The following is a 55,419-nucleotide window of genomic DNA, read 5'->3' as shown; positions in this document are numbered from 1 at the left end:
GACGAAGTTCGGAATTTTGGGCCAGCGCGTGATCGCCACCGTCTCGGTCGGCGGATGCATGAACCATTGCTGCGGCTGGGTCGGTGTCGCCGGGCGGTCCGCCGTTGCAGGGACCACATGAACGATGCGATAGCCGCGCTCCTTCAGCGTGTTGAGAATTCGCGGCAGCGCCGCGACGGTACGCGGCTGAATATCGTGCAGCAGCAGGATGCCCTTGTGCTTGGCCTCGATGCGCTGGATCGCGAGATCGTAGACTCGCTGCGGCGAGACGTGGCGCCAGTCGTCGGCCGGGAAGTCGGCGCTCCAGACCTGGATGCCCTGTGACGCCAGATAGGCTTCGGGAATCTCGGCGCGCATCAGGCCGGGAATCCGGAAGAACGGCGCCAGCTTGCTCTTATCGCCGTTGAGCGCGGCGAGCGTCGAGGCGATGCCGTCGTCGACCTCCTGCCGCACCCTCTCGAGCGGCATCTTGTTCATCGTCAGCGGATGGTTCTGGCTGTGCGTGCCGACGGTGTGTCCGGCCGCGATCAGCTTGCGGACGCCCTCCGGATTGGCCTTGGCCTGGGCGCCGATGGTGAAGAAGGTCGCCTTGACGCACTGGCTGGCGAGGATCGCCAGCACCTGGTTGCTGTATTTCGGCAGCGGTCCGTCGTCGAAGGTCAGTACCACCTCGTGATCGGCGAGCGGCAACGTCTCCGGATACTGCATGGTGCCGATCCGCGGATGCTCCCTGGGATCGACCACCAGGGTCCGCGAGGTGCCGAGTGCGTTGGGGTTAGGGCAGTCGGCGGCGAGGGTCGCATGCGGCATCATCAAGCCGCAGCCCAGCAGCGCCGCGCCGATCACGGTCCGCGACCGCTTCCGGATCATCACCAGGACGTTTGCAATCATCGAATCTCGGCCGCACTCCAAACGCACTGACGAATCCTTAGGTACGGCCCCATGAATGTCGCCTTAACGGTCTGTAATCCAGCTCTGGTCCCGGGTTCAATGTGTCCGGTCCGACACGGTTTTCATCGTCGGCGGGACGATGTGGACGACGTGATAATTATGCTCATGCAGATACCTTAAAAAGGCCGGCAGCATCTCGGCGGTCCGCATTTGCGGGTCATGCAGCAGGATAATTCCTTTGCGATGGCCTTCGAGCCGCCCGGTGAGCAACTTAAGTTCCTCCTCGGGGGTCATCTTGTTCCAATCGCTGGCCCAGAAATCGGCGCCGAACACCGCGATACCGCGCTTTTCCAGGTGGTCCAGCAGGCTGGGCGTCGACTCAAAGTAGGGGAACCGGAAGAACGGCGTGCTCGGGATCGTGCTCGCGGTCCCGCGCAAGGCCTTCTGGACCGCCTCGATCCCGTGATTGATGTTGGCCTCGGCCTGATCCGTAGGCAGCCTGTTGAGATGCGGATGGTCCCAGGTGTGATAGCCGATGCTGTGGCCGAGCCGCGCGACCTTGCGGACCATATCGGGATGATCGGCCGCGTTGCGGCCGACCATGAAGAAGGTGGCCTGCACGCATTCGGCTGCCAGCGCCGTCAGCACCTTGTCGGTCAAGCCTGGCGACGGCCCGTCGTCGAAGGTCAGCACCACCTCGCCGTCCCGGAGCGGCAGGGTCTGCGGAAAGCTCTTCAGCCCGACGCGCGGATAGGTCGCAGGATCGACCTCGAGCACACGTGCGGTGCCGAGCGCGTCCTTGCGCGAGCACTCGGCGGCGTGCGCCGAGCCGATCAGCGCAAGCGGCGCGATCGAGATCAGCGCGCAAGGTGCGAGCGCGATCAGCGCCGCGACAACGTTCAGGATCGGTCGCGGTCCGCTCGACATCTTTCTCATTGCACTGGGCCCCACCGATTAGGTAATCCGTTCCGCATCAATCAGACCAGATTTTCCCCTCCTGTCAAACCGGCGAAACACGGCATGGCCGAGAATATCGACGTTGCCGAACCGGCCGGGACTGACCGGCTCGCCCAGATGCCGATGCGGGACGAGGAGGGCCAGCTTCGCCCCGAATTCGTCGCGGAGATCACCCGGGCCATCCACGCCGCCGACCGGCCGCTGTTGTGCGAGGTGGTCGCGGAACTGCACGAGGCGGATCTCGGCGACCTGATCGCGGCGCTGGAACCGGACGACCGCGTCACCCTGGTCGAGATCACGGCCACGGATTTCGACTTCGCGGCGCTGAACGAGGTCGACGAAAGCGTCCGCGAGGAGATCCTCGAGGAACTCGAACCGGAGACGGTCGCGGAGGGCGTCCGCGAGCTCGAATCCGACGATGCCGTCGAGCTGCTGCAAGGCCTCGACGAGGCGGACCAGGAAGAGATCTTGGAGAAACTGCCGGCCGCCGAGCGCGCCGAGATCGAGCGCAGCCTGCTGTACCCGGAGAACTCCGCTGGCCGGCGGATGCAGACCGAGTTCATCGCGGTGCCGCCGGATTGGAATGTCGGCCAGGCGATCGACTACATGCGCGACACGCCAGATCTGCCGGAGCGTTTCTACGAGATCTATGTGGTCGATGCCGACAGGCACTGGCTGGGCGCCGTTCCGCTGGACGTGCTGTTGCGCGCGCGCCGTCCAGTGCCGATCAAGGACCTGATCGACGAAGACCGCCGCCGGGTCTCCGCGCTGGAGGACCAGGAAGAGGTCGCGCGGATGTTCGGCAAGTACAATCTGGTCGCGGCTCCCGTGGTCGACACCACCGACCGGCTGGTCGGCGTAATCACCATCGACGACGTCGTCGACGTGATCGAGGAGGAGGCCGACGAGGACCTCAAGGCACTCGGCGGCGTCACCAGCGACGAAGAACTGTCCGACACGGTCTGGACCATCGCCCGCGGCCGCTTCAACTGGCTCCTGGTCAATCTCGCCACCGCGTTCCTGGCCTCGTCGGTGCTCGGCCTGTTCGAGGGCCAGCTCGAAAAGATGGTGGCGCTCGCGGTGCTGGCGCCGATCGTGGCGAGCCAGGGCGGCAATGCCGCGACCCAGACCATGACGGTCGCGGTACGCGCGCTCGCCACCCGCGAGCTCGGTGCGTTCAACGCGATGCGCGTGGTGCTGCGCGAGACCATGGTCGGGCTCGTCAACGGCCTCGCCTTTGCCGTCATCACCGGCATCGCCGCGGTGGCCTGGTTCAAGATCCCCGGCCTCGGCATCGTGATCGGGCTTGCCATCATCTGCAACCTGGTCGCCGGCGCGCTCGGCGGCATCCTGATTCCGATGGTGCTGGAACGGGTGCGGGCCGATCCCGCGGTCGCCTCCGGCACCTTCGTCACGACCGTCACCGATGTGGTCGGCTTCTTCTCGTTTCTCGGCATCGCCACGCTGTGGTTCGGCCTGAATTAGGCCGACGCCCGCGGGCACGTTTATCGTTAATCGCGCCTTAACGGGGTTGGCGGATGATGCTCCTATCTCCAAGGAGGCCATCACGGGGGGCCATCATGCTGCGGTTGCGGCTCAAGGCGGACGGACGGATCGTCGAATTGCGCGACGGGCAGGAAATCCCGCTGGTGCCCGCGCACCCGGCCGAGACGGCGATGCCGCCACCGGCCGCGCAACCCGCCGTACGCGACCTGCGCCGCCGGGCCCGGCTCACCCAGCTCGAATTCGCCGCCAAGCTCGGCGTGCCCGTGGAGACCATCCGCAACTGGGAGCAGGGCAAGCGCGCCCCGCGCGGACCTGCCCGCGCGCTGCTCGCCGTGATTGCCCATTCGCCGGAGACGGTGTTCGCCGCGCTGTCGAGTGAGCCGACGGCGGCTTGAGCTGCTGCAAGGCGCGACATCGGCAGTTGCTCCACCCTCGGTGTCATCACCCTGCATGCGGTTGATCCAGTATTCCAGAGACAGCAGTGCTTGAACTGAGAAGCCGCGGCGTACTGGGTCGCCCGGTCGAGCCGGGCCATGACAGGTGTAGGTTGGGACGCAAATTCGCATTCTCGCGACATGAATTGCCCGAGCTTTGCTGTTCGTTTCGCCCTCTCTTGAGCAGAGGGCGCAGGGAAAGCCGGGTGCCGATCGCACCCATGGGCCCCGAGCAAAAGGTAGAAAGCTCGGGGGTAGGACCACAGGTGTAACCGGAGCAATCCGGCTTTCCCTGCGCGATGGCTTACGGCTTACTTCGTGCTCTCCCCGGCGAGACTTGGCTTGTTTGTCACCGTCTCGCGAAGATGCTTCGCATCTCGCGGGAGACACCTGCCACTAGGGCGTCGGGACCACACGACTTCACCGTCCGCTTCATGCGCACTCGTCAGTTGCGCAATCGGCGTCCACCGCATCTCACGCCGCGTTCGTGACGACCGCGAAGCGCCCCTCGATCGGGTGAGACGGGGCGACCATACACTGAGTTTAACTTCTGATAAAGCGAAATATTTTTGCGAAGGGGTCTTGTGCCGTCGGGCAACTCAGTGATTGGCAAATTCCGGTGCAAGCCGGCCGCAATGGGACGACGAGGCCTTCGCCGCTATCCGTGGAGCGCGGGGCGTGGTCTTGCGGGGAGCAGCGCCAGCGCTCGCGGCACGGCGTCATGGGACTTGCCAGGAAGGCAGTTTAGCCGTTTTAATCGAAGGATTGCAGTACGTTCTTGTTTTGAAGCGTGGATTTCCCATGAAGGCCATCGAGCAGATTATTGCCGGCTACGTGTCGCTGAAGAATCGTCAAGCGCTGGAACAGCTCAGAGACCACCGCCAACGCCTGTTGGACGGCGTTCGAACGCACAGCGTCCCTGGTTTCACGCCGTCGGTCGTGAATGGCACTCTCCGCGAGGAGATCGAACTCATCGAGGCAGCATTGGCTCGTTTCGACGAGGACGCATAGCTTGCGACCGGGGCGTTAGGCCGGCTGGTCATCGTTTCGGCGAGTGACAGACATTAATTTGGGAGGTGCTCATGATTGATCAGAGAACTGCTCCTTATGCTGCCTTTCTGCTGCGCGTTACGATTGCCGGACTATTCATCGCCCATCTCTACGGCAAATGCGTGCTCAAACCGATCAGCCTGTGGTGGAATGGCCTTTCCAAGCTCGGCTATCCCGAATGGGTTCTCGCCTATGCCTTGAGCGCCGAATTCGGATCGGCTCTTCTTCTGCTGCTGGGTATCTATACGCGTTGGGTCAGTATCTACACGATCCCCATGATGCTTGGCGCAACCCACTTCTGGATGCTTCGAAAGGGCTATTGGTTCACGGATGCGGGCTGGGAGATGCCGTTGGTGTGGGCGATCATGCTGGCTGTTCAAGCGCTGCTGGGCGACGGAGCGTTTGCGGTAAGGGTCCCCAAGCTGCCTTGGGAGCGTCGGCTTCAACCAACGACAGCCTGATGGTTTCGTCACCGGACTGGCGCGCGCGTGTGACCGACGCGCGGGCCCGCGATACGGTCACATTTTCAGGGGGAGGACATTGCCCATGCTGCGTATTGCCACACTGATGTTGCTCGCTTCCGCCGCCACTGCTCACGCTCAAATCGTCCGCAAGGAATTGAAGCGTGCTGACGTGGCTGGGACCAACATGGAAGCCATTGAGGTCTATCTTGAGGTCCCGCCGGGTGAAAGTCTCCCGCGCCACACGCATCAAGGCGAGGAAATCGTGTACGTCATCCAGGGAGCGACCTTGCTCTTGCCGGATGGATCACAAACCGAACTTCCCACCGGCGCCGGCGTGATCAACCAGCGTGGCGTGCCGCACGCGGGCTTCAAGATCGGCGGCGACAAGACGCTGAAGCTGATCAACGTCTTCGTGGTCGACAAGGGCAAGCCCTTGACCGAAATCGTTCAGTAGACAGACCGGGAAGCGCTCGAGCATCAATCAACCGCAGCACGGCTGCTTGGCTTTCGGAGCGCAGCAGGATTGCTGCTCCTGCAGCCATCGGTCGCGGGGCTTGCAGCTCGATGGACGCGCCGAGAGATAGACGCGGATCGCGGCGTCGCCCGCATCCATGCGTTCCGCACGATAGATTTGCATCGGCCGGACGCCATCGCTGACTTCAAAGGTCAGCTTGGCTTGCGGATCGAAGCCGACGGCCTCGTCGACCTTGCGGATGATCGCAAGGAACTTTCCGGCCGGCATGTGTCCCCGATTTTCCTCCTCGATGTCCCAGAGCTGAATGAAGGTCTCGCTCCAGCTGTCGGGATTCGCGCCGCAATCGAGCCCTCTGAATGAGCCGGTTTTGACCTCGGTCACGTGGTAGCTGGGGCGGACATCCCGGCCGTCGTAACTGAAGATCAGCGGCTTCTCCTTGTGTGCCTCGAGGCTGGCAAGGAGCGCTGCGGACGAAAGCTCTTCCACCGGCGGCAGGGCGCCGACGATCGAACGGGTATTGGCAAGCGTGTTCACGGCTGCTATCCTCATTTCAATGATTATTGAATTGTAGGATTATCGAAAGATGGAGGAGCGTCAAGCCCGAACCGCCTTCGCCGCGCTGTCGCAGGAAACGCGGCTGCGGATCGTGCGGTTGCTGGTACAGGCCGGTCCCGATGGCATGGCGGCAGGGGCGATTGCAGAGGCGGTCGAAGTATCGCCATCCAACGTGTCCTTTCATCTGAAGGACCTTGAGCATGCGGGCATGATCGTTCCGCGGCGCGAGGCACGTTCGATCATCTACTCGGCGGATTTCGCCGGCTTGAGCGATCTGATTGCCTTCCTGATGAAGGATTGCTGCGCGGGCCACCCGGAAATCTGCGCGCCTGCGCTTGCCGATGCCCGGTGCGGGCCGTCCACCGCCAAGAAGAAGGCGCGTGTCTGATGCGCGGCTTCGACCTGCCGCGACGCCTTGTGGCCGAGGGCTTCGGTACCTTGCTGCTGGTCGCGACGGTCGTCGGCTCCGGCATCATGGCCGAGACCTTGACCAAGGACGTGGCGTTGGCGCTGCTCGGCAATACCCTTCCGACCGGCGCCATCCTGGTGGTCCTGATCACGATCTTGGGACCCATATCCGGCGCGCACTTCAATCCGGCGGTCACGCTGGTCTTCACGCTCAAGGGCGAACTCCGCCCGCCGCATGCCGCGCAGTATATCGCGGCGCAGGTGCTCGGGGGTATCCTCGGCGCAATGGTCGCGCACGCCATGTTCGGCCTGCCGCTCTTGGAGTTCTCTGCGAAGGCAAGGACGGGATTTCCGCAATGGCTCGCCGAATTCGTCGCCGCGTTCGGACTGGTCGCAACGATCATCGGTGGCCTCCGGTTTCGTGAGGCGGCAATTCCATGGCTGGTCGGGCTTTACATCACGGCCGCGTACTGGTTCACCGCATCCACGTCTTTCGCCAATCCGGCCGTTGCCATCGCCCGATCGTTCACCGATACGTTCTCCGGAATCCGCGCGCAGGATCTGCCGGGATTCATCGTTGCCGAAGTTTTGGGAGCCGTGGTCGCGCTGGCATTCATGAGCTGGCTGCTGCGGGGCGCCGAAACCACCAAGGAAGCAGTCCGATGACGATCACGATCTATCACAATCCCGATTGCGGGACGTCGCGCAACACCCTGGCCATGATCCGCCAAAGCGGGGAGGAGCCCGAGATCGTCGAATATCTCAAGACCCCTCCATCGCGCGACACGCTGATCGCGCTGATCGCCGCCATGGGCATGGCGCCGCGCGCGCTGCTCCGCGAGAAGGGCACGCCCTATGCCGCGCTTGATCTCGCCAATCCGAAATGGAGCGACGACGAGCTGATCGACTTCATGATGGCGCATCCGATCCTGATCAATCGGCCGATCGTGGTCTCGCCGAAGGGCGTGAAGTTGTGCCGGCCGTCCGAGGCCGTGCTTGACCTTCTCGCCGCTGACATCGGCCAATTCGTCAAGGAAGACGGAGAGGTGATTTCGGTCAGGACGCCTGGTGCGCGCGCCGGATGAGCCGCCGCGCAGATAACGTCCTGATCGTCACCCTCGGAACCACGCAAACTCTTGCCTGGGCCTCGAGTTACTATCTGCCCGCCATTCTCGCGGATCCGATTGCGCGCGACCTCGGCATCTCGACGAACTGGCTGTTCGCCGCGTTCTCGATGGCGCTCGTGATTTCCGGACTGCTCGGTCCGCGCGTCGGCCGCCAGATCGATCGCATGGGTGGGCGCGAAGTGCTCTGCGCTTCCAACGTCATTCTGGCGTCCGGGCTGATTCTGCTCGGGCTTTCGCAGGGTGGCGTTCTGATGGCCGTGAGCTGGCTATTGCTCGGCGTTGGCATGGGCCTGGGTCTGTATGACGCAGCCTTCGCAGCGCTCGGGCGCATTTACGGCGACGCCGCCCGGCGCTCAATCACCGGAATTACCTTGATCGCGGGGTTTGCCAGCACCATCGGCTGGCCGCTCAGCGCGTGGGGACTCGCAACCATCGGCTGGCGCTGGACCTGCTTCGGCTGGGCGGCCGCACACATTCTGATCTGCTTGCCGCTCAATGGCGTCCTGTTTCCCAGGCTGAAGAGCGAGCATCGGATCACAGCCGACGCGCCGAAGCCACATATTCCCATCGACCGCGCGATGGTGCTGCTCGCCTTTGCCTTCGCGGCCGCCTGGAGCGTCACGTCGGCGATGGCGGTTCATCTGCCCCGAATTCTGGAGTCACTCGGCGCGACGCAAACGCAGGCGATCGCGGCGGGCGCACTGATCGGCCCGGCACAGGTGGCGGCACGGATTGTCGAAGCGAGCTTGCTGAAGCGCTTCCATCCGCTCTGGTCAGCGCGATTGGCCTGCATCACGCACCCCTTGGGAGCCTGCGTCATCGGTCTGTTTGGCGGGGGCTTCGCGGGAGTGTTCGCGCTGTTGCATGGTGCCGGAAACGGGATCCTGACGATCGCGCGCGGCACGCTGCCGCTGGCGATCTTCGGTCCAAAGGATTACGGCTACCGGTTGGGGCTGCTCGGCGCGCCGTCGCGACTGTCTCAAGCCATCGCGCCCCTGGTATTCGGATTCCTGATCTCACCGCTCGGCGGCTATACGCTCGCGGTCACATCGGCTCTCAGTCTGGCCGCGCTTTTGGCGTTGTTCGCACTCAAGACCGAACCGGAGAGCCCCGTGCGGTAGCACCGGTCCTCTTCATGCGCCGAACCGTATCGATGAACGCCTTGATGATCGGGGAGTGGCCGCGCCCGCTATGGTGGGCGATGCTGTAGTGGGTCCTGATGGTGCAATCGCTGATCTCGAGCGTGCGCAGATTGGGGTGCGGCACGAATTCGAAGTCGGCGACCACGCTGATGCCGAGCCCGCGTTCGACCGCTTTCCACACGCCCTCGCGGCTCTCGATCTCGAACACCGGCTCGATCCTGATGCCTTCCGCCTGCATCGTCGCTTCGAACGCGCGCCGCGTGGTCGAGCCGCGCTCGCGCAGCACGAAGGGCTGGGCGGCCAGTTCCCGCAGCCTGACCGACTTCCGCTTGAACCAGGGATGATCCCTGTTGACGAACACGATCACGCGGTGCGTGCGGTAGGGGATCATGGTGACGCGCGGATCTTCCGGAACCTCTGCCAGGATTGCTACGTCGGCTTCGAAATCGATGATGTGGCGGAAGGTGCGCTCGGAATTGCCGAGCAAGGTCGAGATCTGCACCGCCGGATGATCGCGCTTGAAGGCGGCAATGATCTCGGTGGCGTGAAACGGGCCGACTGTCGCGACCCGTAGATGGCCTTTGGTGGCCTTGCCATGCGCGGCCAATAGTTCGTGCGCCTCCTCGCAGAACGTCATGATGCCGCGCGTGATCTCGAACAGCGCGGCGCCGGCTTCGGTCAACTCGGTGTGCCGCGGCTTCCGGATCAGGAGCTCGACGCCGTAGTTCTCCTCCAACTCCTTGACCTGGATGGTCAGCGTCGGCTGCCCGACATTGAGCACGCGCGAGGCCGCGGTGAAGCCGCCATGGGCGGCGACCGCATGGAAGGCGCGAAGCTGGCTGAACACTATTGACATAATCAATAGAACGCATCCGTAGAATGAATTTGTCAATAGCAGCCGGCGCCGTACCTTAGCGCCAAATGGAGGACGCGTTGATGGCCTGGACTTTTTCCAACCCGGTAAGGATCGAATTCGGAGCCGACAGCTTCGATAAGCTGCCGGCGCTGATCGGCAAGCGCGCCTATGCGCTCGTGACCTATGGCGAGCCGTTCTTCGCCGAGCTCGAGCGGCGGCTGAGCGATGCGGCGGGGCCTTCCGTTCTGACCATCCGCGACGTCGCACCCAATCCGGATTACCGGCTGCTCACCGAGCAGACCGCGCGTTTTGGCGGGCTCGCCAGGCAGCCCGAGGTGATCGTCGCGCTCGGTGGCGGCTCGGTGATCGATTCCGCAAAGGTGTTCGCCGCTGCCGGCGGCGACTTCGCGACCGTCATGACCTATCTGGAAACGCAGCAGGGAGCCGATCGCCTTTCGGCTACCCCGATCATCGCGGTGCCGACCACCGCAGGCACCGGCAGTGAGGTGACGTGCTGGGGCACGGTGTGGGACGAGGCCAAAGGCAAGAAATATTCGCTGGCGCGCCCATCGCTCTATCCGACCCATGCGGTGATCGATCCGCGCCTGATGCTCGGCAAGCCGCAGCTTCTGACCATCAGCACCGGGCTCGACGCGCTGTCGCATGCGCTGGAGAGCATCTGGAACGTCAACAACAACCCGGTGTCGGCCAACCACGCGGTATCAGCCGCGCGCGGTGTTCTCGACGTGCTGCCGAAGCTCGCGAGCGATCTCGGCAATCTCGAGCTGCGCAGCCGCATGGCGCAGGCGGCGCTGTTCGCGGGTCTGGCGTTCTCCAACACCAAGACCGCGATCGCGCATTCACTGTCCTATCCGATCACGCTGCGGCACGGCGTGCAGCACGGCATTGCCTGCTCGTTCTCGCTGCCGATGGTGCTGCGGAGCGTACGGGGAGCAGGCGGGCTCTGCGAGGACAGCCTCAAGCAGATCTTCGGTGGCGATCTGGCGCGGGCGGCCGACGATCTCGAAGACTTCATGGCGCGGCTCGGCATCTCCTGCAATCCGGCCGCCTACAGGATCGAGCGCGCGGAATGGCACGCGCTGATCGCGGACTCACTGCAGGGCGAGCGTGGCCGCAACTTTCTGGGATCGAAGGAGCGGCTGATCGAGGCAGCGCAGACGCTGCGGATGCCGAGCGCGGTCAGCGCGTGACGACGGCGCAGTGACAAGGAGAGACATCATGCAAGACAATCGCAAAACCATCACCGTCAACGGGCGCCGCTACGATGCGCCGACGCGGCCGACGGTCGTGATCTGCCTGGACGGTTCGGAGCCAGGCTACATCGAACAGGCGATCGAGGCCGGCGTGGCGCCGACCTTCGCGCGCTTCATGAAGGAGGGCGCGCATGTGCATGCTGCCAGCGTGATCCCGAGCTTCACCAATCCGAACAACCTCTCGATCATCACCGGACGGCCGCCCGCGGTGCACGGCATTGCCGGCAACTACTTCTATGATACGGCGAGCAACGCCGAAGTCATGATGAACGATCCGAAATTCCTGCGCGCGCCGACCATCCTGGCCGGTGTCCACGACGCCGGCTACAAGGTCGCGGCCGTCACCGCCAAGGACAAGCTGCGCACATTGCTGGCCTATGGGCTCGATTATGCGAGCGGCCGCGCCATCGCCTTCTCGTCGGAGAAAGCCAACCAGGCCACCAAGGCCAATAACGGCATCGACAATGTGCTCGACTTCGTCGGCCTGCCGCTGCCCGAAGTCTATTCGGCCGACCTGTCGCGCTTCGTGTTTGCGGCCGGCGTCAAGCTGGTCGAGCGGCACCGTCCGGACCTGATGTACCTGTCGACCACCGACTACGTCCAGCACAAGGTCGGGCTCGGCACCAAGGTCGCCAACGACTTCTATGCGATGATCGATGGCTATCTTGCCCAGCTCGACGCGCTCGGCTGCACCATCGTGGCGACCGCCGACCACGGCATGAACGACAAGTTCTTGCCCGACGGCAAGCCCGACGTGATCTACCTCCAGGACGTCATGGACGATTGGACGGGTACGGGCGCCGCGCGCGTGATCCTGCCGATCACCGATCCGTATGTCGCCCATCATGGCGCGCTTGGTTCGTTCGCGACGATCTATACGCCCGAGGGCGCCAACGTCGATACGCTCCTGATGCGGCTGCGGGACACCGGCGGTATCGAGGTCGCGCTGACGCGCAAGGACGCCTGCGCCAGGTTCGAGCTGCCGCCGGACCGGATCGGCGACATCGTCGTGATCTCCACCAGGCACAAGGTGCTCGGCACCAGCGAAGCCCGTCACGATCTGTCGGGCCTGACCGAGCCGCTGCGCTCGCATGGCGGGCTGACCGAGGAGCGGGTGCCGCTGATCGCCAACCGCAAGATCGCGCTGCCGGCGGGTCACACCTTGCGCAACTTCGACGCCTTCGACGTCGCGCTCAACCGGATCCAGTGATTCCTTGGACTTGAGGACATTGCCATGAACGTCCAGACCCCCGCCGTTCGCCACGAGCAGATGCGCATCGCAGGCAGCCTCGTCGACACCGACGAGCACGTCGAGGTTTTCAATCCCTACACCAACAAGGTGGTGGGCACGGTGCCGGCGGCGCGCCCGGAGCATGTGCGCAGCGCGTTCGCCAGGGCGGCGGCGTTCAAGCCGAAGCTGACGCGCTACGAGCGCCAGCGCATCCTGCTCCGCACCGCCGAGATCTTGGCGGGCCGCAAGGAGGAATTCGCGCGGCTGATCACCGCGGAATCCGGCCTGTGCTGGAAGGATTCGCTCTACGAGGCCGGCCGCGCCTACGACGTCTACTCCTTTGCCGGCCAGCTCACGATCAAGGATGATGGCGAGACCTTCTCCTGCGACATCAGCCCGCAAGGCAAGGCGCGCAAGATCTTCACGACGCGGACGCCGCTGCTCGGCGCGATCTCGGCGATCACGCCGTTCAACCATCCACTCAACATGGTGAGCCACAAGATCGCGCCGGCGATCGCGACCAACAACCGCGTGGTGCTGAAGCCGACCGAGCTGACGCCGCTGACCGCGCTTGCGCTCGCCGACGTGCTGTACGAGGCCGGGCTGCCGCCGGAGATGCTGTCGGTGGTGACGGGCAATCCGCATTCGATGGGCGATGCGATGATATCAGACCCCGACGCCGATCTCGTGACCTTCACCGGCTCGGTCAGGGTCGGCAAGCACATCGCTGCCAAGGCGGGCTATAAGCGCGTGGTGCTCGAGCTCGGCGGCAACGATCCGCTGATCGTGATGGAAGACGCCGACCTCGACAAGGCGGCGGAGCTTGCGGTCACCGGCGCGACCAAGAATTCAGGCCAGCGCTGTACCGCCGTCAAGCGCATCCTCTGCGTGGAGGCGGTCGCCGACGATTTCGTAGCCCTCGTTCTGAAGAAGGCACGCACCCTGAAGTGCGGCGACCCGACGGATCCGACGGTCGATGTCGGCACCGTGATCCATGAGGGTGCGGCCAGGGAATTCGAGCGCCGCGTCAACGCGGCCGTCGTCGACGGCGCCGAGCTGCTGCACGGCAATGACCGCAAGGGCGCGCTGTATCCGCCGACGGTGGTCGACCGGATTCCCTACACCAGCGAGCTGGTGATGCAGGAGACCTTCGGTCCGGTGATCCCGATCATCCGCGTCCCCAACGACATCGACAGCGTGATCCGGATTTCGAATTCGACCGCGTTCGGTCTGTCGTCCGGCGTCTGCACCAACCGGCTCGACTACATCACGCGGTTCGTCAACGAGCTCGACGTCGGCACCGTCAATGTCTGGGAAGTGCCGGGCTACCGGATCGAGATGTCGCCGTTCGGCGGAATCAAGGACTCCGGCCTTGGCTACAAGGAAGGCGTGCAGGAGGCGATCAAGAGCTTCACCAACGTCAAGACCTACTCGCTGCCCTGGCCTGCATAGCCTGCAGCCGAGGAGAAGCGAAGCCCGCGCGATGACAACAAGAAGACTGTGCGGCCGGAACGCGAAAATTCAAAGTTGGCAACAGGGGAGGTTTCAATGTCGGTCACATTCAGTCCGGCGAGCGTGGGCTCGGTCGGGATACAAAACCCGGAGCTTGCGACATCGTTCCGGCGCGCGCAGTGGCGGATGCTGTTCGCGGCGATGTTCTGCTATCTGTTCTTCTACACCGGACGGCAAACCTTCGGCTTCGCCATTCCCGGCATCCAGGCCGAGTTCGGCGTCACCAAGGAGGCGCTGGGCTGGGCCAGCGCGGCGCTGTTGTGGTGCTACGCGGTCGGGCAGGTCATTAACGGCAATCTCGGCGACAAGTTCGGCGGTCGCCGCGTGATGAGCGCGGGCGCGATCCTCTCCTTCATGATGAACTGGGCCACCAGCCTCTCGACCGGCATCGTCAGCCTCACCGTGTTCTGGGGCATTAACGGCTACTTCCAGTCGATGGGATGGGCACCGGGCAGCCGCCTGCTGTCGAACTGGTGGGGCCGGCACGAGCGCGGCACGGTCTACGGGCTCTACACGTTCGCGGCCGGTCTTGCCTCGGTGCTGTCGTTCGTCACCTCGCTGGTGGTGGTCGGCTACTTCCAGCTCGACTGGCGCTGGATCTTCCGCATCCCGGTGGTGCTGCTGCTGCTCGGCGGCATCGCGTTCTATTTGATCGCGCGCGAGAAGCCCGAAGACATGGGCTTTGCCTCGCCGCATGACGAGGCCGATGACGTCACGGCAACCGAGGCCGCGGTCGAGGCCGATGAGGGCTCGCTCGCGCGCTACAAGGCGGTGCTGTCGAACTGGCGCCTGCTGGTCGCCGGCGTCTCGATCGGCTTCCAGAACGCGGCGCGCTACGGACTCCTGGTGTGGGTGCCCGTGCATTTCCTCGGCAGCAACTGGGCCAAGGCCGGTGCGACCTCGGCGATCGATCCGCGCTGGATCAGCATCGCGCTGCCGGTCGGCATGGCGGTGGGGGCCTTCAGCAACGGCTGGGTCTCGGACAAGGTGTTCGGCTCGCGCCGCTACCTCGCCATTGTGCTTTATATGGTGCTCGCCGCGGTCACCGCGCTGTGCATGTATGCGATCCCGACTTCCGAGGTCTATCTCGGGATGACGGTGCTATTCCTGTGCGGCTTCTTCACCTATGGCCCGCAATCCTCGTTCTGGGCGCTGTGCCCGGATCTGGTCGGCCACAAGCGGGCAGGGACCGCAACCGGGGTGATGAACTCCTTCGCCTATCTGTTCGCAGGTCTCGGCGAGCCCATCATTGGCCACTTCATGGACAAGCATAACCAGACGTCGCTGGTGTTCCTGGTCGTCGCGGTCTGCGCCACCTCCAGTGCGGTAGTGGCGGCCTTCATCCGCCGCTGACGAAAAGTCCGCATCGGCGGCTCACAACAGGTCCGCGCTCCACGGGAAGCGCGGACCTACTCTTTTTGGAATGAGCAGAACGCCGTTGCGCGCGGTCGCTGCACCCGGAACGGCGGGCCAATTCCCTGAAATCACTCGCGCGGGCAGGTGAGCTGACGCCCAATTCTTCACCACGGGCTGACCAATAACAAGGCTTGTTCGAAATAATATCTAGCAATATCAATATTATATAGAAAGTTGCATGCAGAATGCAAAATGTGCTTGTCCCGTCCGCCTCCTTGAAGCAGATTTCGCACGGGCAGGAGAGGGCCAATGACCTTCGATGACGAGGGTCGCGCCACGGGCAAAAACAATCTGCCGGCAGAGGAGCGAGCAATGAGCGATCAGGTGTCCACCATCGCAATGGCAGATACGGCGAAGCCGACCGGCATGCGCTGGAAGATCTTCCTGCTGATGCTGTTCCTGATCTCGATCAACTATATCGATCGCGCCTCGCTGTCGGTCGCGATGCCTGTCATCGCCAAGGAGTTCGATATCGATCCGGCGATGCAGGGCCTGATCCTGAGCTCGTTCTTCTGGACCTACGCGCTGATGCAGGTGCCGGGCGGCATGCTCGCCGACCGCTTCAAGCCGCGCATCGTGATCGCGCTCGCAACGCTGTTCTGGGGCTTCTTCCAGGCGCTGGCGGCGCTGTCCACCAGCTGGATGCTGCTGCTCCTGACCCGGCTCGGGCTCGGCGCGTCGGAAGCGCCGATCTATCCGGCCGGCGGCAAGCTCAACGCGATCTGGATGACGCAGACCGAGCGCAGCCGGGGCGCCACGCTGCTGGACGGCGGTGCGCCGCTTGGTGCCGCGCTCGGATCGATCGTGATCGCGTGGCTGATGGCGGCGTTCAGTTCCTGGCGCGTCGCCTTTGTGGTCGCGGGCGTCGGCACCATGCTGTGCGGGCTGTGGGCCTGGTACTACATCCGCAACGCGCCGCGCGAGCATCCGTCGGTCAACGAAGCCGAGATGCGCTATCTCGAGCAGGCGCATGCGATCGAGGACGCGGCGACGCCGCCTTCCTCGGGCGCAAGCTGGATGGCGTATTTCCGCTTTCGCTCGGTCTGGTGCATGTGCCTGGGCTGGATGTTCTTCAACACCACCTTCTACGGGCTGTTGACCTGGATGCCGACCTACCTGTTCAAGGTGCACGGCTTCGACATCAAGGCACTCGGTGGCGCATCCTTCATCATCTTCTTCGCGGGCTTCGTCGGCGAACTGGTCGGCGGCTGGATCGGCGATGGCTGGCGGGAGCGCGGCGGGGCGCCGAACACCGTGTTCCGCACTTTGTTCGGCATCGCGGCGATCATGGCGACCGTCTCGATCTTCCTCGTCGCCTACGTCACCAATGCGGTCGCGGTGGTGGTGCTGCTGTCGACGACGCTGTTCTTCCTACGCTGGTGCGGTATGTACTGGGCCATACCTTCGGCGCTGGCGGGCCGCGGCAAGTCCGGCTTCCTCGGCGGCTGCATGAATCTCGGCGGCAACATCGCCGGCGTCACGACGCCGTTGATCGTCGGCTTCATCGTGCAGGCCACCGGCTCCTACTTCCTGGCCCTGATGTATTTCGCCGCCGCGGGCATTGCGCTGTTGATCTGCTCGACCCTGATCGACTACAGCCGCAAGCTCCCGGTCTAGAGCGTTGTCGAGCGAAGTGGATACCGGTTCGCGTGAACAAAACGCGTCAAAACATGAAGCTAGAGCTCCCTTCCGATTCAATCGGAACGGAAGAGGCTCTAGAACGGATGCGGCCGAGTCTGCCAAAGGTTCGGCCGGTTGATGAGGCTCACGAATGACACGTCCCGTCCGGCTCGGCATGCTGACGCCGTCGTCGAATACCGCACTCGAGCCGATCACCTGCGCGATGCTATCAGGCGTCGACGACGTCTCGGCGCATTTCTCTCGCTTCAAGGTGACCGAGATCGCGCTGTCGGAACAGGCGCTGCGCCAGTTCGACGCCAGCGAGATTCTTCGCGCGGCGGAATTGCTCGCGCATGCCAAGGTTGACGTCATCGCCTGGAACGGCACCTCGGCAAGCTGGCTCGGCTTCGATCGCGACGAGAGCCTTTGCGAGCAGATCACGGCGGCAACCGGGATCAAGGCCTGCACCACGGTGCTGGCCTATCGTGACCTGCTGCGGCGGATCGGCGCCAAGCGCATCGGACTGGTGACGCCGTATCGCAAGGATGTCCAGGACAAGATCATCGCCAACTGGAATTCGGAGGGGCTGCATTGCTTCGCCGAGCGGCATCTCGCGCTGCAGGACAATTTCTCCTTTGCCGAGGTCAGCGAGGCCGAGGTCGCCGGGATGATTGAGCAGGTGGTGCGCGAAGGCTGCGATGCCGCCGTCGTGCTCTGCACCAACATGCGCGGCGCGGGCGCCGCGGAGCGGCTGGAGCGTGGGTTTGGCGTGCCGGTGCTGGATTCGATTGCGGTGACGCTGTGGGCGTGTCTCGCCGCGGCGGGCTGCGATCCGTCGCGGGTGCAAGGCTGGGGCAGCTTGTTCACCGACCCCGATCTGCGCGCAGCGACCGCGATCTCCAATCAAAACGATAAAGGCGTGCGGTGACTGAAGCCAGGGCGACCAGACGTAGCAAGGAACCCAAGCGCGCGATGACGGCGCTGCAACGGCGACGCCTGCGCGTGCCGCGGGTCGGACTGCACGAGCAGGCGGCGGCGCGGCTGCGCACCATGATCGTGCGCGGCGAACTGGCGCCGGGGCAGTCGCTGGGGGAGGCGGACCTGTCCGATGCGCTCGGCATTTCGCGGACCCCGCTGCGCGAGGCGCTGAAACAATTGGCGAGTGAAGGCCTGGTAGAGCTGCGGCTCAACCACAGCGCCGTGGTCGCGCCGTTCCGCCGCGCCGAGCTGACCGAATTGTTCGAGGCCGTCAGCGGCATCGAGCGCTGCGCCGCGGAGCTTGCCGCGCTCCGCATGGAGGGAGCCGACTTCGAACGGCTCGAGGCGCTGCAGGACAAGATCGAGTGGCATCACGGCCGCGGCGAGCTGCGCGACTATTTCCAGACTAACCAGTTGATCCACTCGGCGATCGTGGGCTTTGCGCGCAATGCGGTGCTGAAGGCGACGCATGAGGCGCTGTTGGCGCGGGCCGAGCGCGCGCGCTTCTTCGCGCTGTCGGTGCTCGGGCGGTGGGACGAATCGGTGCGCGAGCACCAGGAGATTCTGACCGCGCTAAGGGCGCGGGATGCGGCCCGTGCCGGGCAGGTGCTGGCCAATCACGTGCGCCGCACCGGCGAGATCGTCGCCGAAACGCTGGATACCCCGGCGGATAACGCCGCGGCGCCGGACGCTCCCGCAAAGCCGCGCGGCCGCAAGATGAGGAAAGCTGCGCCATGAAGATCCTGCTGCTCAATCCCAATACGACGGTGGCGGTGACGGATCTGCTCCATGCAGCCGGCAGCAAAGTGGCATCGGCCGGTACTGAGCTGGTGCCCGCGACCGCCTCGCGCGGCGTGCCCTATATCGCGACCCGCGCCGAGGCGCAGATCGGCGGCGCGATCGCGCTGGAGATGCTGGCCGAGGCTGGCCCCGGCATCGATGCGGCTGTCATCGCCGCGTTCGGCGATCCCGGCCTGTTCGGCGCGCGCGAGCTGTTTGCGTTTCCGGTCGTGGGATTGGCCGAGGCCGCGATGCTCACCGCCTGCATGCTCGGGCGGCGGTTCTCGATCGTGACCTTCGCCGGCGCGCTGGCGCCCTGGTACGAGGAATGCGTCGCCATGCACGGACTGAGTTCACGCTGTGCCGGCATCCGCACGCTCGACGGAGCGTTTCAGTCGATCTCGGAGGTGCAGGCCGAGAAGGAAGAGCTGCTGGTCGCACTCGCCAACCGGGCGGTGGAACAGGATGGCGCCGATATCGTCATTCTGTCAGGCGCGCCGCTCGCCGGACTCGCGGCAAAAGTCCGCGATCGCATTCCGGTGCCCGTGGTCGATCCCGTCGCGGCCGCGGTGCGCCAGGCGGAGACGCTCGCCGTGCTCAAGCCGCGCAAGGCGGTGGCCGGCACCTTCCGCCGTCCCGATCCGAAGCCGACGTGCGGGCTGGCCGAGCCGCTTGCCGCAATCATCGAACATCGCTCACCGAAGGAGGGGACCCGCTGATGTCCTTCGATACCATCATCCGCGGCGGCACCGTCGTGACCGCTGCCGACACCTTCGCCTGCGACGTCGGAATTCGCGACGGCAAGATTACGGCGCTTGGACACGATCTCGGTACGGCACCGAACATCATCGATGCGACCGGCCGGCTGGTGCTGCCCGGCGGCATCGACAGCCACGTCCATTTCGCCCAGCCGTCGGGTGACGGCATCGTGATGGCCGACGGCTTTGCCAGCGGCACCCGCTCGGCGGCGTTCGGCGGCAACACCACGGTGTTGCCGTTCTGCCTGCAGGAGAAGGGCCAGACGCTGCGCGAGGCGTTGAAGCACTATCATTCGTTGGCGGAAGGCGAATGCCATGTCGACGTCGCCTTTCATCTGATCGTCACCGACCCGACCGAGCACGTGCTCGGCCAGGAGCTGCCGGCGCTGGTCGAGGACGGCTACACCTCGCTCAAGGTCTTCATGACCTATGAGGGGCTGGCGCTGTCGGATCGCGAACTGCTCGAGACCATGTCGGTGGCGCGCGAGACCGGCGCGATGCTGATGGTGCATGCGGAGAATTTCGATGCGATCCGCTTCCTGACCGATCGGCTCGAGCGCGCCGGCAACACCGCGCCGCGCTTCCACGCGACCTCGCGGCCGATCCCGGTCGAGCGCGAGGCGACGCACCGCGCGATCTCGCTGTCCGAGCTTGTCGACGTTCCTGTTATGATCGTGCATGTCTCGAACCGGGAGGCGATGGACGAGATTCGGCGCGCGCAGCAGCGCGGGCTCCGGGTGATGGGAGAAACCTGTCCGCAATATCTCATGCTGACCGAAAAGGATCTCGATCAGCTCAACATGGAAGGCGCGAAATACGTCTGCTCGCCGCCGCCGCGCGATGCCGCCAGCCAGCTGGCCTGCTGGGAAGGCCTGCAGCAAAAAGTGTTCTCGGTGTTCTCGTCGGACCATTGTCCGTTCCGCTACGACGACCCGCAGGGCAAGCTTGCACCGAAGGGGCGCACCAGCTTCCGCTGGGTGCCGAACGGAATTCCGGGCGTGGCGACGCGGCTGCCGATCCTGTTTTCCGAAGGCGTCGTGAAGGGCCGTATCGACCTCAACAGCTTCGTCGCGTTCAGCGCCACCAACCATGCCAAGATCTACGGCCTCTACCCACGCAAGGGGACGATCGCGGTCGGCTCGGATGCCGACATCGCGCTGTGGGACCCGAAGCGCAAGGTGACGATCCGCCACGAGCTGATCCATGACGGCGCGGACTACACGCCCTATGAAGGACTGGAAGTCACGGGCTGGCCGGTACTGACCATGGTGCGCGGCAAGGTGGTCGTCGACGACGGCACGCTGGTCGGTGGCAAGGACCACGGCACGTATTTGCCGCGCTCCAAACCGCAGCCAGGAGCGACCATTCCCTAGAGTGCGAAGCAAGAAGGCAGGAGATCAACATGCCCTATGCGACAACTGATGACGGTGTACGTCTTTATTTCGAGGAGACCGGATCCGGCCATCCGGTGATCCTGGTCCACGAATTCGCCGGCGACCTGCGCAGCTACGAGCCGCAGATGCGGCATTTCGGCAAGCGCTTTCGGACCGTCGCCTACAACGCGCGGGGCTTTCCGCCGTCGGATGTGCCGGAGCAGGTCTCGTCCTATTCGCAGGCGCGCGCCGCCGACGACATCCTGGCCGTGCTGGATCATATCGGCGCGCCGAAGGCCCATATCGTCGGCCTCTCGATGGGCGGCTTCGCGACTTTGCATTTCGGTCTGCGCCACTCGACACGGGCGCTGTCGCTGTGCATCGGCGGCTGCGGCTATGGCGCCGAGCTCGACAAGCGCGAGACGTTTCGCGCCGAGGCCGACGTGATCGCGGGCATGATCCGCAAGGAGGGCATGCCGGCCTTCGCCGAGCGCTACGCCTACGGGCCGACGCGCGTGCAGTACGAGAACAAGGATCCGCGCGGCCACGCCGAGTTCAAGGCCATGCTGGCCGAGCATTCGGCCGCGGGATCGGCCAACACCCAGCAGGGCGTGCAGAAGGAGCGTCCGTCGCTCTACACGCTGGTCGACGAGATGAAGCGCATCACGGTGCCGACGCTAATCATCACCGGCGACGAGGATTGGCCATGCCTGTTGCCGGGCATCCTGATGAAGCAGAGCATCCCATCGGCCGCGCTTGCGGTGATGCCGAACTGCGGCCACGCCATCAACATCGAGGAGCCCGACGAATACAACCGGATCGTCGGCGATTTCCTGGCGCAGGTCGAAAGCGGCCGCTGGCCGCAGCGCGATCCCAGAGCCGTCAGCGCCTCGATTACGGGGATGAAGGACTAAAGCAGCAAATCCAAAAAAGACGCCGGTGCCGTGTCCGAGTCGGGTCAAGCCGGGACAGGCCCCTCGATCCGACGAACTTCACGTACTGCGTCGCGGGTGGCAATCCGGGCGTGCAATACGACGCATGCACGAGAGCCCGACCACTGCGTGGACGGTCGCCCAATTGGCGAAGGAGGCGGCGCTCTCTCGTTCAGCGTTCTTCGAGCGCTTCAACCGCGCGGTGGGCGTCGCACCGATGGAGTATCTGCTCGGCTGGCGGCTGGCGATGGCGGAGAGCATGCTCCGGCAGAACCGAAGTGGTATCGCCGAAATTGCGGAGCGTGTTGGTTACGGCTCCGCGAGCGCTTTCAGCGTCGCGTTCACCCGCCATGTCGGACCGCCGCCGACGCAGTATGCGCGCGAGCGGGCGCAGTCGTGATGTGGTCGTGATGCGCGCAGCACACGCTGCAGCGCGACAGCTCCGATCTTGCATTGAGTGATGATCGAGCCGCGTCCGCAGATCGCCGCATCGCGTGAAGCTGACGAAGAGGGGCGTCATGCGCGCGGAAATTGATCACTCGATGTCTGCTGCAACCGATGCACATGCGTGCGCGCCATTCGTCATCGCATTCACTGGTGATTGCACACAACTGACACAGACCTGTCACCGGTGGTGGCTAACTTGTCGCAGGTCGACGTCATAAATCTGTAAAATCAAGGGGCACTACGGTGAAAGCCAAATTTCTTTCGACGGTCGGAGTCTGTCTGGTTGCTGCCGCTGCGGTGATGTGCGGCGCCGCGGCTCAAGACGACAACAAAGGCAACAACGGTCACGATCATCATCCGCACGACATCCACACGCAAACTCCGATCAAGCATCTCGTCGTCATCTTCAACGAGAACCGCTCGTTCGATCATTATTTCGCGACCTATCCGAATGCGGCCAACCCGACCGGCTCCATTCCGTTCACCGCGAAGCCGCATACGCCGAAGGTGAACAACCTCGCCAACGCCAATCTGCTGACCAACAACCCGAACACCAATCCGGCCAACGGCACCGGCGCGACCAATCCGTTCCGTCTCGACCGAACGCAGGCCAACACCAGATCGCAGAACCATGCCTACACGCCCGAGCAGCAGGCGGTCGACAACGGCAAGGACGACCTGTTTCCGGAATTCACCGGCCGCGGCACTGCCGGCGGCGTCGGCGCTTTCGGCACCAACGGGCAGGTGATGGGCTATTTCGACGGCAACACCGTCACGGCGTTCTGGAACTACGCCCAGAACTTCGCGATGAGCGACAATAGCTGGACCGACACTTTTGGTCCGTCGACGCCCGGCGCGCTCGAGGTGGTTTCCGGCCAGACCAACGGTGCGCAGAACATCATCGGCACGTCATCGTCGATCGCCGATGGCCAGGGCGGCCTGACGCTGATTGGTGATACCGACCCTGCTTACGACTCCTGCTCGAGCACGACCAGCCAAGTCTTGATGACCAGCAACAACATCGGCGACCTGCTCAACGCCGAGCAGATCAGCTGGGGCAGCTTCATGGGCGGCTTCGACCTGACGCTCAAGAACAGCAACGGCACCAGCAACTGCGCCCGCAGTACCTTCTCGAGCAACGTCAACGGCACCATCGTGGACTACATCCCGCACCACGCCTGGTTCCAGTACTACAAGTCGACCGCCAACCCGACCCATGCGCGGCCGAGCTCGGTGAACGCCGTGGGCCACACCTACGTTCCCGGCAGCAAGACGCTCGATCCGGCCAATCATGCCTACGATCTCGAGGACTTCTACGCTTCGGTGAAAGCCGGCAACTTCCCGGCGGTCTCCTACATCAAGATGCCGGCCTATCAGGACGGTCATCCCGGCAACTCCGATCCGCTCGACGAGCAGGCCGGCAATGTCGAGCTGATCAACTTTTTGCAGAAGCAGAAGGAGTGGCGCGAGACCGCGGTCATCGTCACCTACGACGACTCCGACGGCTGGTACGACCACCAGTACCTTGCACCGACCAGCGCGTCGTATGATCCGACCGCCGATCAGGTCAACGGTCCCGGCCAGTGCGGCCGCGGTATCGGCAAGCAGACGCAGCCGAAGGGCCTCAACGGCCAGCCGGTGAACGGCCGTTGCGGTCCCGGCACGCGCGTCCCGTTCCTGGTGATCTCGCCCTACGCCAAGACGAACTTCGTCAGCCACACTCGCATCTCGCAGGCCTCCGTGGTGCGCTTCATCGAAGACAACTGGCTGCACGGCCAGCGTCTCGGCGGCGGCGCGTTCGACGACAGCGTCGAATCGATCGCGGACATGTTCGATTTCGATCACGGTCACGATCACGACGGTGACGATCGGCAGAACAAGCTGTTCCTCGATCCGACCGCCGGCACGGTTATCGTCAGCTCGTCTGATGATCATCATCACTAACGCTCTGGGATCACTGGACGTCATATGAACGGCCGCAATTTGTGGCTTCTCGGCGCCGGCCTGCTCTGCATGGCCGGCGCCGTTGCGGCAGTCGAGACGCAAGGACTTCCGGGGACAAATCCAAACCCGGTGCAGCTCCGGCGTCCGCCGGTCGCCCCGCTGTCCGGCATGGCACAACTCGGCCGGAAAATCTTCTTCGACGCGTCGCTGTCGTCGTCGGGCGCATTGTCCTGCGCCTCCTGCCACAGTCCGGACCACGCCTACGGCCCGCCCGATGATGGGCCGGTCATGCTCGGCGGACCCGCGCAATCCCGGCAAGGCACGCGCGCCGTGCCAAGCCTGACCTATCTCGAGCGGCAACCGAATTTCAGTATCGGGCCCGAGAAGGACCAGGACGACAATGTCGTCGACTTCGCGCAACTGGCGGCGCTCGGCCGGCAGGCCACGCGCGCCAAGAAGGTCGCGACTGGAACTGCTGCGTCCGCGGTCAACATCGTGCCGCAGGGCGGTTTGTTCTGGGACGGCCGCGCCGATACGCTGCAGGACCAGGCGATCTTTCCGCTGCTCGATCCCAATGAGATGGACGGCGGCAGCATCGAGGTGGTGGCGCAGAAGCTGCGCCGGGCGAGCTATGCGCCGCGCTTTGCCGAACTGTTCGGCGCTCAGGTCTTTGACAATACGCGGCTGCTGGTGGCGGAGGCGATGTTCGCGGTCGCGCGCTATCAGGTGGAGGAGCCGAGCTTCCATCCCTACAGCAGCAAGTTCGACTACTGGCTGGAGGGCAAGGCGCGGCTCAGCGAGAGCGAGTTGCGCGGCTTGCAACTGTTCAACGATCCGGACAGGGCCAATTGTGCCGGCTGCCATACGTCGGCGCCGACCCGCGACGGCCTGCCGCCGCTGTTCACCGACCATCAGTATGAGGCGCTCGGCGCGCCACGCAACGCCGCGCTCGCCGGCAACCGCGATCCCAACTATTTCGATCTCGGGGTCTGCGGCCCGTATCGCACCGACGTTGCCGAGCAGACCCAATATTGCGGGATGTTTCTGACGCCGACCTTGCGCAACACGGCAACCCGCCGCGTGTTCTTCCACAACGGCGTCTTCACCAGCCTCGAGCAGGTGCTCGATTTCTATAATTTCCGCGATACCAATCCGGGGAAGGTGTTCCCGCGTACCGCCGACGGAACGGTGCGGAAATACGACGACCTGCCGGAGAAGTATCACGGCAATGTCGACGTCAGCGATCCGCCCTTCGAGCGCCATCCGGGCGACACTCCTGCGATGACGGCGCAGGATGAAGCCGACATCATCGCCTTCCTGAAGACGTTGACCGACGGTTACCAGCCGGAGCGGTGAGCCGCCGCATCGGTCCATCGCGGAACCGATACCTGAGTTGGCAGGTCCTCGTCATGCGCGCATAATGGGCGCATGAATGTCGTCGAAGGCAACGGCGCCAAAATCCCCGCGGTCGGGCTCGGGACATGGGAGCTGCGCGGGCGGACCTGCGCCCGCATCGTCGAGCAGGCGCTGCGGCTCGGTTACCGGCACATCGACACCGCCCAGATCTATGACAACGAACGCGAGGTCGGCGAGGGGCTGCGCGCCTCCGGCATCAAGCGCGACGACGTGTTCGTGACCACCAAGGTCTGGACCACGCATTTCATGGCAAAGGATCTCGAACGTTCCGCCAAGGAGAGCCTGGCGCGGTTGCGTTTGACCGAGGTTGATCTGTTGCTGCTGCACTGGCCCAATCCGCACGTGCCGCTTGCCGAGACGCTCGGCGCCCTGGCGCGGGTCAGGCAGGCGGGACTGGCGCGGCATATCGGAGTCTCGAACTTCAACGTGGCGCTGATCGCGGAGGCGGTGACGGCGTGCCCCGAGCCGCTCGCCTGCGACCAGGTCGAGTACCATCCCTATTTGGACCAGGCCGATCTGATCGAGGCCTGCGCCCGCCACGGCATGGCGTTCGTCGCCTACAGCCCGATCGCGAAAGGGCGGGTCAAGAATGACCGCGCGCTGGCACGGATCGGCGACCGCTATCGCAAGACCGCTGCCCAGATCTGCCTGCGCTGGCTGGTGCAACAGAATGTCTCCGCGATCCCGCGCACCTCGAAGCTCGAGCGGCTCCAGGAAAACATCGACGTCTTCGATTTCGAGCTGTCGGACGAGGACATGCGCGAGATCTCGGCGATGGGCAGCGCCGACGGGCGATGAGGCCCCGTGGCGCATTGGGGTCCTTGCCTGGGCATCAAGTCTCGGAAAAATGGCTGGGCACTGATCCGGATCATGCTATTGGCCGCTGGCCGATCGCGGGTTGGGATCGAATGGGGATTGAGGCAGGCGGGTTCCAGCCGGTATTGTAGCCGGCGGCGAGAACTCGCGAACGTGATCGAGTGGGATGAAGTTCCGGCCAAACGCGGATCTGATGGCGTCGGTGTTGGTGCACCTGATGCTGCTCGCGCTGATTTTCCTGTATTCGGAGGTCCATCAGTTCGATCCCGTCGCCGCTGACACAGTGCCGGTCGAGATCGTGACGCCGCAGGAGGTCGCTAAGAGCGAGATCAAGCCCGATCCGTCGCCGACCCCCGAACTGCAGCTGCCGTCGCTCGACAAGCCGGTGGAGTCAGCCAAGCCCGAACCATCAGCGCAGGCGGCCGCGCCACAGCCGCAGCAGAGCACGCCGGAGCCGCCGCAAACGCAGGCGACGCCGTCTGCGCCCAAGCCCAGCCCGGCTCCGCAACATGCCGCGGCTGAGCCGCCTACGGCGCCGGCACCTCAGACGCCACCGATGCCCCAGCCAATGCCGCCGCAACAGGCGCCGCCGTCACCACCTGCCGCTACGCAGCCCGAGCCTGACCTGTCCGTCAAATACAATGTCATGCTTGGCCTGCCGCCCGACATCTCCGTGAAGCCGCCCGCCGACGCGCCGTTCGGCGCCGGTCCCGGCAAGGACAATTTCGATGCCGCGGCCACCGAGCAGGCCGATGTCGGCTCCAGCGTGGCCGCCGAATTCCGACGCCATCTGAAGACCTGCATGAAACTCCCGCCGACGCTGAGCGCGGGCGATGACGTCAAGGTCAAGCTCAGGGTGTTCATGAAGCCTGACGGCAAGCTCGCCTCGTCGCCCCTGCTGATTGAAGCCACCGCATCGGCAAAGGGGCCGCTGTTGCTGCAGAGCGCGACCAAAGCGCTCGAGGCCTGCCAACCCTATGCGATGCTGCCGCGGGATCGCTACGGCGAATGGAAGGTGCTCGACCTCGATTTCACGCCGCGCGATTTTGCGTCGTGAGCGGAGGCAAGCGTCAGCTTCCCATCGCCTGCCAGGCATTCGAGGCGAATTGCCGGCGCCAGATCACGATCACGACCGCGGCGGTGGTGGCGAACAGCACCCAGGGGCTGACGAACCAGCCGAGATAGCCGAGCGCGAAGAAGAACGCGCGCTGGCCGCGGTTGAAGTGCCGGCCCGCGGTCTCGAACAGCCGGGTGGTGCGGATCACATGGGCCTCCGCCTCCGGCGTATCGCGCTGGCCGGCTGGCGGCATCGCGCCGAACAGGATCGCAACATAGTTGAACAGGCGATAGGCCCAGGCGAATTTGAAGAAGGTGTAGATGAAGATCAGGATCAGCCCGATGCACTTGACCTCCCACAGCGCGGGCGAGGGCGTGAGGTTGACCGGCAGCGCACCGAGCACGGCGAGCGCGTCGTTGGTGGCGCGCAGCAGCGCCAGCGCGCCGCCGATCGCGATCAGGCTGGTGGAGGCAAAGAACGCGGTGCCGTTTTGCAGCGACGTCATGATCTGCATGTCGACCATCCGCGCGTCGCGATTGAGCAGGTTCCTGACCCAGATTTCGCGATAGACATGCATCCGTGCCGACAGGCTGTCGCGCCCATAGGCGGTGTGCTCCAGCGTGATGGCGTAGACCAGCCATTCCAGCGCAAAGAAGCTCACGGCCAGGATGTCGACCCAATAGCCGGTCATGGTGCCTTCCTTCGTGAACGCGGCTGCTGGTCCGCGCTGCATCCCGCGTCATGTACGTACAGGTTGAACGCGTGCAATGCACTATGGCAAACTACCCTGGCAACAGGATTCCCGGACATGCTCAAGCTCGTCATCGGCAACAAGAACTATTCGTCATGGTCGATGCGGCCCTGGCTGGCGCTGCGCGCCAACAACATCCCGTTCGAGGAAATCTTCGTTCCGCTCTATACGGACCAGGCCGACAAGGACCGCATCCTCAGCTTCAGCAAGGCCGGCAAGGTGCCGACGCTGATCGACAGCGACGTCACGGTGTGGGATTCGCTCGCGATCATCGAATATCTGGCCGAGAAATTTCCCGAGGCGAAGCTCTGGCCTTCGGATCGCGCCGCGCGCGCGCACGCCCGCGCGATCTCGGCGGAGATGCACTCCGGATTCGTACCGCTGCGCAGCGAATGCGGCATGAATCTGCACCGGCCGATCCGCGCTGTCGCGTTGTCGGACGACGCGCGGTCCAATGTGGCGCGGATCGAGGAGATCTGGGCCGAGTGCCACGCGCGCCATGGCAGGCAGGGCCCGTTCCTGTTCGGGGCATTCTCCGCGGCGGACGCGATGTATGCCCCGGTGGTGCATCGCTTCCGCACCTACGCGATCCCGGTGAAGCCCGAGGCGCAGCATTATGTCGATGCCATGATGCAACTTCCGGCGTTTGCCGAATGGACTCGCGACGGCCTCGCCGAGACGCTGCGGATCGACCGATTCGAGGACGCCTGACGGCTTGCGCTTCCGAATTGTGACAGCGGTTGCAAAGATCGCGGCTTGACGCCGCGCGGCCGAAGGCGTCGAATCCGGAAGGCTGGTTTTGCAAGTCGTGAAAGGACTTAGACGATGGGCATTCTCGATTCTCTGGAAAATTCGCCGGAGCTGAAAGGCATGCTTGGCCAGCTCGGGGCGGCCGTGATCCCGGTCGTGCTCGGCGAGGTGATGGGCAATGGCGGGCAGGGCGGATTGTCCGCGATCGTCGCCAAGCTCGAGCAGGCGGGGCTCGGCGAGCAGGTCAAATCCTGGATCGGCACCGGCCAGAACCTACCGATCTCGGCTGAACAGCTCCAGGAGGTGCTGGGCAGCGACACGGTCAAGCAGCTCGCCGCCAAATTCAACATTCCGGTCGACCAGCTGTCCAAGGTGCTCGCCCAGCAACTTCCGGCGGCGGTCGATAGCGCAAGCCCCAACGGCAAGCTGCCGCATACCGCCTGAGCCTGGTGGAACCGGGTTCCGGCCGAGCTCGGCGTTCAATTTCTGATTGGCACGTAATTTGCTGCCTATCGCGCTGAAAAACCTGCAAAAATCGCAGCTACGCCATGCCCCAATCTTGCTGGATTTGGGGCGGGGCGATGTGCTATCTTGTCACGGGGTTCTCAAAATGCCGGCCAGAGCTATCGGGACTGTCAGTTCGGCCGGCAATCTCTAAGAAAATGGAGAGGGCGTTGAAGCATAAGTACTCGATTGGCGAGACCGTCTATTTCACGGCCAGCAACGTGGCGCGCCCGGCTGCGAGTGGCACCTATGAGGTGATCCGCCTGCTGCCGACCGATGGTGACGATTGCCAGTATCGCATCAAGAGCTCGACCGAAGCTTTCGAACGGGTGGCCAAGGAGAGTCAGCTCGCGCTGTCCTGAAGGAGCTTGTGCGCAAGCCGGTGGCTGGAGCGGGTTTCGCGCCGTCGCCGTCAAAAGGCCCTGTTCGCAGACCCATTGTGCTGAAGGTTGGACGTCGGGGTGGCGGCGTTCGCCGTCGCCGATTGTGCTTACGCTGCGTTGAGGGACATCGCGCATGAATTGGGCTTCCTCGCTGGATCAGATCTGGCGCTCACCGACCTTCCCGATGTGGCTGACGCTGGCCGCTGCGGGGTTTTTTGGGATCGTCGTTCTGGTCACGCTGCTGCGTGCGGAAAAATCCGTTGCCAACGGCGCGCTGACCGTGATCACGCTGCTGTCGATCGCGGTTGCGGTCGCCGCGACGATTCGTGGCTTCGGCCCGGGCGGACAGGCGGCGCCGGCCGATGCACGGACGGCGCAGTTGACCGGCCAGACGGTGCCGGCGCTGGCCTGCGTCGACGACCTCGCTGGAGACGCCGTTCTCAACGCCTGCGAAAAGGTGCTGTTCGGCTCATCGGATACCGCCGCGGCGGCGGTCAGCTATGCCGCAGCGCAGATCTCGCGCTTGACCGCGTTCGGCGATCTCGCAACCGCGGAGCGCAATTCAACCACCGAGTTGCAGGCGCTGCGCCGCGCCATCGAGCATGACCGGTACGGCCTGGTGGCCTATGCGCTGATGGCGCGCGACCACTGCACACCGACCGCGTGCCCGGCGTTCCGCTCGCTCGGCGACAATCATCAGATCATCGCCAACATGAACGAGCGGACTTACGAGAACCTGATCACGCGCTACGCGGGGTCCTGGAACGCGCCGGCCGGAGCGCAGGCGTCGGCCGCCACCGGTCTGGTCGCGGCGCTGCCGCCGTCGATGCCGACCGGCAAGCCGACCAATGCGGAGTTCCCGAGCGCGTCGTCGACGCCGCCGGTCAGCATCATGACACCCGAACCGGCCAAGCCGGCCGCAGCGGCGCCGCCGCCGGCCGCGCGCGCTGCCGCAGCTCCCGCAGCCCCGAAGCGGGCGCCCGCGGCGAAGCGTCCGGTCCAGATCGCGCCGGCCGCGCCAGCGCCGCCGCCGCCACCAGCCGCAGCGAGTGCGCCGGCGGCCGCGAACCAGGAGTAAGCGTGAAGACGGCGGCTTGAGCCGTCGTCATCGCTCCGTTCGGTGCAGTAAATCCCGATATCCACTGCCGCCTATATCGCTCCCTTTCCAAAGCGCTCGCCGGCCGCTACATCCGGCGCATGCCGCTGCATCTCATCAAGCTCGCCGTCGGTTGCGACTCCGTCAAGGAACTCAAGGGCTGGGTCGCCGAAAGGATGGCGACCGCGAAGAAAAAGGGCCTGCCGCTCCGTCACGTCCATGTCACGCGGATGACGCCGAAGCGCGAGGAGGAGATCCTTGCCGGCGGCTCGCTCTATTGGGTGATCCGTGGCGAGATCGCCGCACGCGAGAAGATCATCGCGATCGAGCCGTTCCGCGACAAGGACGGCATCGGACGCTGCCGGCTGGTGATGCAGCCCAAGGTGATCGCCGTCTCGCCGCGGCCGATGCGGCCGTTCCAGGGCTGGCGCTACCTGACCGCGGACTCGGCCCCGGCGGATCTCACCAAGTCGAGCGCGGCCAGCGTGGCATCGATGCCCGAGCCGATGCGCCGCGAGTTGCGCGACCTCGGCTTGCTCTGAGCAATCGGATCGCTGTGAGCGACCGGATCGCTGTGAGCGATCGAACGGCGGCAGCCGAGGATTACTGCTACTCGGTCACGAGATGGAGCCGACCCCATTCGGACGCCGGAATCTCGACATAGCGGCCGCCGCCCGCATTGCTGACGGCGACGTCGAGCAGTTCGTGATCGATCCCCATCTCGCCGAGATATCTTCGGAACTGGTCGGTGAAGATCGAGGTCAGGCTCTCGCGATGCTCGGGTGAGACGTTGGGCGCGAGCCGGTTGTTGATCGCCATGCCGCTCAGGACCACACGGCTGCCGGCGGGCAGGCTGCGATGCACGCCGCCCGAAAGCATCAGCACACAGGCGAAATCGCAGGCAGTGCCGGACAGCTTCTCCCTCGCATCGAGCGGCCCGCCGGGCCGCTTGAGCGCGAAGCACTCCTCCTCGGATTTCCCGCTGCAGGCCACGACGTCGGTCGCCGCGACCGCGGCATCGATCCCGCGATCGCGCAGGATCCGGCCGAGGCTGGAGGCGACATTGAGATTGGAATTCCCCTTGATGTTGATCACCACCGGCAGCTTGCGTCCGTTCTGCCGGTCGAGGATCGCCAGCAGGCGCTTGTAGGTGTCCCATTGCACAGCGCCCTCGGCCGCGATCCAGTCCGAGCAGCCCGGGCCGCAGGCATCCGGTGCACCATGCGCGACATAGAAGATCATCGCGCCGGGCGCCGAATTGACCCCGCCGACGGGCGGCCGGATTTGCGCCTGCGCGAGGCCTGCGGCCAACAGCGCGATGCCAAGAAGAATGCCCTGCCTGAAATAACTGCTCATTCCGATCGCCTCTGAAAGGCGCGATCATCCAGGCGTCGCGGGGACGGCGCAAGCACGCCCCGGGCGCCGCGGATGAGGCTGAGCCCTCTTACACGTTCGCATCTCGTTTGGGCGTGAACCGCATCACACTTTTGCGGATCCTGCTTTAGACTGCGATGTTATCGATCAGGCGCGTGCTGCCGAGCCTCGCCGCCACCAGCATCCGCGCCGGGCCATCCTTCAGCGAGCCGATCGGCGCCAGGGTGGCGGCGTGGCGAACTTCGAGATAGTCGAGCACGAAGCCGGCTTTCGTGATCAGCGCGGCGCCGGCGGCCATCGCGGTTGCGGTGTCCTCGCCGGCGTGCAGCCGGCCCGCCGCTTCTTTCATCACCCGATGGAGTTCGGGGGCGGCGCGCCGTTGCTCTTGCGAAAGGTAGACGTTGCGCGAGGACATCGCGAGGCCGTCGCGCTCGCGCACTGTTTTGCATCCGATCACCTTGACGCCGAGGTCGAGGTCGGCGGCCATCTGGCTCACAACCCGGAACTGCTGAAAGTCCTTCTCGCCGAAGATCGCAACATCGGGCCGGACCTGCGTGAACAGCTTGCCGACCACCGTGGCGACGCCGCCGAAGAAATGCGGCCGAAAGCGATCCTCGAGCCCGGCGGTGGCGGGCCCCTCCGGCACGATCCTGGTGGCAAACCCGTCCGGGTACATCGCTTTCACTTCGGGATGCCAGATCAGGTCGACGCCCTCGGCGGCGAGCTTGGCGAGGTCGGCCTTCCAGGTGCGCGGATACGAGCCGAAATCTTCCGTCGGCGCGAACTGGGTCGGGTTGACGAAGATTGAGACGACGACCCGCTTTGCGCGGCGCTTGGCAAGCCGTACCAGCGATACATGGCCGTCATGGAGGGCACCCATGGTTGGAACCAGAGCGACAGTCGCCTTCTTGGCGCGCAGGGTGTCGACGGCGCGGCGAAGGGCTGGGACGGTACGGACGACGGTGGGATTTCGCGGCATCTGGTCTCGGCTCGTGGGGCAATCTGGGTGGGACGAATTGGGGTGGAAGGTTTGGCATTCGGCAGGTAGCGCAGCTTACCAAGACCGAACCGCTGTCGGCAAACGGCCGCGACAAGCATTACGCGATCCCGCACGCGCGCTGGTCACAGGCGCCGTGCCATCGATCGACGCAGCTGATCGATTCATCATTGAGGACGGCTGCAATTGATTTCCTGTCGCAGTGATGCATTTCACTTGACCGCAGCGGCGCTCGATTTGAAGATCATTGCCGGGGTTTGAATCATGTTGGTGCAGGCTAGTCAGGGTCAATCCGGCTCCGCGCATGTCGTTGTGCTGGGCAACGAGAAGGGCGGTTCGGGCAAGTCGACCACCGCCCTGCATATCGCCGTCGCGCTCATGAAGGCCGGACAGCGCGTTGCGAGCATCGACCTCGACTGCCGCCAGCAAAGCTTCACCCGCTACATCAGCAATCGTCAGGCCTGGGCGCGGCGCTCCGGGCTCGATCTCGAACTCCCCGCGCACCACTGCATCAGGTACGGCGAGACGATGCAGATCGAGGAGAACGAGAACACCGAATTCCAGCAGTTCATGGCCGCGGTGAGCGCAGTGGAACGTGCTTATGATTTCATCGTCATCGATACTCCTGGCTCGGACAGCTACCTGATGCGGCTCGCGCATTCGATGGCCGACACGCTGGTGACCCCGATCAACGACAGCTTCCTCGATTTCGACGTGCTGGGCACCGTCGATCCCGCGACCTACGCGGTGACCGGCGAGAGCCATTACGCGGAGATGGTGCGCGACGTCAGACGCAAGCGCCGCCAACTCGACGGCGCCTCGACCGACTGGATCGTGGTGCGCAACCGGCTGTCGATGCTCGGCTCGCGCAACAAGCAGCTGGTCGCCGACGGCCTGAAGCAGCTGTCGCTGCGGCTCGGATTCCGTTCGGTCGACGGCTTTGCCGAGCGGGTGGTCTATCGCGAATTCTTCCCGCGTGGGCTGACCGCGCTCGACGACATCGACGAGGCGACGCTCGGCACCCGCCCGAGCCTGGGGCACGTCACCGCCCGCGAGGAGGTGATGAGCCTGTTGCGCCAGCTCAAGCTGCCGCTTGACGAGCGCGGACGCCGCCGGGCCGCCAACCGGGCCGAATGGTTCAGCCAGGTCGACAAGCCGCTCGAGGTCCACGACATCATCGGTAACTAGGATTGGCGTGCGGTGCCGGCCTATCGGTTCGGTTCCAGCACCGTCATCCCGAACGGTCCGCCGTTGGCGGCGGCCTGCGCCTCGGCATCGTTGACGTGATCGATCGCGCTTTCGTCGACCTGCTGGCCAGGCTCCGCCGCGGTTGTCCCGAGTTCGATGCCTGGTGGGGGAACCCATGACGTCGGCGGTAGTGTCGCCGGCAAGAAGGTGCGCAGCCACCCCAAGCGTGTCCGGCCGAATTTTCGAGTACGCCAGCTTCCAGGTGAATGACGATCCGGGTCCGAAGCTGATTATCTACACCGAAATCGGCTGAAATCCGTGGTTTTCCGGTGATTTTGGTCACAGCACGGCCAAAAAGACGGAACAAAGCTGCCCAAATCCAGTTACTCCTCAACGTCGATCCAAGGTTCGAACGCAACCTTGGGAACTCACATCGAAGGGTAGAGGAGAGCACGAGTCGTCGCGGTGAGGCCTGTGCACTTGCACAAACTATAGGTGCGGCGCACAACGTTATGCCACCGAAGCCACAATATTTGGACTTCCTGTCACGGCGCTGTGACATATATTCTCAAAAGGAGGCCGAAGAGCCTCCTGCCAAAATCGCCCTGTCAAAGGCGGGCACCTCGAGGACGTCATGAAGCGTGGAATTCTCGTTCTGCTTTCGCTCTCCGTGGTGATCACGGGTGCCTATTTCACTGCGAGCAAGTGGGCGATCCGTCACGAAACTCTCATGTTCAAGGACCCGACGCGCGATGAGCGGCCGGTTGCGGTCGATGTTGCCGTGCGCTTCGACAAGGAGATGCAGGCCGACGCTGGCATGATCAAGCTTCCGGTTGCGATCCTCAATCATGGCAATACCGTTAAATTCACCGAATATTCCTTCCTCGCGAACGTGTTCGCGGCGCGCGGCTATCTGACGATCAGCATTCAGAACGATCTGCCGTCGGACGGACCGATGGTGACCAAGGTCGGCGAGCTCTATGTCGGGCGCCTGCCGCAGTATCAGCGCGGCATCACCAACATCAAGTTCGCGATCGAGGAGATGAAGAAGCGTGAGCCGAACGCGGACTACAGCAAGCTGACGATGGTCGGCCATTCCAATGGCGGCGACATAGCGATGTATTTCGCCAAGCAGTATCCGGATGAAATCAAGAAGGTCGTCACGCTGGACAATCTGCGGGTGCCGTTCACGACCGACGGCAAGTTCAAGATTCTCTCATTCCGGTCTCACGATTCGCACTTCAAGCCCGATCCCGGCGTGGTGCCGGACGAGGAGGAGTGCGAGAAGGCCGGCATCACCGTTGTGAACACCAACTTCCAGCACAACGACATGCGCGACACCGGACCCGAGAAGGCCAAGGACTCGATCCAGGCCATGCTCGATAAATTCCTGGCCGACACCGACAGCGCTGTCGCACCGGTCGACACCACGAATGCGCCGCCGAAGATTCTGGAGCCCGGTCCGGTCTCGCTCTATGTGCCGGTCGAGAAGCCTCAGACCCTGACCGACAAGCTCAAGAAGTCGCTTTCGCTGACCAAGACAGAGACCAAGAAGGATCCGTCGGTCACGAATTGACAGGGCTGCCCGGGATCCGATCCGGGCAGAGAGGCCCGTCACGTTGACCAATCCGATGCGGCGGCCCACATAGTGTTTGCTATACGAGGCAAGCGCTGATGGCCGGCAAGACGATCAAACCGACATCCGGAAGCGATGTACGTCCCGCCAATGCGCCTGACGTGCCGGCGTCGAGTTCGAACGACATCGCCGCGTTCGTGGCGAAGGCGCGGGCGATGTCGCCGCATCGCGCCGGCGCGCGCGGCAGGCTGGTGTTCGCGCTCGACGCCACGATGAGCCGGCAGCCGACATGGGACATGGCGTGCACGCTCCAGGCGGACATGTTCCGCGAGGCCGGCTCTCTCGGCAGCCTCGATATCCGCCTCGTCTACTATCGCGGTTTCAACGAGTGCCGTGCCACCGGATGGATTTCCGACAGTGCGCAGCTGGCGCGGCTGATGAGCAAGATCGATTGCCAGGGCGGCAATACCCAGATCGGCAAGGTACTGTCGGAGACGCGCCGCGAGGCGGTCGCCTCAGGCGTGCGCGCGCTGGTGTTCGTGGGCGATGCGATGGAGGAGAGCGCCGACGACCTCTGTGCCAAGGCCGGCGAACTCGGTCTGCTCAAGGTGCCGGTCTTCATGTTCCAGGAAGGCGAGGATGCGGCTGCCGAGCAGACGTTTCGCGAGATCGCCCGGTTGACCGGCGGCGCATGGTGCAGGTTCGATCCCGGCGCGGCTGCACAGCTCCGCGAGTTGCTGCGCGCCGCCGCAGCCTATGCTGCCGGCGGCCGCGAGGCGCTGCTGCAGCTGGCGAAGACCACGAGTGGTGCAGCGCGGCTGATCGGCCAGATGCGATAGCGCCGCGTCGCGTCAGGCTCCGCCCGACGTTGCGGCTTTCGCAATTGCGCCGAGCAGCGCCGACATGTTCGCCGTGACCTGCCTGGTCGCTTCCGCAACGCCGTGCCGTGCGGCGAGCCAGGCCGGATCGTTGTAGGAGAGCCAGCAGTCGCCGGCTTGGTCCTGCCAGACCAGCGCCTTGAGCGGCAAATCGATCCCGATCGTCTGCGCTGCCTGCATCAAGGGCGTGCCACCCTTCGCATTGCCAAAGACGAAAACCTCGGTCGGGCGGAGCGCAAGACCGGCGGCTGCGGCGCCAGCGGCATGATCGACCTGCGCAAACACGGTCAGCCCGCGCGCCTGAAGTTCGGCCTTGAGCCGGTCGGCGGTTTGCTTCGGCCCGGCATCACTGCGAAGGCTGATCAGTCCGTCAATCGCCATCAAGCTTCCTCCGGCGCACTTGGCGCAAGCTCCTCAATCGCGGGAAGCAGCGCCACGCGGGGGCGCTTCACGCTCCGGTGAGACGAAGCTTCGCATGCTTTTTGTCGCCGGGCCGCTTATATTCCGCGCATGCCAACCCTGATCGCCGGCGTCGTCGCTATTGTCGTCCTTTATTCCGCGCTGCAGATGTTTCGTGCGGCCAATCCCGCTGTGCTCGCGCGCGCGATCAAGATCGGTGGCGGTGTGCTCGCGCTTGCCGTTGCGGCCTTCACCGGGGTACGAGGCGAGCTGGCGGTAGCAATACCGCTCGGCATCTTTGGCGCCGGACTGCTCGGCTGGTCGCCGTTCGGGAGCACCGGCTTTCCCAATTTCGGCGGCATGTTCGGCGGTTCGCGCAGCCCCGGACAAAGCTCGCGGGTGCGCTCGCACTATCTCGATATGAGCCTCGATCACGGCAGCGGCGTGCTCACGGGCCAGATCGTGGCGGGACCGCAGGCCGGCCGCATGCTCGATGAGTTCGACCTGTCGCAGCTGCTGGCGATGGTCCCGAGCTTCGACGCCGAAAGCGTCGCGCTACTTGAAAGCTATCTGGACCGCCGTTTTCCCGCCTGGCGTCAGGACGCACAGGGCGACCGGGCAGGGGGGCAGGGCCGTGCGGCGGCGAGCGGCAAAATGACCGATGAGGAGGCCTATCAGATCCTTGGCCTGCAGCCGGGAGCGTCGCGTGACGACATCGGCCGTGCTCACCGCACCCTGATGAAGAAACTCCATCCCGACCAGGGGGGCTCGACGTACCTCGCCGCCCGTGTGAACGAGGCCAAGGATACTTTGCTTCGCACGCATCTCTAAACTCCGGCTACGCTACCAACGCCACAGCCGAGAGCTGCCTTCCGCTTCTGATTGATGCCCCGTGTGGCCCGCCGCTGTCCGGCGTGGCCGATCGTTCTTTCGGGAAAACTTAACCGTAAAGTCTTGACGAGAAGTTTTCATGGTTGCGCCGCGTGCCGACAGCCGGTCGTTCTCGCGGGCGGCATGCCAAGCAAAAGGCCAAGCAAAAGGGCCGGCGCTTGCGGCGCCGGCCCTTTGAAATCAGCAGATAGCGTCGATCAGTTGCGAACGGTGATGCAGGAGATCTCGGCGCGCTTGAGCGTCTTGCAAGCCGCTTCGGCCTGATCGCGCTCAAGACCGGCAAAGCGGGCGCGATAAAGCTTGCGATTGTCCTTGGCGACGACTTCGGTGAACGGGTCCGCCTTGCTGAGCAGGCCGCGGGCCGAGCTGCGCGCGAGGTCGATGCGCTTGTTGGCCTCGCCCTCGGACTCCAGCGCGCCAACCTGGATGATCCAGCCGGTGTGCGCGACGCCCGGCTTGACGGCGCTGGTCTGCGGGGCGGCCTGCAGGCTGCGGGTGGGTTCGATCGACGCCACCGCCTGCGGCGCCGCAGGGGTGGGCGCATGGACGGCCGAGGCCGGCAGCACGCCGAGGATGCCGTTGCCGGTGCCGAAATTAGCCGGCTGCGGCGGCATCTCGGGCCTCGAGGTCTCGGCGGCCCGCGCCATCATCGCATTAGAGGTCTCGGGGATCTCGCCGCGCGACGGAATTGTGTTGGTGATCGGGGGCGCGGACTGTGCCGGACCGGCGGCGGCGAGCTTGACCGGGCCGGCCTTGACCTGCACGGTCTTCACCTTGACCGGTTTCATCGGTTCGGCCGAGCCGGGGATCGCGGCGATCGCCTGGGCCTGGATTACGCCGCTGGTCAGCGGCGCCGGCTCGGGCTTGGCCTGCGGCTCGGGCTTTGCCGGGGGCGGCGGCAGGGCGGCGGCGGCGGCCGCCATCAGCGACGGCTTGTTGGCCGGGCGCGGCGCCTGCATGGCGGCAGCGGCTGGCTCCGACGCCGCAGCCGGCGACGTGTCCGCGGCGCGCGCATTGTCGGCATCGGCAACCTCGACATTGGCGTCGGCCGGGTTGCGCTCGGTGATCGCGGCAGCGGTGCGGGTGGCCGCGCCCTTGCCGATGTTCTCGGCCAGCAGGTTGCGCATGATGGCGTCGCGGGAGCCGCCGCTGCGGCCGCCGAGCACCACGCCGACCAGGAAGCGGTTGCCCCGGTGGATCGAGGTCACGAGGTTGAAGCCGGAGGCGCGGGTGTAGCCGGTCTTGATGCCGTCGACCCCTTCGACGCTGCCGAGCAGACGATTGTGACCGGTGATCGTGTGGCCGCGGAAATTGAACGCCGTCGTCGAGAAGTAGCGATAATAGCGCGGGAAGCGATCCTGGATGGCACGGCCCAGCGTCGACTGATCGCGCGCCGTCGTGATCTGCTCGTCGTTGGGCAGGCCGGAGGCATTGCGATAGGTGGTGCGGCTCATGCCGAGCGCGCGGGCCTTGCGGGTCATCATGCGCGCGAAGTCATCTTCGCTGCCGCCGATCGCCTCGGCGATCACGACCGCGGCGTCGTTGGCGGAGCGGGTGACGAGGCCCTTGATGGCGTCTTCGACCTTGATGGTCTGGCCGGGCCGCAAGCCGAGCTTGGTCGGGTCCTGTTCGGAAGCATGCTCGGAAACCGGCATCTCGGTGTCGAGTTTCATCTTTCCGGAATCGAGGCGCTCGAACAGCAGATAGAGCGTCATGATCTTGGTGAGCGAGGCGGGGTGCCGCAGGCCGTCGGGACTGTTGGATGTCAGCACCGAGCCGGTATTGCCGTCGACGATGATCGACGCGAATTGCGGGCTGTAGCTTTCGCGCGCGTCCTCGCTGTGGTGATGACGGGCGGTATGACGCCGGTGACGGCGCGCCTCCGCGCTATCACTGGTGATCAGGATCGCCGTCGTGACGGTAACGAGCCCAAGAACGCCAACTCGCAGCGCCCGCGAGGAGGCAAAGGTTGTTCGAAGCATCTACTTCCCCGTCCCAATTTCTATCTAGATCACTGGCCCGTGAGGCGAAATTGTGCCCGGCGGCCGTCGATCCTTGCCTGCGCAACAAACCACTTCGGGCCAAGCTATCGGCCCCAGTGGCGGCTCAGGTCGCTCTTCTAGCTAAGGTGTTGTTCACAAACAGCTTTCGAGGCCGTCTGTCGGAAGGCGAACAAAGTCCGGGAATCAGGTTAGGCGGCCTGAGTTTCCAAAAGATTAAGCAACCGTTGCGCGGTCCCCCCGGGTTTATCGCAAATGCCGAAGATTCGGGCTGTGTGATTGTGCGTTGCACAATAATTGTTGACTATATTGTGCAATGCGATATTCCTATCGGCGTCAGGGGGCCGGGAGCTTCCCGGCAATGGGAATTTGCGCCTTCAAGTCTGGGAAAAGGAAATCCATCCATGGTCAAGATCGAAGACATTCAGAACTACGGCAAAGAGCATATCGAGTCCGTTACCGCGTCCGCTAACAACCTGCAGAGCGGCGTCCAGGCCATCGCCACCGCCTATGGCGACTATGCCAAGAAGTCCTTTGAGGACACCAAGTCGTTCGTCGAGAAGCTGTCGGGCGTGAAGTCGCTGGACAAGGCGCTCGAGGCCCAGACCGAGTACCTGCGCTCGTCCTACGAAACCTTCGTCGCGGAATCGCAGAAGATCGCCGGCCTGTACAGCGACTGCGCCAAGCAGACCTTCAAACCCTATGAAGGTCTGGTCTCCAAGTTTGCGCCCGCTGCTCAGTAAGCGTCGCTGACCTCCACAAACGAAAAGCCCGGCCATTCGGCCGGGCTTTTTTGTTGGACTTGGAGCGGGCGGCTATTTCGCCAGCCGCAGCTTGCTCAGCGCGGTTCCGATCGTATTGAACGTCGTCAGGATCTGGGTCGAGCTGGTCAGCATGAAGAACTTGTCGGGGCTGCTGGCGCAGTTCTTCAGGACGGTCGAGGTCGGATCGGCGGGCGAGTGCGTGTTCACCTGGATGGTGTAGATCGTGTACATTGGCGACCCGCCGGAATCCTTCGCGGCCTGCAGATTCTGGCACTGCAGGGCCTGCCGCACATCGATCGGATTGCCAGAGGCCTGGCTGCTGCCGTTGCCATAATCCGGCCAGCGGTCTTCGGTGTTCAAACCGTCGGACAAGAGGATGATGACCCGGTTATAGGTCGTGTTGGAATCCTCTGCCGGCGTGTTCAGTGGGCCGCCCACCAGCAAAGATTGCCACGCCCAGGCCAATCCAACTGACTGGTCGGTGCCACCGGTCGGCTGCATGGCATTGACCGCCGTCTTGAGCGCGCTCCAGTTGTAGCTCAGGGGGATGATCGGCTCGAGCGACGTCGAGGCGCTGCTGTTGCAATAGGCTGTGCTGTTTTCGAAATACTCGTAGGCGGGAAACAGCGTCGTGACATCGGACGACGCCGGCAGCACGCCGGTCGCATCGTTGGGTTGGGTGCGGTCTGTCACGCAGCCGGTCCAGGTGCTGATTGGGTTGGTGGAAGGTTGGCGCCAGTCATTTGCGACCCCGACGGCGTTGGGAGTCCAGATGTGGTCCTTGTTAGTGGTGCTAGTATTGTCCTTGAATCCGACCACGGCGGACACCCTCGGTTGACCGGGATTGTCTGTCAGGTCATTGGGACCGGGCTGTGTCCAGTTGTGAACATAGGTCAAGCCGGTGCAGTACTTGCTGCTGCCGCTGCCGAAGCAGTTGCAACCCGTGACGGGGGAGCCCGAGGAGTTCTTTGGGCAACTGCAATTCGAGCTTCCGCTACAGAATGTTTCCGTCAGGCCGGTCGGTTCACTGCTCCAGCAGCCATTGTACTTCACGAAGGTGTATGGAGCGGTGAACGTCTCGGCAGTCGGGCAAATGGGATTTTTGACGCTTGCGCCGTTGATCGTGACCGTCGTCGACGGAATCGTTGTGGTGGTCGAACTGTCGCTTGCTGTGGGACCCGTTTTACAAACGAAGCCACCGTTTGCGGCACCATTAGTATTGCCGAGGCTGTTGGTAAATGGGCACCTCGCGCCAGGTCCGACGGCATGCCAGTTGATGGGAAGTGTCGCCTGGAAACCGTTGATGTTGGCGGGCTGCGCGGTCGGAGGATTGAGCCAGTCGGTCCAGTCGATGTAGTTCTGGCTATAGTTGCTGGAGCCGAGGTTGACGGTCTTGGCGAACGGAATGACGGAGACATAGACGTCCCCGTTGTTCTTGCTCAGCGCACTGAGCTGGTCGATCAGGCCGCCGGTTCCGGCCACCGCGTTTCGTAATGCGGTGATCTTGCCGTCGTCCTTCATCGATCCCGTGTTGTCGAGGGCGAGGGCGACGCGCATCTTGACGTTGCCCCAGGTGCTGGTTGTCGAACTGCCGAAATTCATCGTCGAGGGATACCCCGCAACCTGCACGAAGTAGGTATTGATGTGGCCGGATCCGCTCAGGAGGATGGTCGCCGCCGTGTTCGAGGTCGGGGTCGTGTAGGTGGCCGAGACGGAAACGCCCTGGCTGTCCTTGTTGGTGAAGAGGGCGTTGAAGTAGCTCTGCGCCTTGCTGGGAATCTGCGCGGCCGTGATGTTGCCCATGGTCAGATCCTTGGACAGCATCAGCGCGGCCGAATCGAGCGCCGATTGCATCGCGGTGCGGGCGTTGTTGGCGCGGGTATAGTCGACCGCGACCCCTACGAAGGCGAAGATCGGCAGGATCGCGAAGGTGAAGATCACCGCGACATTGCCGTCGGTTGCCTTGGAAAACCGGCGGACAGCGGCGCGAACACGATTGGAAATGGCTGAGCCAAGCATAGCGCTCTCGTCAAAATGGATTGCGCGGCCATCTCCACGTTCGCGGCTAAACAGAAGGTGAATCGGGTCTTCGAAACCTCGGCCACCGGCCCGGTGGACGATCAAAAGCGGGGCAAAAGCGCTCGCTATCCTGAATGCCGTCTAAATTGGACGCCCGGCGCCTTTGTCAAATCAGGCAGAAATGATTAACCTTCCAAGGGTTGCCGCGCCGGGAATCGGACCGGTGGGCCGCGGCGGGTCAGCGCTTGCGGCAGGGCCTCGCGAGGCCCATATTCGGGAGGTCGATCCGGCCGCCGGATCGGACCGGGAGCGGCAATCTGGAAGCATTGCTGGCGGTTCCGCGATCAGTCTTGCGACCATCGCGACCACCATCCAATCGCCATCCGGTTTCCCCTGGGAAATTCAAACGCCTGAGCCATGCTGCGATCCACGTTGACAGTCCCGATCTCCGAGCCGGTTTCGTCCATGCCGGCGGTGCCCGCCGCGCCGGTGCCGAAAATGAGCAATGACGACAACCGCAATGGAGCGGGGAGCGGCCCCTCGACCTCGGTCATCACCAAGGTCAAGCCCAAGACCAAGCGCCCGAACCTGTATCGCGTCCTGATCCTGAACGACGACTACACGCCGATGGAGTTCGTGGTTCACGTGCTGGAACGATTCTTCAACAAGGACGCCGAGGCGGCGACCCAGATCATGCTGCACGTTCACCATCACGGGATCGGTGAGTGCGGCGTGTTTACCTATGAGATCGCCGAGACCAAGGTGACGCAAGTCATGGACTTCGCGCGCAAGCATCAGCATCCACTGCAATGTGTGATGGAAAAGAAATAGTTCGCGGGAACGATTGACCTGCCGCGGGAAGCGGAACGGGTCTTGCATCGCGTTTTTGACGGCAGCGAACGGCGTTCCCGAATGATCACGGGCGCGGCCGGATCAAGTCCTGGCGCCTGAATTTTAGAAGAAAACCATCATCGTGGGACCGGTCTTTCGCCACGATCCGTCGTAACTATATCAATGGCGATCACGAAGGTTGTTATTGCCTGACCCGGTAATGGCGATCATGATGGCCGGGGGCCATAGAGGACGCGAATGCCTACTTTTTCCCAAAGCCTAGAACAATCCTTGCATCGTGCATTGGCGATCGCGAACGAGCGTCACCATCAATACGCGACGCTCGAACATCTGCTGCTGTCGCTGATCGATGACTCGGATGCGGCGGCGGTGATGCGGGCCTGCAGCGTCGATCTCGACAAGCTCCGGACCAGTCTCGTCAATTATCTCGAGACCGAATTCGAGAACCTGGTGACGGACGGCGCCGACGACGCGAAGCCGACCGCCGGGTTCCAGCGCGTGATCCAGCGCGCGGTGATTCACGTCCAGTCGTCCGGTCGCGAGGAGGTGACCGGCGCCAATGTGCTGATCGCGATCTTCGCGGAGCGCGAGAGCCACGCCGCGTATTTCCTGCAGGAGCAGGACATGACGCGCTACGACGCCGTCAACTACATCAGCCATGGCATCGCCAAGCGGCCCGGAGTGTCCGAGGCGCGGCCGGTGCGCGGCGTCGACGAGGAAACCGAAACCAAGGGCAACGAGGACGCCAAGAAGAAGGGCGAGGCGCTCGATACCTATTGCGTCAACCTCAACAAGAAGGCGCGGGACGGCAAGATCGATCCGGTGATCGGCCGCAATGCCGAGATCAGCCGTGCGATCCAGGTGCTGTGCCGCCGCCAGAAGAACAACCCGCTGTTCGTCGGCGAAGCCGGCGTCGGCAAGACCGCGATCGCCGAAGGCCTCGCCAAGCGCATCGTCGACAGCGATGTGCCGGACGTGCTGGCGGCCGCGACCGTGTTCTCGCTCGACATGGGCACGCTGCTTGCGGGCACCCGCTATCGCGGCGATTTCGAGGAGCGGCTGAAGCAGGTCTTGAAGGAGCTGGAGGCGCATCCGAACGCCATCCTGTTCATCGACGAGATCCATACCGTGATCGGCGCCGGCGCCACCTCCGGCGGCGCGATGGACGCATCCAATCTGCTCAAGCCGGCGCTGGCCTCCGGCACGATCCGCTGCATGGGCTCGACCACCTACAAGGAATATCGTCAGCACTTCGAGAAGGACCGCGCGCTGGTGCGGCGCTTCCAGAAGATCGACGTCAACGAGCCGACCGTGGAAGACGCGATCGCGATCCTCAAGGGCCTGAAGCCCTATTTCGAGGATTACCACCGGCTGAAATACACCAATGAGGCGATCGAGGCGGCGGTGCAGCTGTCCTCGCGCTACATCCACGACCGCAAGCTGCCCGACAAGGCGATCGACGTGATCGACGAATCCGGCGCGGCGCAGATGCTGGTCGCTGAGAGCAAGCGCAAGAAGACGATCGGCATCAAGGAGATCGAGACCACGATCGCGACCATGGCGCGGATTCCGCCGAAGAGCGTGTCGAAGGACGATGCCGAGGTGCTGAAGCATCTCGAGCAGACGCTGAAGCGCACTGTGTTCGGTCAGGACAAGGCGATTGAAGCGCTGGCCGCATCGATCAAGCTGTCGCGGGCCGGCCTGCGCGAGCCGGAAAAGCCGATCGGCTCGTATCTGTTCTCGGGTCCGACCGGCGTCGGCAAGACCGAGGTGGCAAAGCAGCTCGCGGCCTCGCTTGGCGTCGAACTGATCCGGTTCGACATGTCGGAATATATGGAGCGGCACACCGTGTCGCGCCTGATCGGCGCACCTCCCGGCTATGTCGGCTTCGACCAGGGCGGCCTGCTCACCGATGGCGTGGACCAGCATCCGCATTGCGTGGTGCTGCTCGACGAAATCGAGAAGGCGCATCCGGATCTCTACAACGTGCTGCTGCAGATCATGGATCATGGCCGGCTCACCGACCATAACGGCAAGCAGGTCAACTTCCGCAACGTGATCCTGATCATGACCACGAATGCGGGCGCGGCCGACCTCGCGCGACAGGCCTTCGGCTTCACCCGCTCGAAGCGGGAAGGCGACGATCACGAGGCGATCAACCGCCAGTTCGCGCCGGAGTTCCGCAACCGGCTGGATGCGATCGTCTCGTTCGCGCACCTCAATGCCGAGGTGATCGGCATGGTGGTCGAGAAGTTCGTGCTGCAGCTGGAGGCGCAGCTCGCCGACCGCGACGTCACGATTGAGCTGTCCGAGCCCGCCAAGGCCTGGCTGATCGAGCACGGCTATGACGAGCAGATGGGCGCGCGTCCGATGGCGCGCATCATCCAGGAGCACATCAAGAAGCCGCTCGCGGATGAAGTTCTGTTCGGCCAGCTCAAGGGTGGCGGACACGTCCGCGTCGTCCTGGTCAAGGACGAGGCGACCGCCAAGGACAAGATCGGCTTCGAGTATGTCGAGGGCCCGGTCACGCCGAAGCCCGAGAGCCTGCCGCCGCGCAAGCGCAAGCCGCCGAAGGGCGGTCCGAACAACGGCGGCGGAGGCGGCACCAAGGGGCCGGCCTCAAAGGGGCCGATGGTCAAGGTCTGAGGGGCTTACAAGTACGAAATCGAAAAGGCCGGCTCACAGCCGGCCTTTTTGTTAGCGGCGATGAAGGGCGTATCGGCCGCGCCGCGTCACTCGCCCTTCAGGCGCTGGCCCTCATGGACCCGCACTTGGTCGGCGCCGCGGCTGCCGGCCGAGGACAGCCTCAGCGTGCTCAGCGCCGCACCCACGACGGCAAAGCCGACGCCGACCATCAGCGAGATCCTGGTGCCGTCGGCCGGATAGCGCGCCAGCAGCATCGCCACCAAGGCGGCGCCGATGGTCTGTCCGAGCAGGCGCGCGGTCCCTAACATTCCGCTGGCACCGCCCGAGCGCTCCCGCGGCGCGGCGGCGATCATGGTGCGGTTGTTCGGGGTCTGGAACAGGCCGAAGCCGGCGCCGGCGAGCGCCATGCGCCAGATCACGTCGATCGGCGTCGCATTGGCCGGCATCAACGCCAGCGTGCCCAATCCCGTTGCGAACAGCAGCAGGCCGAGGCCGCCGAGCAGCCCGGCCGGATAGCGCTCGACCAGCCAGCCGGCGAGCGGGGCGGCGAATGCGACCGCGATCGGCCACGGTGTGATCAGGAGGCCGATCTGCACCGCGGAATACCCGAAATGGTTCTCGAGATAAAACGGCATCGCGACAAAGGCCAGCATCTGGCCGCAGAACGAGGCGATCGAGGTGCCGATCGAGAGCGCGAAGATCGGAATTTGCAGGAGGTCAACGGGCAACAGCGGCGAGGGCAGATGCTGCTGCCGCCGGTACAGCAGATGCGACGCGACCGCGGCAATGGCGAACTCCAGCGCGCAGAGATAAAGCGCCTCGCCGTGGCCGGCGCTGTCGATCGCGCTGATGCCAAATCCGAATGCGATGGCGCTCATGGCGGCGCTTTGCCAATCGAAGGCGTGAACCGCGGGCTGCGTATGCGGCAGGAAGCGCCAGCCCAGCGCCAGCGTGACGATGCCGAGCGGGACATTGATGGCGAACAGATACGGCCAGGTCCCGACCGCCAGGACGAACGAGGCGATGGTCGGGCCGACCGCGGCCGAGATCGCGACGACCAGCGCATTGACGCCGATGCCGCGGCCGAGCTGCGAATGCAGATAGATGAAGCGGACCAGCGCGGTGTTGACGCTGAGGATTCCGGCAGCGCCAAATCCTTGCAGGATACGGGCGATCGTGAGCAGCGGCAGCGTATGCGACAGCGCGCAGAACAGCGACGCCAGCGTGAACAGCAACAGCCCCGCCAGATAGACGCGGCGATAGCCGATGATTTCGCCGAGCGACGCCAGCGGCAACAGCGAGATCGTGATCGCCAGCTGATAGCCGTTGACGATCCAGATCGAGAATGCGGGGCTGGCGTCGAGATCCCGGGCAATGGTCGGCAGCGCCACGTTGGCGATCGAGCCGTCGACGACGGCCATCACGAGGCCGAGCGCGATCGTGAGAATGGCCCAATTGCGCTGCGGCTGCGGCAGCCCGTCGGGATGCTCAATGATCGCGGACGACATGTCGTGAAATGGCTCTCGGTTCCGGCGTGGCGGGCCTACCGCATGCTGGATTAGCCTGGCCTTTGCAACCCCCGAATGCCGGATGCCGGCCGCGTTCAATATGAGGGCGGGGCGCCGCGAAAAACGGCTCAGCCCTGACCGAGCAACTCCTTGATGCGACGCTGCAACTGCCGCTTCTTGATCTCGCTGCGGCGGACCCGCTCGTCGAGATCGCTGACCGGCGTGTCCGAGGTCATGATCCGGAAGGCGAGGCCGACCTTGTTGGCCTGCCGCCAGATCATGCGCGCCAGGAACGAGCGGCCCTTGCGCGCGATGCTCAGATTCATCTCTTCGGGCAGTCGCGTGGCGTCACCGAATTCAACACACGCGCCATGGTCGCTGATGTTGCGAACGACGCAATCCATCGTCGAGCCGCGCTCGTTGATCTCCGCAACCGCACCGTAAAACACCTTGTCGCGTGGGCTCTGGCGCCGGTCCTGCATGGGAAATCCTCCTAAATGAACGGCAGGACTGTACCGGTCCGGACCTGCGAAAAGAAGGGTACGAACGGAACCCGTTGTAGTTAGTGTAAATTGTTTGCATCTGTGAAGGTCGGGATTCCCGGCTATTTTGCGCCGCAAACGACCCGAGAAGTCAGTTCGGCACCCGGCTTTGCCGCCAATCACGCGGCGACAGGCCGTAATGGTCGCGGAACACGCGGCCGAAATGCGAGAGATCGTTAAAGCCCCAGGCGAACGCGATCTCGCCGATGTGGCGATGCGCGTGTTCCGGTGAAGCAAGGTCGCGCTTGCAGCGCTCCAGCCGTTGCGCCAGCACGAAGCGCTGGAACGAGGTGTCTTCGTCGGCCAGCAGGCTGTTGACGTAGCGCGGCGAGATGCCGAGCGCTGCGGCGGTCTCGGTGAGGCCAAGCTCGGGGTTCGGCAGATGGGCGAGCACGTGCGCCTTCAGCCGGTAGAGCAGGGCGGAACGGTGGGTTGAAGCCTGTAGCGCCACGCCGCCGAGCCGCTCGCTCATCGCCATCGCGAGCAGATCGGCGGCCTGATCGGCGAGGCGGATTGCGTTGTCCGGATCGAGCCTGTCGGCGATGTCGGAGAGTCCCGTGATGAACTGCCAGGCGAGCCGCTGCACCGGACGATCCGATGTGAACGTGGTCGCCGTGAGGCCGTGGGTACCGGCAAAGCGCCGGTGCAGCATCCCACGCGGCAGCTGGAAGATGGTCTGCGTGAAATCGTCGTCGAAGCGCAGCTCATAGGGCCGGGTGGTGTCGTAGAAGGCAAACTCGCCGGGCCGGATCAAGGTCTCGCGGCCGTCCTGCAGCACGGCGCCACAGCCGCGCTGGCCGAGCGCGATCAGCACGAAGTCCTCGCTGGCGTGCGCGATTCGCGACGGCGTGCGCAGCACGCGCTGCCGGCTCGACGAGACAATAGAGCATTTCACCGCACCGAGTTGCGCGCTGGTGATGGCGCCGTGAAAGGCGGTGCCGAGGTCGGACTTGCAGTCGAGCTGCACGAACACGTCGCAGACGATGTCCCGCCAGAGCGCGAGGCGCCGGTGCGTGGGCGCGTTGTCCGTGGTGAACAGGGCCGGCATGATTTCCTCCCTTCACGAGTGCAAACGCTGGCCACGCAAACAAAGCAAGCTTCGTACCGGCGCCGGCTGGGGAATCGCCTCCGCAGTCGAGTTTTCCTTCCGTCCTGGTCGAACGGCGTTCCCGGTCCCGGGGCAGCATGATGTCAGAGGCCGCTAGGGCCGATCAAGTACGAACCGGCCCAGGATTCCCAAGTCCGGCCGGCAGCGAGGAGGACATCATGGGCATCGAACATCCGAAATATCGCGTTGCGGTGTTGCAGGCCGCGCCCGCCTGGCTCGACCTCGACGCCTCCATCGCCAAGAGCATTTCGTTGATCGAGGAGGCCGCCGCCAAAGGGGCGAAACTGATCGCGTTCCCGGAAGCCTTCATCCCCGGCTATCCCTGGTACATCTGGCTGGACTCGCCGGCCTGGGCGATCGGGCGCGGTTTTGTGCAGCGCTATTTCGATAACTCGCTGAACTATGACGGTCCGCAGGCCGAGAAGCTGCGGCTGGCGGTGAAGAAGGCCGGGATGACCGCGGTGCTCGGCCTGTCCGAACGCGACGGCGGCAGCCTCTATCTCGCGCAATGGCTGATCGGACCCGACGGCGAGACCATCGCAAAGCGGCGCAAGCTGCGGCCGACGCATGCCGAGCGCACCGTCTATGGCGAGGGCGACGGCAGCGACCTTGCGGTGCATGACCGCCCCGGCATCGGCCGGCTCGGCGCGCTGTGCTGCTGGGAGCATCTGCAACCGCTGTCGAAATACGCGATGTATGCCCAGAACGAGCAGGTGCATGTCGCGGCCTGGCCGAGCTTCTCGCTGTACGACCCGTTCGCGCCGGCGCTCGGCTGGGAGGTCAACAACGCGGCCTCGCGCGTCTATGCGGTCGAGGGCTCGTGCTTCGTGCTGGCGCCCTGCGCCACGGTCTCGCAGGCGATGGTCGATGAGATGTGCGACCGCGACGACAAGCATGCGCTGCTGCATGTCGGCGGCGGACACGCCGCGATCTACGGGCCGGACGGCAGCTCGATCGCCGAGAAGCTGCCGCCCGATCAGGAAGGGCTGCTGCTCGCCGATATCGATCTCGGCGCGATCGGCATCGCCAAGAACGCCGCCGATCCGGCCGGGCATTATTCGCGACCCGACGTCACGCGTCTGCTGCTGAACAGGAAGCCCTCGAAGCGCGTCGAGCATTTCACGCTGCCGCTCGACAGTTTCGAGGAGATCGACGCGGCTGCGAGCTAACCGCATCAGGCGACATCCACCCGGAGGCGACTGCCATGGAATCCGCGATTCCGTCTCATCTGCAAACTGCGCGCTCCCGTCATCGCCGCGTGCCCGACGACTACGCGCCGCCTTATCCATCCTTCGTCGCGCGCCACAAGCCTGCGGTCGCAAGCGTGATCATGGCCTATTTCGGCGCGCAGTATCCCGGCGAGCCGACCGCCGCCGTGGCCGAGGCGCTGGCACAGATCGCAAAGCGCTTTGCCGGCGAGAACGGCCCGACGCATTGGGATCGCGCGCAATATGTCGATCAGGCCGGCTTCACCAACGTCGTCTCGGTCGCCTATTGGGACGATGCCGGGCGTTTCGACGCCTGGTTCGACGGTGCGCGCGAGGCCTGGACCGGCGGTGGCGCCGGCGATGGCGTCGGCCGCTTCATCGAAGTGCTGCGGCCGCATGTTGCGCGCTACGAAACGCTGTTCTCGTCGCTCGGCCGTCCGGAGGGCGTCGCTGTCCTCGCAGACGGCATGAGTGACGAGGTGCAGGAGCACGCCTATTGGGGCGGCATGCGCGACCGCATTCCGCTGTCACAGACCGACGCGATGACACCCGGCGGCGAGCCGCGCGTGATCCGTGACGGCGCGCGTGTCCGCGTGGTCGCGCATGACAATCTCTGCCTGATCCGCTCCGGCCAGGACTGGAGCGACACCGAGGCGTCGGAGCGCAAGATGTATCTCGACGATGTCGAGCCGGTGCTGCGCGAGGGCATGGAGTTCCTGCGCGACGACGGCGTGCCGATCGGCTGCTACGCCAACCGCTATATGCGCGTCGTCGACGCGGATGGAAGACAGACGGAAAAGTCCTACGGCCAGAGCTGGTGGAAGAGCCTGGCGGCGCTGGAGCGCTGGGCGGAATCGCATCCAACCCATGTCCGGATCTTTGGTGCGGCGATGAAGTATCTGTCCACCCTGGGGCCGAACGCGAAACTCAGGCTGTATCACGAGGTCACGGTCGCCGCCGCCGACGAGCAGCTCTTCGAGTATCTCGGCTGCCACGAACGGACCGGCATGCTCAACGCGGTGCAACTCGCGGCAGCGCCATCCGCCTGACGCAGGGGCGCCTGGTCCGAGCAGAGGTGTATCGAAGCTGCATTCCTTCTCCCGCTTGCGGGCAGGGCTATCGCAAATGGCGCTTGCGGGCTTCCGCAGCTGACATGCCCGCGTCGTCATAGCCGGACGCGATAGCCCGCCGTCGCAGGGGCGCACTGCCAAAATATCGAAAACAACCCCACGCAAAGCAGCCGGCGGATACGGCAACTTGACTCGACGGGCAAATCAGTGGCATTCTTCTATTATTCAGAAATCGTGCAGATGCCCTCAGCTTGCTCGGTGTCGTCACCCGCCCACCGGGTCTCGCCTTCGGCGAGCCCGATGACAGGCTCCTGCGGGTGATCCAGTATTCCAGAGACGTCTGTGCTTGAGCCGAGAGGCCGCGGCGTACTGGATGCGTGTGCGGGGCATGGCATCGGAGAGATGTGAGTCCGCGGCTCCTCCAACACGTCGTCCCTGCCTAGTGCGCAATTGCGCACGGGAGCAGGGACCCATACGCCGCGGCGGACCTTGTTGAACGGGCTCGTCGTTCCAGCATCGCCCAACAATTGGCATTTGTGGTTATGGGTCCCTGCTTTTGCAGGGACGACGATGAGGATGGTTCGCGATTCAAGGCGTCACACGGCGCGGTGTCATCACCCGCGCATGCGCATGCGGGTGATGAGTATTCCAGAGACCGCAGCGCTTGAGCCGAAGGGCCGCGGCGTCCGGCCAAACACCGTTGTACTTCTACGGCCGCAGCCGGCCGCCGCGCTCCGTGATCGCCAGCGCCAGCTCTGTGGCCGGGCCGCGCTTGGTCCGGCGCGCGGTGCGGACCACGAATTCGACGCTGCCGAGCGGCGGTAGGCCTGACGCCGGCATGGCTTCAAGACCGTCCGGGATCAGGCCTTGCGCCTGCGGCGTGATGCCGAGACCGGCGAGCGCCGCGGCGCGCAGGCCGCTGAGGCTGCCGCTGGAGCAGACGATGCGCCAGGGCCGCCCGAATCGCTCCATCGCCTCCAGCACCACGCTGCGGCTGACGCTCGGCGGAGCGTACAGGATCAGGGGCAGCGGCTGGTCGGGATCGAGCCGCATGCCCGGCGCGGCGGTCCACACCAGGCGGTCCTGCCACACCAGCTGTCCCAGCGCGTCGCCGGGCCTCCGCTTGCCCAGCACGAGGTCGAGCTCGCCGGCGTCGAGCTTCTGGTACAGCACGGCGCTGAGGCCGATCGTCAGCTCGAGATCGACCTGCGGATGGCGGCGGACGAAGTCGCGCAGCAGATCGGGCAGGCGCGAGCTGGCAAAATCCTCCGCGGCGCCGAACCGGACCTTGCCGCGCACTTGCGATCCCTCGAAGTAATCGCGGGCGCGCGCGTTGGCCTCCAGGATCGGGCGCGCAAAGCCGGTCATCGCCTCACCGTCGGCGGTGAGCACCACCGAATGGGTGTCGCGCACGAACAGGCGGCGGCCTGCGGCGGCCTCGAGCTTGCGGATGTGCTGGCTCACCGTCGACTGCTTCAGACCAAGGCGGCGGCCGGCTTCGGTGAAGTTCTGCGTCTGCACCACGGTGAGGAAGGTTTCGAGCTGGGTTGGGTCGAGCATCGCAGCGATCCGTCATTTCATAACGTAATGACAATAACATCGGTAAGCGCAGTTCACAATTGGCATGGGGAGAGCCACCTTTCAATCAAGGAAAGGAAGCCCACCATGACCATCAACCGCCTGCGCTCATTCATGCCCGTCGACCCCTACATCGCTGCCATCGTCGGCATGGTCGGCCTCGCGACGCTGTTGCCGCTGCACGGACAGGGCATCGTGATCGGCGGCTACGCCACCGATGCTGCGATCGCGCTGCTGTTCTTCCTCCACGGCGCCCGACTGTCGACGACGGAGGCGCTGGTCGGCGCCCGGCACTGGCGGCTGCACCTCGTGATCTTCCTGTCGACCTTTGCGCTGTTCCCGCTGCTCGGGCTTGCGGCCCATGCGCTGGCGCCGCATCTGCTGACGCCGGCGCTGTGGGCGGGCGTGATCCTGATCTGCATCCTGCCGTCGACCGTGCAGTCGTCGGTCGCCTTCACCTCGATCGCGCGCGGCAATGTCTCGGCGGCGCTGTGCTCGGCCACCGCCTCCAATCTGCTCGGCATCGTCGCGACGCCGCTGCTGGCGGGCTTCCTTCTGTCCAGCCATGGCGGCTTCTCCGGCAATGCCGCGCTCGACATCGTCGTGCAGCTCTTGCTGCCGTTCGTGGCAGGGCAATTGTCGCGGCCGCTGATCGGTCGCTGGGTCGCCAGGCACCATGCGATGCTCGGCCTGGTCGACCGCGGCTCGATCCTCCTGATCGTGTACACCGCGTTCAGCGACGGCGTCAGCCACGGCATCTGGCATCAGGTCAACGCGACGCAGATGGCGATCGTGCTCGGCCTCGATGCGATGCTGCTGGCGATCGTGCTGCTGGTCACCAATTTCGGCAGTAAGCTGCTCGGCTTCTCCCGCGCCGACCGCATCGCCATCATGTTCTGCGGCTCGAAGAAGAGTCTCGCGAGCGGGCTGCCGATGGCGAGCGTGCTGCTGGCCGGGCAGTCGGTCGGCCTGATCGTGCTGCCTCTGATGCTGTTTCACCAGATCCAGCTGATGACCTGCGCAGCGCTGGCGCGGCGTTATGCGGACAGCGACGACACCGCCTCACACGATGCGGTGCCGGTGCTCGTGAAGGCGCACTGAGCGCGGCCCCTCCGCTTGTCGTCCCCCGGCTTGACCGGGGGACCATTACGCCGCGGCTTCTCCGTCGCTGACCGGCGTCTCTGGAATACTGGATCACCCGTCGAGCCGGGCGATGACACCGTGAGGTTGGTAAGTGACCGCGCTAACCGTTCAGGCTTAAGCGACGCGCAGGCCCTTCGCGATTTCCTTCTGCGCGTCGAACTCGCGGCGCAGGCGGGCCAGTTCCTCGGCGCTCAGTGCCTCCGCGTTGCTGTAGTCGCGCTTCCAGGAAGCGTCCTCGCTCCAGCGGAGCGATGACTGCACGGTGGTCTGTGGACCGGGCGCAGTTTCCAACACGCGCAGCGCAAGCTCCAGCGTGAAGGCCTGCGAGGCCACGTCATGCGGCTTGCCTGCGGAGTTGCCGAGCGGCAAATCCGAGAACAGGAAGCGCGGCACCGCGGCGTGCTCGACGATATCCTTGGCGCAGCCCATCACGACGGTCGGGATGCCGTTGGCCTCGAGATGGCGTGCGACCAGGCTGACGGTCTGGTGGCAGACCGGGCAGCTCGGCACCAGCACTGCGGCATCGACATTGTCGTCACGGCAGCGCTTGAGGATTTCAGGCGCGTCGGTCTCGATGGTGACGCGGTGGCTGCGGTTGGTCGGGGCGCCGAAGAAGCGCGGAGCGACTTCGCCGATGGTGCCCGCCGCGGCGAGGCGCTTGAGTTGCGCCAGCGGGAACCAGGTGCCGCTGTCGGTCGCCGTGGTGTGGGTGCGGTCATAGGCGATGTGCGAAATCCGCAGATCGTGTGGCTGCGACGTGTCGCCGTCATAGACC

54 protein-coding genes and 1 pseudogene (2 of these 55 cut by a window edge) are annotated in these 55,419 nt (G+C 64.5%); 39 read left to right on the top strand and 16 right to left on the bottom strand.

The features are described 5' to 3' along the window. Together ABIB78_RS18830 and ABIB78_RS18825 are read right to left on the bottom strand one after the other, a co-directional pair. A protein-coding gene (locus ABIB78_RS18830; protein ID WP_429027213.1) for a polysaccharide deacetylase family protein crosses the window boundary here: on the bottom strand, positions 1-891 show its 5' portion. 480 nt of this gene lie to the left of the window's left edge; the window shows 891 of its 1,371 coding nt (coding positions 1-891); its start codon is at positions 889-891; its stop codon lies beyond the left edge, outside the window. A 96-nt stretch (positions 892-987) separates the two neighbouring features. Continuing rightward, complete coding sequence (locus ABIB78_RS18825; protein WP_429027211.1) at positions 988-1,827, bottom strand: polysaccharide deacetylase family protein; 840 nt, start codon at positions 1,825-1,827, stop codon at positions 988-990. A gap of 84 nt (positions 1,828-1,911) precedes the next feature. Here ABIB78_RS18825 and mgtE point away from each other — a divergent pair, with 84 nt between their 5' ends. The 5 genes from mgtE (at position 1,912) to ABIB78_RS18800 (ending at position 5,756) form a co-directional block, all read left to right on the top strand. Next, a complete protein-coding gene (gene mgtE / locus ABIB78_RS18820) occupies positions 1,912-3,333 on the top strand; it encodes a magnesium transporter (protein WP_429027209.1) in 1,422 nt (473 codons plus the stop codon). A 95-nt stretch (positions 3,334-3,428) separates the two neighbouring features. Beyond that, positions 3,429-3,749 (top strand): helix-turn-helix domain-containing protein, encoded by a 321-nt coding sequence (locus tag ABIB78_RS18815; protein ID WP_429027208.1) that lies wholly within the window; start codon positions 3,429-3,431, stop codon positions 3,747-3,749. A gap of 840 nt (positions 3,750-4,589) precedes the next feature. Next, the gene (locus tag ABIB78_RS18810) at positions 4,590-4,799 is read left to right on the top strand and encodes a hypothetical protein (protein ID WP_429027205.1); all 210 of its coding nucleotides are present in this window, start codon (positions 4,590-4,592) and stop codon (positions 4,797-4,799) included. 71 nt (positions 4,800-4,870) lie between these two features. Further along, entirely contained in the window at positions 4,871-5,299 is a 429-nt protein-coding gene (locus ABIB78_RS18805) for a DoxX family protein (RefSeq protein WP_429027203.1), read from the top strand. Between the two features lie 85 nt (positions 5,300-5,384). Then, on the top strand, positions 5,385-5,756 hold the full coding sequence (locus tag ABIB78_RS18800) for a cupin domain-containing protein (protein ID WP_429027202.1): 372 nt from the start codon (positions 5,385-5,387) through the stop codon (positions 5,754-5,756). 27 nt (positions 5,757-5,783) lie between these two features. Here ABIB78_RS18800 and ABIB78_RS18795 read toward each other — a convergent pair whose 3' ends face one another. Beyond that, positions 5,784-6,311, bottom strand: coding sequence for a DUF6428 family protein (locus ABIB78_RS18795; protein WP_429027200.1), 528 nt, complete (start codon positions 6,309-6,311; stop codon positions 5,784-5,786). 49 nt (positions 6,312-6,360) lie between these two features. Here ABIB78_RS18795 and ABIB78_RS18790 point away from each other — a divergent pair, with 49 nt between their 5' ends. From ABIB78_RS18790 to ABIB78_RS18775, 4 genes are read left to right on the top strand one after another with little or no spacing between them, the layout of a single operon-like run. Next, a complete protein-coding gene (locus ABIB78_RS18790; protein ID WP_429027197.1) occupies positions 6,361-6,720 on the top strand; it encodes an ArsR/SmtB family transcription factor in 360 nt (119 codons plus the stop codon). Beyond that, on the top strand, positions 6,720-7,406 hold the full coding sequence (locus tag ABIB78_RS18785) for an aquaporin (protein WP_429027195.1): 687 nt from the start codon (positions 6,720-6,722) through the stop codon (positions 7,404-7,406). The genes ABIB78_RS18790 and ABIB78_RS18785 overlap by 1 nt, the downstream gene beginning before the upstream one ends. Beyond that, on the top strand, positions 7,403-7,825 hold the full coding sequence (gene arsC, locus ABIB78_RS18780) for an arsenate reductase (glutaredoxin) (RefSeq protein WP_429027193.1): 423 nt from the start codon (positions 7,403-7,405) through the stop codon (positions 7,823-7,825). Before ABIB78_RS18785 ends, arsC begins: the two co-directional genes overlap by 4 nt. Then, positions 7,822-8,988: an MFS transporter gene (locus ABIB78_RS18775; protein WP_429027192.1), complete on the top strand. Its 1,167-nt coding sequence runs from the start codon at positions 7,822-7,824 to the stop codon at positions 8,986-8,988. Before arsC ends, ABIB78_RS18775 begins: the two co-directional genes overlap by 4 nt. Here ABIB78_RS18775 and ABIB78_RS18770 read toward each other — a convergent pair. Next, complete coding sequence (locus ABIB78_RS18770) at positions 8,957-9,865, bottom strand: LysR substrate-binding domain-containing protein (RefSeq protein WP_429027415.1); 909 nt, start codon at positions 9,863-9,865, stop codon at positions 8,957-8,959. The two genes, ABIB78_RS18775 and ABIB78_RS18770, sit on opposite strands and share 32 nt — an antisense overlap. Positions 9,866-9,945: 80 nt before the next feature. Between ABIB78_RS18770 and psrA the strand changes: the two genes are divergently transcribed. The 15 genes and pseudogenes from psrA to ABIB78_RS18695 all read left to right on the top strand — a co-directional run bounded on the left by psrA (position 9,946) and on the right by ABIB78_RS18695 (position 27,419). Further along, complete coding sequence (psrA, locus tag ABIB78_RS18765) at positions 9,946-11,076, top strand: iron-containing alcohol dehydrogenase PsrA (protein ID WP_429027189.1); 1,131 nt, start codon at positions 9,946-9,948, stop codon at positions 11,074-11,076. A 25-nt stretch (positions 11,077-11,101) separates the two neighbouring features. Further along, a complete protein-coding gene (gene phnA / locus ABIB78_RS18760) occupies positions 11,102-12,349 on the top strand; it encodes a phosphonoacetate hydrolase (protein ID WP_429027413.1) in 1,248 nt (415 codons plus the stop codon). Positions 12,350-12,373: 24 nt separating this feature from the next. After that, positions 12,374-13,822 carry a phosphonoacetaldehyde dehydrogenase gene (gene phnY / locus ABIB78_RS18755; RefSeq protein ID WP_429027187.1) on the top strand — a complete coding sequence of 483 codons (1,449 nt, stop codon included), beginning with the start codon at positions 12,374-12,376 and terminating at the stop codon, positions 13,820-13,822. 96 nt (positions 13,823-13,918) lie between these two features. Beyond that, complete coding sequence (locus ABIB78_RS18750; RefSeq protein ID WP_429027185.1) at positions 13,919-15,235, top strand: MFS transporter; 1,317 nt, start codon at positions 13,919-13,921, stop codon at positions 15,233-15,235. A 375-nt stretch (positions 15,236-15,610) separates the two neighbouring features. Then, entirely contained in the window at positions 15,611-16,915 is a 1,305-nt protein-coding gene (locus tag ABIB78_RS18745) for an MFS transporter (RefSeq protein ID WP_429027183.1), read from the top strand. Between the two features lie 154 nt (positions 16,916-17,069). After that, on the top strand, positions 17,070-17,846 hold the full coding sequence (locus ABIB78_RS18740; protein WP_429027182.1) for a maleate cis-trans isomerase family protein: 777 nt from the start codon (positions 17,070-17,072) through the stop codon (positions 17,844-17,846). After that, positions 17,843-18,634 carry a GntR family transcriptional regulator gene (locus ABIB78_RS18735; RefSeq protein WP_429027179.1) on the top strand — a complete coding sequence of 264 codons (792 nt, stop codon included), beginning with the start codon at positions 17,843-17,845 and terminating at the stop codon, positions 18,632-18,634. The genes ABIB78_RS18740 and ABIB78_RS18735 overlap by 4 nt, the downstream gene beginning before the upstream one ends. Further along, entirely contained in the window at positions 18,631-19,395 is a 765-nt protein-coding gene (locus ABIB78_RS18730; RefSeq protein ID WP_429027177.1) for an aspartate/glutamate racemase family protein, read from the top strand. The genes ABIB78_RS18735 and ABIB78_RS18730 overlap by 4 nt, the downstream gene beginning before the upstream one ends. Next, complete coding sequence (gene hydA / locus ABIB78_RS18725; RefSeq protein ID WP_429027175.1) at positions 19,395-20,807, top strand: dihydropyrimidinase; 1,413 nt, start codon at positions 19,395-19,397, stop codon at positions 20,805-20,807. Before ABIB78_RS18730 ends, hydA begins: the two co-directional genes overlap by 1 nt. A 29-nt stretch (positions 20,808-20,836) precedes the next feature. Further along, the gene (locus tag ABIB78_RS18720; protein ID WP_429027173.1) at positions 20,837-21,721 is read left to right on the top strand and encodes an alpha/beta fold hydrolase; all 885 of its coding nucleotides are present in this window, start codon (positions 20,837-20,839) and stop codon (positions 21,719-21,721) included. Between the two features lie 112 nt (positions 21,722-21,833). Next, positions 21,834-22,139 (top strand): annotated as a pseudogene (locus tag ABIB78_RS18715) (helix-turn-helix domain-containing protein); the annotation flags it as partial. A gap of 347 nt (positions 22,140-22,486) precedes the next feature. Beyond that, positions 22,487-24,130, top strand: a complete 1,644-nt coding sequence (locus tag ABIB78_RS18710) for a phospholipase C (protein WP_429027411.1) — start codon at positions 22,487-22,489, stop codon at positions 24,128-24,130. 24 nt (positions 24,131-24,154) lie between these two features. Next, on the top strand, positions 24,155-25,486 hold the full coding sequence (locus ABIB78_RS18705; protein ID WP_429027171.1) for a cytochrome-c peroxidase: 1,332 nt from the start codon (positions 24,155-24,157) through the stop codon (positions 25,484-25,486). Between the two features lie 72 nt (positions 25,487-25,558). Further along, on the top strand, positions 25,559-26,344 hold the full coding sequence (locus ABIB78_RS18700; RefSeq protein WP_429027168.1) for an aldo/keto reductase: 786 nt from the start codon (positions 25,559-25,561) through the stop codon (positions 26,342-26,344). 184 nt (positions 26,345-26,528) lie between these two features. Continuing rightward, on the top strand, positions 26,529-27,419 hold the full coding sequence (locus ABIB78_RS18695; RefSeq protein WP_429027165.1) for a hypothetical protein: 891 nt from the start codon (positions 26,529-26,531) through the stop codon (positions 27,417-27,419). A gap of 13 nt (positions 27,420-27,432) precedes the next feature. Here the strand turns inward: ABIB78_RS18695 and ABIB78_RS18690 are convergent, their stop codons facing one another. Next, positions 27,433-28,110, bottom strand: coding sequence for a DUF599 domain-containing protein (locus ABIB78_RS18690; protein ID WP_429027164.1), 678 nt, complete (start codon positions 28,108-28,110; stop codon positions 27,433-27,435). A gap of 117 nt (positions 28,111-28,227) precedes the next feature. On the opposite strand from ABIB78_RS18690, the gene ABIB78_RS18685 reads away from it, so the two are divergent. From ABIB78_RS18685 to ABIB78_RS18665, 5 genes are all read left to right on the top strand, one after another. Next, the gene (locus tag ABIB78_RS18685) at positions 28,228-28,881 is read left to right on the top strand and encodes a glutathione S-transferase family protein (RefSeq protein WP_429027161.1); all 654 of its coding nucleotides are present in this window, start codon (positions 28,228-28,230) and stop codon (positions 28,879-28,881) included. Between the two features lie 114 nt (positions 28,882-28,995). Continuing rightward, positions 28,996-29,364, top strand: coding sequence for a YidB family protein (locus ABIB78_RS18680; protein ID WP_429027160.1), 369 nt, complete (start codon positions 28,996-28,998; stop codon positions 29,362-29,364). A gap of 218 nt (positions 29,365-29,582) precedes the next feature. Next, entirely contained in the window at positions 29,583-29,786 is a 204-nt protein-coding gene (locus ABIB78_RS18675; protein WP_429027158.1) for a hypothetical protein, read from the top strand. Positions 29,787-29,940: 154 nt separating this feature from the next. Further along, positions 29,941-30,885, top strand: coding sequence for a hypothetical protein (locus tag ABIB78_RS18670; protein ID WP_429027155.1), 945 nt, complete (start codon positions 29,941-29,943; stop codon positions 30,883-30,885). Between the two features lie 119 nt (positions 30,886-31,004). After that, positions 31,005-31,445, top strand: a complete 441-nt coding sequence (locus ABIB78_RS18665; RefSeq protein ID WP_038385799.1) for a DUF1489 family protein — start codon at positions 31,005-31,007, stop codon at positions 31,443-31,445. A gap of 67 nt (positions 31,446-31,512) precedes the next feature. On the opposite strand, the gene ABIB78_RS18660 is transcribed toward ABIB78_RS18665, so the two are convergent. Further along, positions 31,513-32,259 (bottom strand): hypothetical protein, encoded by a 747-nt coding sequence (locus ABIB78_RS18660; RefSeq protein ID WP_429027153.1) that lies wholly within the window; start codon positions 32,257-32,259, stop codon positions 31,513-31,515. Between the two features lie 145 nt (positions 32,260-32,404). Next, positions 32,405-33,256, bottom strand: a complete 852-nt coding sequence (panC, locus tag ABIB78_RS18655) for a pantoate--beta-alanine ligase (RefSeq protein WP_429027151.1) — start codon at positions 33,254-33,256, stop codon at positions 32,405-32,407. 282 nt (positions 33,257-33,538) lie between these two features. Between panC and ABIB78_RS18650 the strand changes: the two genes are divergently transcribed. After that, a complete protein-coding gene (locus ABIB78_RS18650; RefSeq protein WP_429027149.1) occupies positions 33,539-34,462 on the top strand; it encodes a division plane positioning ATPase MipZ in 924 nt (307 codons plus the stop codon). A 20-nt stretch (positions 34,463-34,482) separates the two neighbouring features. Here ABIB78_RS18650 and ABIB78_RS18645 read toward each other — a convergent pair whose 3' ends face one another. Next, positions 34,483-34,665, bottom strand: coding sequence for a hypothetical protein (locus ABIB78_RS18645; protein WP_429027146.1), 183 nt, complete (start codon positions 34,663-34,665; stop codon positions 34,483-34,485). Between the two features lie 431 nt (positions 34,666-35,096). Between ABIB78_RS18645 and ABIB78_RS18640 the strand changes: the two genes are divergently transcribed. Together ABIB78_RS18640 and ABIB78_RS18635 are read left to right on the top strand one after the other, a co-directional pair. After that, positions 35,097-36,038, top strand: coding sequence for an alpha/beta fold hydrolase (locus tag ABIB78_RS18640; RefSeq protein WP_429027144.1), 942 nt, complete (start codon positions 35,097-35,099; stop codon positions 36,036-36,038). A gap of 98 nt (positions 36,039-36,136) precedes the next feature. Further along, positions 36,137-36,877: a VWA domain-containing protein gene (locus tag ABIB78_RS18635; RefSeq protein ID WP_429027142.1), complete on the top strand. Its 741-nt coding sequence runs from the start codon at positions 36,137-36,139 to the stop codon at positions 36,875-36,877. A gap of 12 nt (positions 36,878-36,889) precedes the next feature. On the opposite strand, the gene ABIB78_RS18630 is transcribed toward ABIB78_RS18635, so the two are convergent. Continuing rightward, positions 36,890-37,297, bottom strand: a complete 408-nt coding sequence (locus ABIB78_RS18630; protein ID WP_429027140.1) for a DUF302 domain-containing protein — start codon at positions 37,295-37,297, stop codon at positions 36,890-36,892. Positions 37,298-37,426: 129 nt separating this feature from the next. Between ABIB78_RS18630 and ABIB78_RS18625 the strand changes: the two genes are divergently transcribed. Next, positions 37,427-38,146, top strand: coding sequence for a DnaJ domain-containing protein (locus ABIB78_RS18625; RefSeq protein WP_429027137.1), 720 nt, complete (start codon positions 37,427-37,429; stop codon positions 38,144-38,146). A gap of 257 nt (positions 38,147-38,403) precedes the next feature. Here the strand turns inward: ABIB78_RS18625 and ABIB78_RS18620 are convergent, their stop codons facing one another. Next, positions 38,404-40,188, bottom strand: coding sequence for a serine hydrolase (locus ABIB78_RS18620; protein WP_429027134.1), 1,785 nt, complete (start codon positions 40,186-40,188; stop codon positions 38,404-38,406). A gap of 422 nt (positions 40,189-40,610) precedes the next feature. On the opposite strand from ABIB78_RS18620, the gene ABIB78_RS18615 reads away from it, so the two are divergent. Beyond that, positions 40,611-40,949: a phasin family protein gene (locus ABIB78_RS18615; protein ID WP_429027131.1), complete on the top strand. Its 339-nt coding sequence runs from the start codon at positions 40,611-40,613 to the stop codon at positions 40,947-40,949. Positions 40,950-41,021: 72 nt separating this feature from the next. Here ABIB78_RS18615 and ABIB78_RS18610 read toward each other — a convergent pair whose 3' ends face one another. Continuing rightward, on the bottom strand, positions 41,022-42,989 hold the full coding sequence (locus tag ABIB78_RS18610) for a pilus assembly protein TadG-related protein (protein WP_429027409.1): 1,968 nt from the start codon (positions 42,987-42,989) through the stop codon (positions 41,022-41,024). A 498-nt stretch (positions 42,990-43,487) separates the two neighbouring features. On the opposite strand from ABIB78_RS18610, the gene clpS reads away from it, so the two are divergent. Next, positions 43,488-43,820 (top strand): ATP-dependent Clp protease adapter ClpS, encoded by a 333-nt coding sequence (gene clpS / locus ABIB78_RS18605; RefSeq protein ID WP_092125690.1) that lies wholly within the window; start codon positions 43,488-43,490, stop codon positions 43,818-43,820. 258 nt (positions 43,821-44,078) lie between these two features. Beyond that, a complete protein-coding gene (gene clpA, locus ABIB78_RS18600) occupies positions 44,079-46,487 on the top strand; it encodes an ATP-dependent Clp protease ATP-binding subunit ClpA (protein ID WP_429027127.1) in 2,409 nt (802 codons plus the stop codon). Between the two features lie 86 nt (positions 46,488-46,573). Here the strand turns inward: clpA and ABIB78_RS18595 are convergent, their stop codons facing one another. From ABIB78_RS18595 to ABIB78_RS18585, 3 genes are all read right to left on the bottom strand, one after another. Then, entirely contained in the window at positions 46,574-47,995 is a 1,422-nt protein-coding gene (locus ABIB78_RS18595) for an MFS transporter (RefSeq protein ID WP_429027125.1), read from the bottom strand. Positions 47,996-48,123: 128 nt separating this feature from the next. After that, a complete protein-coding gene (locus ABIB78_RS18590; protein WP_429027122.1) occupies positions 48,124-48,477 on the bottom strand; it encodes a PilZ domain-containing protein in 354 nt (117 codons plus the stop codon). Positions 48,478-48,628: 151 nt separating this feature from the next. After that, positions 48,629-49,585, bottom strand: coding sequence for a helix-turn-helix domain-containing protein (locus tag ABIB78_RS18585; protein ID WP_429027120.1), 957 nt, complete (start codon positions 49,583-49,585; stop codon positions 48,629-48,631). A 218-nt stretch (positions 49,586-49,803) separates the two neighbouring features. Here ABIB78_RS18585 and ABIB78_RS18580 point away from each other — a divergent pair, with 218 nt between their 5' ends. Both ABIB78_RS18580 and ABIB78_RS18575 read left to right on the top strand, forming a co-directional pair. Next, positions 49,804-50,814 carry a carbon-nitrogen hydrolase family protein gene (locus tag ABIB78_RS18580; protein WP_429027118.1) on the top strand — a complete coding sequence of 337 codons (1,011 nt, stop codon included), beginning with the start codon at positions 49,804-49,806 and terminating at the stop codon, positions 50,812-50,814. Between the two features lie 35 nt (positions 50,815-50,849). After that, complete coding sequence (locus ABIB78_RS18575) at positions 50,850-51,902, top strand: phenylacetaldoxime dehydratase family protein (protein ID WP_429027116.1); 1,053 nt, start codon at positions 50,850-50,852, stop codon at positions 51,900-51,902. 729 nt (positions 51,903-52,631) lie between these two features. Here the strand turns inward: ABIB78_RS18575 and ABIB78_RS18570 are convergent. Then, entirely contained in the window at positions 52,632-53,483 is an 852-nt protein-coding gene (locus ABIB78_RS18570; RefSeq protein ID WP_429027114.1) for a LysR family transcriptional regulator, read from the bottom strand. A 105-nt stretch (positions 53,484-53,588) separates the two neighbouring features. On the opposite strand from ABIB78_RS18570, the gene ABIB78_RS18565 reads away from it, so the two are divergent. Next, the gene (locus ABIB78_RS18565; RefSeq protein ID WP_429027112.1) at positions 53,589-54,602 is read left to right on the top strand and encodes a bile acid:sodium symporter family protein; all 1,014 of its coding nucleotides are present in this window, start codon (positions 53,589-53,591) and stop codon (positions 54,600-54,602) included. A gap of 156 nt (positions 54,603-54,758) precedes the next feature. On the opposite strand, the gene ABIB78_RS18560 is transcribed toward ABIB78_RS18565, so the two are convergent. Next, positions 54,759-55,419 carry the 3' portion of a glycine/sarcosine/betaine reductase selenoprotein B family protein gene (locus ABIB78_RS18560; RefSeq protein ID WP_429027110.1) on the bottom strand. The gene runs 269 nt beyond the window's last position, so only the last 661 of its 930 coding nucleotides appear in the window; its start codon lies off the right edge, out of view — the gene reads right to left on this strand; its stop codon occupies positions 54,759-54,761.

The sequence above is a fragment of the Bradyrhizobium sp. I1.14.4 genome (assembly GCF_050435825.1).
GTDB lineage: Bacteria > Pseudomonadota > Alphaproteobacteria > Rhizobiales > Xanthobacteraceae > Bradyrhizobium.
Note: the sequence above shows the minus strand (reverse complement) of the source record. Positions and strands in the feature narration are given on the sequence as shown.

Coding starts and splice junctions, on each gene's coding strand:
- ABIB78_RS18825 (WP_429027211.1), bottom strand. CDS start 1,827: ATGAGAAAGATGTCGAGCGGACCGCGACCGATCCTGAACGTTGTCGCG.
- mgtE (WP_429027209.1), top strand. CDS start 1,912: ATGGCCGAGAATATCGACGTTGCCGAACCGGCCGGGACTGACCGGCTC.
- ABIB78_RS18815 (WP_429027208.1), top strand. CDS start 3,429: ATGCTGCGGTTGCGGCTCAAGGCGGACGGACGGATCGTCGAATTGCGC.
- ABIB78_RS18810 (WP_429027205.1), top strand. CDS start 4,590: ATGAAGGCCATCGAGCAGATTATTGCCGGCTACGTGTCGCTGAAGAAT.
- ABIB78_RS18805 (WP_429027203.1), top strand. CDS start 4,871: ATGATTGATCAGAGAACTGCTCCTTATGCTGCCTTTCTGCTGCGCGTT.
- ABIB78_RS18800 (WP_429027202.1), top strand. CDS start 5,385: ATGCTGCGTATTGCCACACTGATGTTGCTCGCTTCCGCCGCCACTGCT.
- ABIB78_RS18790 (WP_429027197.1), top strand. CDS start 6,361: ATGGAGGAGCGTCAAGCCCGAACCGCCTTCGCCGCGCTGTCGCAGGAA.
- ABIB78_RS18785 (WP_429027195.1), top strand. CDS start 6,720: ATGCGCGGCTTCGACCTGCCGCGACGCCTTGTGGCCGAGGGCTTCGGT.
- arsC (WP_429027193.1), top strand. CDS start 7,403: ATGACGATCACGATCTATCACAATCCCGATTGCGGGACGTCGCGCAAC.
- ABIB78_RS18775 (WP_429027192.1), top strand. CDS start 7,822: ATGAGCCGCCGCGCAGATAACGTCCTGATCGTCACCCTCGGAACCACG.
- ABIB78_RS18770 (WP_429027415.1), bottom strand. CDS start 9,865: ATGTCAATAGTGTTCAGCCAGCTTCGCGCCTTCCATGCGGTCGCCGCC.
- psrA (WP_429027189.1), top strand. CDS start 9,946: ATGGCCTGGACTTTTTCCAACCCGGTAAGGATCGAATTCGGAGCCGAC.
- phnY (WP_429027187.1), top strand. CDS start 12,374: ATGAACGTCCAGACCCCCGCCGTTCGCCACGAGCAGATGCGCATCGCA.
- ABIB78_RS18750 (WP_429027185.1), top strand. CDS start 13,919: ATGTCGGTCACATTCAGTCCGGCGAGCGTGGGCTCGGTCGGGATACAA.
- ABIB78_RS18745 (WP_429027183.1), top strand. CDS start 15,611: ATGAGCGATCAGGTGTCCACCATCGCAATGGCAGATACGGCGAAGCCG.
- ABIB78_RS18740 (WP_429027182.1), top strand. CDS start 17,070: ATGACACGTCCCGTCCGGCTCGGCATGCTGACGCCGTCGTCGAATACC.
- ABIB78_RS18730 (WP_429027177.1), top strand. CDS start 18,631: ATGAAGATCCTGCTGCTCAATCCCAATACGACGGTGGCGGTGACGGAT.
- hydA (WP_429027175.1), top strand. CDS start 19,395: ATGTCCTTCGATACCATCATCCGCGGCGGCACCGTCGTGACCGCTGCC.
- ABIB78_RS18720 (WP_429027173.1), top strand. CDS start 20,837: ATGCCCTATGCGACAACTGATGACGGTGTACGTCTTTATTTCGAGGAG.
- ABIB78_RS18710 (WP_429027411.1), top strand. CDS start 22,487: ATGTGCGGCGCCGCGGCTCAAGACGACAACAAAGGCAACAACGGTCAC.
- ABIB78_RS18705 (WP_429027171.1), top strand. CDS start 24,155: ATGAACGGCCGCAATTTGTGGCTTCTCGGCGCCGGCCTGCTCTGCATG.
- ABIB78_RS18700 (WP_429027168.1), top strand. CDS start 25,559: ATGAATGTCGTCGAAGGCAACGGCGCCAAAATCCCCGCGGTCGGGCTC.
- ABIB78_RS18695 (WP_429027165.1), top strand. CDS start 26,529: ATGAAGTTCCGGCCAAACGCGGATCTGATGGCGTCGGTGTTGGTGCAC.
- ABIB78_RS18690 (WP_429027164.1), bottom strand. CDS start 28,110: ATGACCGGCTATTGGGTCGACATCCTGGCCGTGAGCTTCTTTGCGCTG.
- ABIB78_RS18685 (WP_429027161.1), top strand. CDS start 28,228: ATGCTCAAGCTCGTCATCGGCAACAAGAACTATTCGTCATGGTCGATG.
- ABIB78_RS18680 (WP_429027160.1), top strand. CDS start 28,996: ATGGGCATTCTCGATTCTCTGGAAAATTCGCCGGAGCTGAAAGGCATG.
- ABIB78_RS18675 (WP_429027158.1), top strand. CDS start 29,583: ATGGAGAGGGCGTTGAAGCATAAGTACTCGATTGGCGAGACCGTCTAT.
- ABIB78_RS18670 (WP_429027155.1), top strand. CDS start 29,941: ATGAATTGGGCTTCCTCGCTGGATCAGATCTGGCGCTCACCGACCTTC.
- ABIB78_RS18665 (WP_038385799.1), top strand. CDS start 31,005: ATGCCGCTGCATCTCATCAAGCTCGCCGTCGGTTGCGACTCCGTCAAG.
- ABIB78_RS18660 (WP_429027153.1), bottom strand. CDS start 32,259: ATGAGCAGTTATTTCAGGCAGGGCATTCTTCTTGGCATCGCGCTGTTG.
- panC (WP_429027151.1), bottom strand. CDS start 33,256: ATGCCGCGAAATCCCACCGTCGTCCGTACCGTCCCAGCCCTTCGCCGC.
- ABIB78_RS18650 (WP_429027149.1), top strand. CDS start 33,539: ATGTTGGTGCAGGCTAGTCAGGGTCAATCCGGCTCCGCGCATGTCGTT.
- ABIB78_RS18640 (WP_429027144.1), top strand. CDS start 35,097: ATGAAGCGTGGAATTCTCGTTCTGCTTTCGCTCTCCGTGGTGATCACG.
- ABIB78_RS18635 (WP_429027142.1), top strand. CDS start 36,137: ATGGCCGGCAAGACGATCAAACCGACATCCGGAAGCGATGTACGTCCC.
- ABIB78_RS18630 (WP_429027140.1), bottom strand. CDS start 37,297: ATGGCGATTGACGGACTGATCAGCCTTCGCAGTGATGCCGGGCCGAAG.
- ABIB78_RS18625 (WP_429027137.1), top strand. CDS start 37,427: ATGCCAACCCTGATCGCCGGCGTCGTCGCTATTGTCGTCCTTTATTCC.
- ABIB78_RS18620 (WP_429027134.1), bottom strand. CDS start 40,188: ATGCTTCGAACAACCTTTGCCTCCTCGCGGGCGCTGCGAGTTGGCGTT.
- ABIB78_RS18615 (WP_429027131.1), top strand. CDS start 40,611: ATGGTCAAGATCGAAGACATTCAGAACTACGGCAAAGAGCATATCGAG.
- ABIB78_RS18610 (WP_429027409.1), bottom strand. CDS start 42,989: ATGCTTGGCTCAGCCATTTCCAATCGTGTTCGCGCCGCTGTCCGCCGG.
- clpS (WP_092125690.1), top strand. CDS start 43,488: ATGAGCAATGACGACAACCGCAATGGAGCGGGGAGCGGCCCCTCGACC.
- clpA (WP_429027127.1), top strand. CDS start 44,079: ATGCCTACTTTTTCCCAAAGCCTAGAACAATCCTTGCATCGTGCATTG.
- ABIB78_RS18595 (WP_429027125.1), bottom strand. CDS start 47,995: ATGTCGTCCGCGATCATTGAGCATCCCGACGGGCTGCCGCAGCCGCAG.
- ABIB78_RS18590 (WP_429027122.1), bottom strand. CDS start 48,477: ATGCAGGACCGGCGCCAGAGCCCACGCGACAAGGTGTTTTACGGTGCG.
- ABIB78_RS18585 (WP_429027120.1), bottom strand. CDS start 49,585: ATGCCGGCCCTGTTCACCACGGACAACGCGCCCACGCACCGGCGCCTC.
- ABIB78_RS18580 (WP_429027118.1), top strand. CDS start 49,804: ATGGGCATCGAACATCCGAAATATCGCGTTGCGGTGTTGCAGGCCGCG.
- ABIB78_RS18575 (WP_429027116.1), top strand. CDS start 50,850: ATGGAATCCGCGATTCCGTCTCATCTGCAAACTGCGCGCTCCCGTCAT.
- ABIB78_RS18570 (WP_429027114.1), bottom strand. CDS start 53,483: ATGCTCGACCCAACCCAGCTCGAAACCTTCCTCACCGTGGTGCAGACG.
- ABIB78_RS18565 (WP_429027112.1), top strand. CDS start 53,589: ATGACCATCAACCGCCTGCGCTCATTCATGCCCGTCGACCCCTACATC.